This window comes from Agrobacterium sp. MCAB5 (assembly GCF_052114365.1).
GTDB classification, from domain to species: Bacteria; Pseudomonadota; Alphaproteobacteria; order Rhizobiales; family Rhizobiaceae; genus Agrobacterium; species Agrobacterium tumefaciens.
On sequence record NZ_JBFREP010000002.1, the window covers coordinates 399,780 to 457,155 of the forward strand.

The 57,376-nt window shown below is 58.5% G+C and carries 52 protein-coding genes, 2 tRNA genes and 1 other RNA gene (2 of these 55 only partly in view); 13 read left to right on the top strand and 42 right to left on the bottom strand.

Annotation, left to right across the window (positions count from 1 at the left end; translation table 11 throughout):
- The 5 genes from AB4Z23_RS06600 to AB4Z23_RS06620 form a co-directional block, all read right to left on the bottom strand.
- A protein-coding gene (locus tag AB4Z23_RS06600; RefSeq protein WP_441360034.1) for an MG2 domain-containing protein crosses the window boundary here: on the bottom strand, positions 1-3,582 show its 5' portion. 1,863 nt of this gene lie to the left of the window's left edge; 3,582 of the gene's 5,445 nt are visible here — the first part of the coding sequence; the start codon lies at positions 3,580-3,582; its stop codon lies beyond the left edge, outside the window.
- Between the two features lie 122 nt (positions 3,583-3,704).
- The gene (locus AB4Z23_RS06605; RefSeq protein ID WP_003511371.1) at positions 3,705-3,893 is read right to left on the bottom strand and encodes a Trm112 family protein; all 189 of its coding nucleotides are present in this window, start codon (positions 3,891-3,893) and stop codon (positions 3,705-3,707) included.
- Between the two features lie 10 nt (positions 3,894-3,903).
- Positions 3,904-4,575: an LON peptidase substrate-binding domain-containing protein gene (locus tag AB4Z23_RS06610; protein ID WP_003511372.1), complete on the bottom strand. Its 672-nt coding sequence runs from the start codon at positions 4,573-4,575 to the stop codon at positions 3,904-3,906.
- 68 nt (positions 4,576-4,643) lie between these two features.
- Positions 4,644-5,612 carry a thioredoxin gene (trxA, locus tag AB4Z23_RS06615; protein WP_003511373.1) on the bottom strand — a complete coding sequence of 323 codons (969 nt, stop codon included), beginning with the start codon at positions 5,610-5,612 and terminating at the stop codon, positions 4,644-4,646.
- 54 nt (positions 5,613-5,666) lie between these two features.
- Complete coding sequence (locus tag AB4Z23_RS06620; RefSeq protein WP_013761810.1) at positions 5,667-6,176, bottom strand: prolyl-tRNA synthetase associated domain-containing protein; 510 nt, start codon at positions 6,174-6,176, stop codon at positions 5,667-5,669.
- Between the two features lie 256 nt (positions 6,177-6,432).
- On the opposite strand from AB4Z23_RS06620, the gene AB4Z23_RS06625 reads away from it, so the two are divergent.
- A tRNA-Gly gene (locus tag AB4Z23_RS06625) sits at positions 6,433-6,507 on the top strand.
- A 793-nt stretch (positions 6,508-7,300) separates the two neighbouring features.
- On the opposite strand, the gene AB4Z23_RS06630 is transcribed toward AB4Z23_RS06625, so the two are convergent.
- From AB4Z23_RS06630 to ruvC, 24 genes are all read right to left on the bottom strand, one after another.
- A tRNA-Met gene (locus AB4Z23_RS06630) sits at positions 7,301-7,377 on the bottom strand.
- A 135-nt stretch (positions 7,378-7,512) separates the two neighbouring features.
- Positions 7,513-8,709, bottom strand: coding sequence for a tRNA 2-thiouridine(34) synthase MnmA (gene mnmA, locus AB4Z23_RS06635; RefSeq protein WP_035199644.1), 1,197 nt, complete (start codon positions 8,707-8,709; stop codon positions 7,513-7,515).
- A gap of 205 nt (positions 8,710-8,914) precedes the next feature.
- Positions 8,915-10,105: an OpgC family protein gene (locus tag AB4Z23_RS06640; protein WP_003511376.1), complete on the bottom strand. Its 1,191-nt coding sequence runs from the start codon at positions 10,103-10,105 to the stop codon at positions 8,915-8,917.
- Between the two features lie 489 nt (positions 10,106-10,594).
- A complete protein-coding gene (locus tag AB4Z23_RS06645; RefSeq protein ID WP_111788882.1) occupies positions 10,595-11,677 on the bottom strand; it encodes a Tim44 domain-containing protein in 1,083 nt (360 codons plus the stop codon).
- Positions 11,678-11,902: 225 nt separating this feature from the next.
- Positions 11,903-13,498, bottom strand: a complete 1,596-nt coding sequence (gene serA / locus AB4Z23_RS06650) for a phosphoglycerate dehydrogenase (RefSeq protein WP_003511378.1) — start codon at positions 13,496-13,498, stop codon at positions 11,903-11,905.
- Between the two features lie 83 nt (positions 13,499-13,581).
- Complete coding sequence (locus AB4Z23_RS06655; RefSeq protein WP_003511379.1) at positions 13,582-14,760, bottom strand: phosphoserine transaminase; 1,179 nt, start codon at positions 14,758-14,760, stop codon at positions 13,582-13,584.
- A gap of 216 nt (positions 14,761-14,976) precedes the next feature.
- Positions 14,977-15,822, bottom strand: a complete 846-nt coding sequence (locus AB4Z23_RS06660; protein WP_003511380.1) for an outer membrane protein — start codon at positions 15,820-15,822, stop codon at positions 14,977-14,979.
- A 188-nt stretch (positions 15,823-16,010) separates the two neighbouring features.
- Positions 16,011-17,363, bottom strand: a complete 1,353-nt coding sequence (gene glmM / locus AB4Z23_RS06665; RefSeq protein ID WP_003511381.1) for a phosphoglucosamine mutase — start codon at positions 17,361-17,363, stop codon at positions 16,011-16,013.
- 188 nt (positions 17,364-17,551) lie between these two features.
- Complete coding sequence (gene ftsH / locus AB4Z23_RS06670) at positions 17,552-19,516, bottom strand: ATP-dependent zinc metalloprotease FtsH (protein WP_441360035.1); 1,965 nt, start codon at positions 19,514-19,516, stop codon at positions 17,552-17,554.
- Between the two features lie 154 nt (positions 19,517-19,670).
- Positions 19,671-21,008, bottom strand: coding sequence for a tRNA lysidine(34) synthetase TilS (gene tilS / locus AB4Z23_RS06675; RefSeq protein WP_421406773.1), 1,338 nt, complete (start codon positions 21,006-21,008; stop codon positions 19,671-19,673).
- Between the two features lie 42 nt (positions 21,009-21,050).
- Positions 21,051-22,043, bottom strand: a complete 993-nt coding sequence (ybgF, locus tag AB4Z23_RS06680; RefSeq protein WP_019564898.1) for a tol-pal system protein YbgF — start codon at positions 22,041-22,043, stop codon at positions 21,051-21,053.
- 158 nt (positions 22,044-22,201) lie between these two features.
- Positions 22,202-22,735, bottom strand: coding sequence for a peptidoglycan-associated lipoprotein Pal (gene pal, locus AB4Z23_RS06685; protein WP_003511386.1), 534 nt, complete (start codon positions 22,733-22,735; stop codon positions 22,202-22,204).
- A gap of 210 nt (positions 22,736-22,945) precedes the next feature.
- On the bottom strand, positions 22,946-24,253 hold the full coding sequence (gene tolB / locus AB4Z23_RS06690; RefSeq protein WP_003511387.1) for a Tol-Pal system beta propeller repeat protein TolB: 1,308 nt from the start codon (positions 24,251-24,253) through the stop codon (positions 22,946-22,948).
- Positions 24,254-24,273: 20 nt separating this feature from the next.
- Positions 24,274-25,443, bottom strand: a complete 1,170-nt coding sequence (locus tag AB4Z23_RS06695) for a hypothetical protein (protein ID WP_421406770.1) — start codon at positions 25,441-25,443, stop codon at positions 24,274-24,276.
- A gap of 8 nt (positions 25,444-25,451) precedes the next feature.
- A complete protein-coding gene (tolR, locus tag AB4Z23_RS06700; protein ID WP_003511389.1) occupies positions 25,452-25,910 on the bottom strand; it encodes a protein TolR in 459 nt (152 codons plus the stop codon).
- Positions 25,911-25,956: 46 nt separating this feature from the next.
- A complete protein-coding gene (tolQ, locus tag AB4Z23_RS06705; RefSeq protein WP_003511390.1) occupies positions 25,957-26,676 on the bottom strand; it encodes a protein TolQ in 720 nt (239 codons plus the stop codon).
- A gap of 261 nt (positions 26,677-26,937) precedes the next feature.
- Positions 26,938-27,378 (bottom strand): tol-pal system-associated acyl-CoA thioesterase, encoded by a 441-nt coding sequence (ybgC, locus tag AB4Z23_RS06710; protein WP_003511391.1) that lies wholly within the window; start codon positions 27,376-27,378, stop codon positions 26,938-26,940.
- Positions 27,375-27,911, bottom strand: coding sequence for an NUDIX hydrolase (locus tag AB4Z23_RS06715; protein WP_111801836.1), 537 nt, complete (start codon positions 27,909-27,911; stop codon positions 27,375-27,377). The genes ybgC and AB4Z23_RS06715 overlap by 4 nt, the downstream gene beginning before the upstream one ends.
- Complete coding sequence (locus AB4Z23_RS06720; RefSeq protein ID WP_003511393.1) at positions 27,908-28,435, bottom strand: NUDIX hydrolase; 528 nt, start codon at positions 28,433-28,435, stop codon at positions 27,908-27,910. The genes AB4Z23_RS06715 and AB4Z23_RS06720 overlap by 4 nt, the downstream gene beginning before the upstream one ends.
- Positions 28,435-29,013 carry a DinB family protein gene (locus tag AB4Z23_RS06725; protein WP_421406768.1) on the bottom strand — a complete coding sequence of 193 codons (579 nt, stop codon included), beginning with the start codon at positions 29,011-29,013 and terminating at the stop codon, positions 28,435-28,437. The genes AB4Z23_RS06720 and AB4Z23_RS06725 overlap by 1 nt, the downstream gene beginning before the upstream one ends.
- 37 nt (positions 29,014-29,050) lie before the next feature.
- Positions 29,051-29,269, bottom strand: a complete 219-nt coding sequence (locus AB4Z23_RS06730) for a DUF2945 domain-containing protein (protein WP_075807662.1) — start codon at positions 29,267-29,269, stop codon at positions 29,051-29,053.
- A gap of 52 nt (positions 29,270-29,321) precedes the next feature.
- Positions 29,322-30,362, bottom strand: a complete 1,041-nt coding sequence (ruvB, locus tag AB4Z23_RS06735; protein WP_003511396.1) for a Holliday junction branch migration DNA helicase RuvB — start codon at positions 30,360-30,362, stop codon at positions 29,322-29,324.
- Between the two features lie 126 nt (positions 30,363-30,488).
- Positions 30,489-31,106, bottom strand: coding sequence for a Holliday junction branch migration protein RuvA (gene ruvA, locus AB4Z23_RS06740; protein WP_065660471.1), 618 nt, complete (start codon positions 31,104-31,106; stop codon positions 30,489-30,491).
- 31 nt (positions 31,107-31,137) lie between these two features.
- Positions 31,138-31,650: a crossover junction endodeoxyribonuclease RuvC gene (gene ruvC, locus AB4Z23_RS06745; RefSeq protein ID WP_003511398.1), complete on the bottom strand. Its 513-nt coding sequence runs from the start codon at positions 31,648-31,650 to the stop codon at positions 31,138-31,140.
- A 248-nt stretch (positions 31,651-31,898) separates the two neighbouring features.
- On the opposite strand from ruvC, the gene AB4Z23_RS06750 reads away from it, so the two are divergent.
- Both AB4Z23_RS06750 and AB4Z23_RS06755 read left to right on the top strand, forming a co-directional pair.
- Positions 31,899-34,208, top strand: coding sequence for a methyl-accepting chemotaxis protein (locus AB4Z23_RS06750; protein ID WP_421406765.1), 2,310 nt, complete (start codon positions 31,899-31,901; stop codon positions 34,206-34,208).
- Between the two features lie 132 nt (positions 34,209-34,340).
- A complete protein-coding gene (locus AB4Z23_RS06755; protein WP_421406763.1) occupies positions 34,341-35,342 on the top strand; it encodes an LLM class flavin-dependent oxidoreductase in 1,002 nt (333 codons plus the stop codon).
- A gap of 55 nt (positions 35,343-35,397) precedes the next feature.
- Here the strand turns inward: AB4Z23_RS06755 and AB4Z23_RS06760 are convergent, their stop codons facing one another.
- Positions 35,398-36,144 carry a YebC/PmpR family DNA-binding transcriptional regulator gene (locus AB4Z23_RS06760; RefSeq protein WP_003497595.1) on the bottom strand — a complete coding sequence of 249 codons (747 nt, stop codon included), beginning with the start codon at positions 36,142-36,144 and terminating at the stop codon, positions 35,398-35,400.
- A 200-nt stretch (positions 36,145-36,344) separates the two neighbouring features.
- Between AB4Z23_RS06760 and AB4Z23_RS06765 the strand changes: the two genes are divergently transcribed.
- On the top strand, positions 36,345-36,848 hold the full coding sequence (locus tag AB4Z23_RS06765; protein WP_003511401.1) for a pyridoxamine 5'-phosphate oxidase family protein: 504 nt from the start codon (positions 36,345-36,347) through the stop codon (positions 36,846-36,848).
- A 37-nt stretch (positions 36,849-36,885) separates the two neighbouring features.
- Here the strand turns inward: AB4Z23_RS06765 and AB4Z23_RS06770 are convergent, their stop codons facing one another.
- The 7 genes from AB4Z23_RS06770 to AB4Z23_RS06800 form a co-directional block, all read right to left on the bottom strand.
- A complete protein-coding gene (locus AB4Z23_RS06770) occupies positions 36,886-37,728 on the bottom strand; it encodes an MBL fold metallo-hydrolase (RefSeq protein ID WP_421406761.1) in 843 nt (280 codons plus the stop codon).
- A 127-nt stretch (positions 37,729-37,855) separates the two neighbouring features.
- A complete protein-coding gene (locus tag AB4Z23_RS06775) occupies positions 37,856-38,680 on the bottom strand; it encodes a TIGR00282 family metallophosphoesterase (RefSeq protein ID WP_013761826.1) in 825 nt (274 codons plus the stop codon).
- Between the two features lie 105 nt (positions 38,681-38,785).
- A complete protein-coding gene (locus AB4Z23_RS06780; protein ID WP_003511404.1) occupies positions 38,786-39,367 on the bottom strand; it encodes a 5-formyltetrahydrofolate cyclo-ligase in 582 nt (193 codons plus the stop codon).
- The gene (locus AB4Z23_RS06785) at positions 39,367-40,629 is read right to left on the bottom strand and encodes a hemolysin family protein (RefSeq protein ID WP_003511405.1); all 1,263 of its coding nucleotides are present in this window, start codon (positions 40,627-40,629) and stop codon (positions 39,367-39,369) included. Before AB4Z23_RS06785 ends, AB4Z23_RS06780 begins: the two co-directional genes overlap by 1 nt.
- A 234-nt stretch (positions 40,630-40,863) precedes the next feature.
- A non-coding RNA gene (gene ssrS, locus AB4Z23_RS06790) (6S RNA) lies at positions 40,864-41,022 on the bottom strand.
- Positions 41,023-41,100: 78 nt separating this feature from the next.
- Positions 41,101-41,478, bottom strand: a complete 378-nt coding sequence (locus AB4Z23_RS06795; protein ID WP_003511406.1) for a cell division protein ZapA — start codon at positions 41,476-41,478, stop codon at positions 41,101-41,103.
- 11 nt (positions 41,479-41,489) lie between these two features.
- On the bottom strand, positions 41,490-41,762 hold the full coding sequence (locus AB4Z23_RS06800; protein ID WP_003511407.1) for a DUF4164 domain-containing protein: 273 nt from the start codon (positions 41,760-41,762) through the stop codon (positions 41,490-41,492).
- A 324-nt stretch (positions 41,763-42,086) separates the two neighbouring features.
- Here AB4Z23_RS06800 and tkt point away from each other — a divergent pair, with 324 nt between their 5' ends.
- Both tkt and gap read left to right on the top strand, forming a co-directional pair.
- Positions 42,087-44,069 (top strand): transketolase, encoded by a 1,983-nt coding sequence (gene tkt, locus AB4Z23_RS06805; protein ID WP_421406759.1) that lies wholly within the window; start codon positions 42,087-42,089, stop codon positions 44,067-44,069.
- A 62-nt stretch (positions 44,070-44,131) separates the two neighbouring features.
- Positions 44,132-45,142 carry a type I glyceraldehyde-3-phosphate dehydrogenase gene (gap, locus tag AB4Z23_RS06810; protein ID WP_003511409.1) on the top strand — a complete coding sequence of 337 codons (1,011 nt, stop codon included), beginning with the start codon at positions 44,132-44,134 and terminating at the stop codon, positions 45,140-45,142.
- A gap of 198 nt (positions 45,143-45,340) precedes the next feature.
- Here gap and AB4Z23_RS06815 read toward each other — a convergent pair whose 3' ends face one another.
- Entirely contained in the window at positions 45,341-45,607 is a 267-nt protein-coding gene (locus tag AB4Z23_RS06815) for a hypothetical protein (RefSeq protein ID WP_019564907.1), read from the bottom strand.
- Between the two features lie 386 nt (positions 45,608-45,993).
- Here AB4Z23_RS06815 and AB4Z23_RS06820 point away from each other — a divergent pair, with 386 nt between their 5' ends.
- The 3 genes from AB4Z23_RS06820 (at position 45,994) to AB4Z23_RS06830 (ending at position 50,346) form a co-directional block, all read left to right on the top strand.
- Positions 45,994-47,859 carry a potassium/proton antiporter gene (locus tag AB4Z23_RS06820; protein ID WP_026330715.1) on the top strand — a complete coding sequence of 622 codons (1,866 nt, stop codon included), beginning with the start codon at positions 45,994-45,996 and terminating at the stop codon, positions 47,857-47,859.
- Positions 47,860-47,927: 68 nt separating this feature from the next.
- Positions 47,928-49,130, top strand: coding sequence for a phosphoglycerate kinase (locus AB4Z23_RS06825; protein WP_003511413.1), 1,203 nt, complete (start codon positions 47,928-47,930; stop codon positions 49,128-49,130).
- A gap of 190 nt (positions 49,131-49,320) precedes the next feature.
- Positions 49,321-50,346, top strand: coding sequence for a class I fructose-bisphosphate aldolase (locus AB4Z23_RS06830; protein ID WP_003511414.1), 1,026 nt, complete (start codon positions 49,321-49,323; stop codon positions 50,344-50,346).
- A gap of 56 nt (positions 50,347-50,402) precedes the next feature.
- Here the strand turns inward: AB4Z23_RS06830 and AB4Z23_RS06835 are convergent, their stop codons facing one another.
- A complete protein-coding gene (locus AB4Z23_RS06835) occupies positions 50,403-50,558 on the bottom strand; it encodes a hypothetical protein (protein ID WP_013761835.1) in 156 nt (51 codons plus the stop codon).
- Positions 50,559-50,694: 136 nt separating this feature from the next.
- On the opposite strand from AB4Z23_RS06835, the gene AB4Z23_RS06840 reads away from it, so the two are divergent.
- From AB4Z23_RS06840 to rcdA, 3 genes are all read left to right on the top strand, one after another.
- Positions 50,695-51,984, top strand: a complete 1,290-nt coding sequence (locus AB4Z23_RS06840; RefSeq protein ID WP_003511417.1) for an MFS transporter — start codon at positions 50,695-50,697, stop codon at positions 51,982-51,984.
- Positions 51,981-52,172: a DUF1192 domain-containing protein gene (locus tag AB4Z23_RS06845; RefSeq protein WP_111788890.1), complete on the top strand. Its 192-nt coding sequence runs from the start codon at positions 51,981-51,983 to the stop codon at positions 52,170-52,172. The genes AB4Z23_RS06840 and AB4Z23_RS06845 overlap by 4 nt, the downstream gene beginning before the upstream one ends.
- Before the next feature lie 405 nt (positions 52,173-52,577).
- Entirely contained in the window at positions 52,578-53,093 is a 516-nt protein-coding gene (rcdA, locus tag AB4Z23_RS06850; protein ID WP_003511419.1) for a protease adaptor protein RcdA, read from the top strand.
- 152 nt (positions 53,094-53,245) lie between these two features.
- Here rcdA and rpmE read toward each other — a convergent pair whose 3' ends face one another.
- Complete coding sequence (rpmE, locus tag AB4Z23_RS06855) at positions 53,246-53,467, bottom strand: 50S ribosomal protein L31 (protein ID WP_003506183.1); 222 nt, start codon at positions 53,465-53,467, stop codon at positions 53,246-53,248.
- A 261-nt stretch (positions 53,468-53,728) separates the two neighbouring features.
- Here rpmE and AB4Z23_RS06860 point away from each other — a divergent pair, with 261 nt between their 5' ends.
- Positions 53,729-55,528, top strand: a complete 1,800-nt coding sequence (locus AB4Z23_RS06860) for an ABC transporter transmembrane domain-containing protein (RefSeq protein WP_111788891.1) — start codon at positions 53,729-53,731, stop codon at positions 55,526-55,528.
- Between the two features lie 11 nt (positions 55,529-55,539).
- On the opposite strand, the gene AB4Z23_RS06865 is transcribed toward AB4Z23_RS06860, so the two are convergent.
- Together AB4Z23_RS06865 and AB4Z23_RS06870 are read right to left on the bottom strand one after the other, a co-directional pair.
- A complete protein-coding gene (locus AB4Z23_RS06865) occupies positions 55,540-57,186 on the bottom strand; it encodes an FAD-binding dehydrogenase (RefSeq protein WP_173994098.1) in 1,647 nt (548 codons plus the stop codon).
- An 89-nt stretch (positions 57,187-57,275) separates the two neighbouring features.
- Positions 57,276-57,376, bottom strand: the 3' portion of a protein-coding gene (locus tag AB4Z23_RS06870; RefSeq protein WP_003511422.1) for a peptidoglycan -binding protein. The gene runs 931 nt beyond the window's last position; 101 of the gene's 1,032 nt are visible here — the last part of the coding sequence; its start codon lies beyond the right edge, outside the window; its stop codon occupies positions 57,276-57,278.

Sequence of the window (57,376 nt, forward strand, 5' to 3'; positions counted from 1 at the left end):
CGCATGTCCCACGCCCGTCTTCGTCCAGGCGACAGCCATGATGCGGGCCGTGCCGTTGAACTGAGGAATATCGAAGCTCACCGTCGCCTTGCCGTCTGCGTCAAGTTCGACAGGTCCCGAGAAGAAGGCCACGAGCTTTTCGGTGGGCGGGCTGCCCTGCAGTGCTGCGCCCCCGCCATCACCGCCCGTTCTCAGGCGACCGGTGGCGCCAAGCGAACCGTCGATCAGGCGGCCATAGAGGTCGCGGATTTCCAGCCCCAGCCGTCGCTGACCGAAATACCATTCATCCGGCTTCGGCGGTTCATAGCGGGTGAGGTTCAATATGCCGACATCCACAGCCGCGACGATGACATAGGCCTTTTCGCCCACGCCCGCGCCGGCGACACTGATCGGAATTTCAAGCGGCTGACGCGGCAGCGTCTCCTGCGGCGCGCCTAGCGTTACCGCAAGCTTGCGCTCGGCGGGATCGACGGCAAGCCACTTGATGCCTATGGCGCGCATCGGCATGCGGCTTTCCTGCGCATCGCCCGGACGGAACAGCGTGGCCGTCACATACGCCCCCGCGCCCCATTCCTCGGTAACGGGAATGTCGATCTCGCCGCCATCCTCACCGATCTCAGCATTCTGCACGGAAATCAGCTTTTCCGAACCTGACGTGACCATCAGCTGACCGGCAAAACGCGACGATACCTTGAGTTTTGCGGTATCGCCGATCTTGTAGTTTTGTTTGTCCAGCGCGATTTCCAGCGCATCCGGCGTCTCTGTCGAGCTTGCCTCGACGTAGAAACCAGCATCGAATTCGACGCTCGAAACCGGTGCGCCATTGCCGGCACCTTCCACTTCCAGCCTGTAGCGGCCCCAGGTGACAGGCACGGAAATCTCACCGCCATTGGCATCGACGGAAACCGTGCCGGTTTCGGTCTGTTTGGTATATTCCACCGGTTCGTACCGCCAGGAGTTACCCTGACGATACCATTGATAGTTTCGCTCTACCTTGATGAGCTTCCAGCTGAGGCCACTCATCGCCTGTTTCGCGCCATCAGCTGTCACGCCGATAATGTGGAAACGGCCAACGGAATTCTGGGCGAGATCACCCGAAAACTGCGGTTTGATGCCGATGACAGGTGCTTGCGCCTTCACCGGCAGCGTCAGAGATCGTTCGACGGCGCGGCCACCGGCCTCGCGCATCCGAACGGTGATGTTGGCGGAAAGCAGCTGCGTGGTGGAAGGCAAATCCGTCAGATCGACATTGAAGCTTGCCTTGCCTTCTTCGTCCAGCGCCGGAAGATCGGCAAGCGCGGTGCGATTTTCCTCTTCGCTTTCCTCATCCGCTAGACCGAAGAAATAACCCTCGAAGTCGGCACTCGTGCGGGTCGGCTTGACGGCGACCTCACCTTCCAGCGTCAGGCCAGCTGCGGGCGCGCCGTAGAGATAACGGCCATCGACGTCGATTGCCGTTTCCGCGCCCGGCTCGATCTGTTTCACCTTGCTGGAGAGATCAAATTCGGTGCGATCAGGCACGAAATCATCGACCAGAAAGCTCTTTTCGCTGATCGCAGCCGTTTTCGGATCGGTATGAATGCGCAGCGTCCAGGTGCCGCGCATGGCATTCGCCTGCAAGGGCAGATCGACCGCATGGCCGCCGAGCGCCTTGCCGTCGCTCACGAAACGCCGGTCCTCGACGCCATCAGGGCGCGAGAAGATGAAGGTTAGCGGCAGATCCTCGATCGCCTTGCCGTCAACATCACGGGCCAGCGCTGCCGCGTGCACGGTCTCGCCGGCGCGGTAGATGCCGCGCTCTGTCCAGCTGAACACGTCGATGGCGCCGGGGGCCGCGCGCCCAGTCACGCCACGGTCGGAAAGATCGAAACCGGCGCGCGTCATGTCCAGAAAGACGTAGTCCTTGTCGCCGTTGCGCGCTGTGAGGATGGCTGGCGCCTGCGCCGCTGTGCCACGCATCAGGCCTGCCGAAAATACTGCCCTGCCGTCTGCATCCGTCTTTGCCGTGCCGAGCACTTCGTTGTTCTTGGCGAGCAATTGCAAGTCCACCCCGCCAAGCGGTGCGGCGCTGCCGAGCGAGCGCACGAATACGTTCAGGCCATCGGTGCCGGCATAGGTGGTGATGCCCGTATCGGAAACGAGGAACCACTGCGTGGCGCGCGAATCCCATGTCTCCGGTGCGGTGCCGGGCGGTACGGCGGTCAGCACATAGATGCCGGGCTTCCGCTCCGGCAAGGCTTCGTCCACCGGAAAGCTCGTCACTACGTCCTTGTTGAGGTCCGGCTGAATGTCTATCGAACCTTGCCAGACCAGCTCGCCGAGCTCGTTTTCAATACGGTCGGCGTTGTAACCGTCCATCTGCGTCAAAAACTGCGAGTTTGCCAAGACCGACGTGATGTTACGGTCGCCAATACGGTAAAGCTTCAGATCGGCCTTTTCGGCATTGACCGAAACGATGGGAATGCCGCGCCGCGCCGTGCCCGGCAGCACGAAGTTCTCGCCGGTGAAGCGGACACTCGCTGCACGGTCACGCACGTAGATATCGAGATCGACCTGCTTCTCCAGCGGTTCTTCCACCGAGGACGGCAGGCCGGCGCGGAACGCAATCTTGTAACGCTGACCATGGGTCAGCCCCTCGACGCAAATCTCACTGCCCTTCGCCTCGATCGCCTTGGGTGCAGCACCATCCAATGTGACGAAAGAGGAATAATCGACACCGTTCTTCACCAGCGGTTCGGAAAACTGCACGCATGCGCGCGGGCTGACACTATCCGTATCAATCGTATTGTTGATGACGCGGAATCCCTGGCGCGTGCGCAGATCGGCATAGGCCGCCTTCGTCTGCGCATTATCGGAAAGTGTGAGGCTCTCCTTATAGGCATTAAGCGCCGCACGATAATTCTGGGTCTTTTCGAAAGCCTGGGCCAGCCGGTTCAACGCCTCGGTGCGGGCACTGACCGTGCGGCTCAACTGATAGGCATTGATGGCAGCGGAAGCGGCCTGGCCCGCAATCGCGTAATTGTCGGTAACCTGCGCCGCCCTTTGCGAAAATTCGGCCCAGAGAGCACCGTCATCGGGCGAAATCGCAAGAGCCGCCTTGTAGGTTTCGATCGCGTCGGCTGCCGCCTGCTGCCTTGCCGTTTGCAGCAGGTTCTCCAGTCCCTGGCTCTCCTGCTCCGCGCTTGCCGCAAGGCCCGATTTCAGCCGGCGCGCTTCCTGCTGCAGGCTATCAGTCACGAAAGAAAGACGCTGCGGTGCACCGATATCGGCTTCAGCGACAACCTGCACGATCTTGCCGGCGACGGCACCGGGGAAGGCATTGAGCTGATTGAAATCCGATTTAAGGAAACACCATTGCACCTTGGGATTGTAGGTGAACGCCTTGCAGGCGGTATCGCCGACGCAAATCTCGCCGCACTGCTCAAGCGAGACATTCTGCTCGGTTCTGAGATCGAACCCGAAATAATCGCCATTTTTGGTGGTAACCACCTTGCGGGAAGGTTCCGCCGCCACAGCTGGAATAAAAGTAATGGCGGTTGAGACCGCAATCAACGAGATCCGGACGAGCGCGCGCAACGACATCAGTTTTCTCCCCGCAACAGACATGTCGGGCGGGACTCTGGTCAAATCCACGCACGGTTGTCAACGCATCATCGTCAATTTGCGACGTGACACTGTGGAGAGAGCGGCAGGCAGGGCTAACGCTAGTCTTCTAATTTGCGCGCTTCGGAAATCAGCATGATCGGCACCCCGTCGCGGATCGGGTAGGCGAGCCCTGCGCTTTCGGACACCAGCTCGTTGCGGGCGCGATCGTAGGAAAGACGTCCCTTCGTCAAGGGGCAGACCAGCAGCTCAAGCAGCTTGGGATCGGCATTGCTCATCCTGTCGTCCATGGCGGCGATCCTACTGCAGCACAGTACCGGCCTCGCCCGAGCCCTGGGCAAGAACGATCTCGGTGATGGCGATCAATGTTTCGGCCCGCGTCCTCAGGTCAGGCGCTTCCAGCAGCGCCTGCTTTTCGGCGGGACCAAAGGGAGACATCATGGAAAGCGAATTGACGAGGACACGATTGCCTGCGCGCTCCACGCTTTCCCAATCGGCTTCCAGCTGGTTCGCATCTAGAAACGCACGGAATACCCGCAGCAGATTTTCGCGGTCCACAGCGTCCTCATCATACTCGCCGGAAAGATCGGCGATGAAGGGCGCGTGCCGGAAACTGCGATAGGGTTTGCCCACATCCACCTCTTCCAGCAGGCGGAAGCGGCAGATGCCGGTGAGCGAAATGACATAACGCCCATCCCCGGTCTCCGAAAAGGAAGTGATGCGACCAAGACATCCGACAGCGCTCAAAGGACCACCATCATGCCCCCCCTCAATGACGTGAAGGGCCGGCTGCACCATGCCGATGACCCGGTGGCCGGCCAGTGCCATATCGATCATGGCGAGGTATCTAGGCTCGAAGACATTGAGCGGCAGGTGGCCTTCCGGCAAAAGCAACGCGCCCGACAATGGAAATACCGGCACAGTTTCCGGCAAATCGTTGTTCTTCACATATCTCGCATTTCCGACATGCATGGGATCAAGCCCCCTGTTCACCGCTGCCCGGCCGGCGGATCAACCGCCATGGCCGGGATATGCCCGCATTACGAAAACAAGATCGCGGAAAGCTTCCGGCGCCCGGCCACACTTGCCGGATCCTTGAAGCCCCAGGCCTCGAAAAACTCCAGAAGCTGGCGGCGCGCGCCGTCATCATCAAAGGTTCTGTCCTTGCGCATGACATAGAGCAGATGGTCCGCTGCCTCATCCCGCCGCCCTTGAGCGTTGAGGACCTTGGCAAGCTTCACACGAGCCTCGTAATTATCGGGATCGAGCGCGAGATCACGTTCCAGCGCCACCGGGTCGCCAATCTTGCGGGCTTCTTCATATTGCGCGATCTTTTTCGAGACGAGCTGAATGCCAGCATCTGCGGCCACTTCCGCCGGCAGGGACGAGAGGAGTTCGCTTGCCCGTTCATATTGTCCAACGGCAATCATGCATTCGGCAATACCAGCTATTGCGGCGGCGTTTTCGGGATCGGCCTGCATAACCGCGCCGAACAATTGTGCCGCGCCATTATGATCGCCATCCGCCAGAAGCTGCTTTGCCTCTGCCAGAACCGCTTCGATCTCAGCCTTCGGATCACCCGCATCAGGTCCGGCGATCTTGTCAATGAACTGCTTGATCTGGCTTTCCGGTACCGCGCCCATGAAGCCGTCCACCGGCCTGCCATCCAGGAAAGCAACGATGGCGGGAATGGACTGGATGCCGAGTTGGCCTGGAATAGACGGGTGATCGTCGATATTCAGTTTCACAAGCTTCACGCGGCCATTCGCCTCGTTTACTGCTTTTTCGAGAACCGGCGTCAGCTGCTTGCACGGGCCGCACCACGGTGCCCAGAAATCCACCAGAACCGGCTGGTGGCGCGATTCCTCGAGAACATCCTTGGAGAAGGCCGCCGTTGTGGTGTCCTTGATGTGACCGGAAGACGCGCCGTTCAGCTCCCCGCTATATTGCGCGTTGCCGGACATCTGCCCGCCATAGGAACTGCCGTAAGGATTGTTCGTGCCGCTCATGCCGGTCTCCCGTAATCTCTGTCGTATTGTCTTGGTTGAAGCAAAGATCGTATCTCACTCGCTGACTTTCAAGACAAGCGGCGTGTGGCCGGTCGCCTCCAGGAAGCGAATGAGGTCTTTGTTTCCTATCGTCGTCGTCTGGTCGTTGGAAAGCGGGTGACCGTTGATCAGCTCGTTTTCCAGAAGATCGCTGTCGAGTACGAAGGTGACCTGCCCACCGGTGTCGTTGATGGCGCCGAAAACCGTGACAGATCCCGGCACGACACCCAGATATTCAAGCATTTTTTCCGGCCTGCCGAAGGATACGCGGCTTGCCGCGCCAATCGTCTTGTGAACGCTTTTCAGATCGACGACCGCGTTCTCCTCAACGGTCAGAACGAAATATTGATCCTTCTTGTCCTTCACAAAAAGGTTCTTCGTGTGACCGCCCGGGATTAGATCACGCAACGACTGGGATTCGGCAACGGTGTAGACCGGCTCATGCTGTTTTGTCTTATGCTCGATGCCAAGCCCGTCCAGAAACGCGAACAAGTCCGCTGCCGTCTTCGGAGAATTTTCCGCCATATCCTGCCGCCTGCCTTTGCCGATTCCGATATCCTCTCCGTCATGATTAAGGGGGCAACCGCGGCTTGGCAACGCGTGAAAAAGCGACGGCGCGAAAATTCCCAATCATTTCCGCCGCTTGTCGCATTTCTCAAAGAAATTTTCGCGTTTTTGTCATTTCCCTGTTGCATTCCAAAATCGATTGAGCGATATAGCGCCCGTCGCCGCATTGCGGTGGCCCACGGTTCAGCGTACTACCCCGGACCGATGGATTTGAGCGGGTGTAGCTCAGGGGTAGAGCACAACCTTGCCAAGGTTGGGGTCGAGGGTTCAAATCCCTTCGCCCGCTCCAAAATTTCCCAGGACACAGTTATTTGCGTTATTTCGACTTCTTATGAAGACGCCACTACTGGTCTGTCGGCTTGTCGTGCATGATTTTTATCGGGCGACATGTAATCAGGCGGAACTTTTGGCAAGGATATCCATTCTTGACGCGAGGCTCCTAACCTCAGTTCCCCTCTGAATTGCCCGCCGTGAGCGGGCATTTTTTTGTCACCCCGTGAAAATACCATTTGGCACAGGGAACAGCTTCCGGGCGCATCGCGTTTTCCTGCGTTGTTCAACGCGAGGGGATAGCTCATGTCCATAAATCTCAGACGAACTTGTGTGGTTGCCGTATTTGCCGTCCTGTCCATCCCGGCTGCTTCTTTCGCTGCCGACATGATCACTTACGGAAGGGAAACGGCCCCGAAATACAAAGTGCACCATCATCCACGTGCCGTTGCAAATGTCTATGCTGCCGGCGCGCCCTTACGCTGCAACGAGAATATCGTGTCTTACCGCTCCCCCTACGAGCGGCATACGGAAGTGGTTACTCTCTGCCATCCGCCGCTAAACTGGCAAACAGAGTCTTCTACCGCAACAATATGGTCGCCTTGATCTTGTCATAATTCATTTGATGTGCTTTTGTTCGCTCGCCCTTGTGGGAGGGGGTAAAGGTTGAGACCCGCTGGCTGTTTCGATACGGCAAGCGGGTTTCCCTTTTTTTGGCGTCCGGCCAGCCACAGGCAGTGCGAGGAATGCCGCAAATTCTCAACGTACGTCCAGAAGACGACGCAAACTTTGCTTTTCTCATTGAAGATGAATGGTAGCGGGAGAGGGACTTGAACCCCCGACACGCGGATTATGATTCCGCTGCTCTAACCACCTGAGCTACCCCGCCACAGGGAAAACGTGACAGCCATGTGACCGTCCGCTCCATCAGGATGAGCGGCTTATAAGGTGCCGCTCCCCAAAGTGTCAAGCGCATGACGCGCAAAAAATTCGCTTTCCACACGGCGGTGAAAACCGAATTGTTTCAGGCAGCAACCGGCTTTTCCAAAAGCGCCTTCAGCGAAGCCTCGGCGTCCACCGAGCGTTCCGAACGTTCGATGAATCCGCCACCGTAAACGCGGGCATCAGCGCCCGGTGCAGAATAGAGAACGCAGGCCTGACCGGGAGCGACACCCGCCTCGCCGGTCATCAGATCCACGTAGATGCCGTTTTCATCGGCATGCAACATCGCTTCGGTTGGCGGGCGGGTGGAGCGCACCTTGGCGAAGCAGGCAAAGCCCTGCCCGGCCTCGTCCGCGAGCGCGCCATCGCCAAGCCAGTTCATATCTCGCAGATAGACACGGCGGGTCTCCAGCGCCTCCCGCGGACCGACGATGACCCTGCGGCCACGCGCATCGAGATGCACGACATACAGCGGCTCTCCAGTCGCGACACCAATACCCCGGCGCTGACCGATGGTATAATGCACGATACCGTCATGGCGGCCGAGTACGCGCCCGTCCAGATGGACGATATCGCCCGCCAACGCCGCATTCGGCTTCAGCTTGTTGATGATATCGGTATATTTGCCCTGAGGTACGAAACAGATGTCCTGACTGTCGGCCTTCTTGGCGACGACGAGACCCATATCTTCCGCCAGCGCGCGTGTTTCGGCCTTTGAGAGGCCGCCGAGCGGAAACCGCAGATAGTCGATCTGCTCCTGCGTCGTTGCAAACAGGAACCAGCTCTGGTCACGATCGCTATCGATCGGGCGATAGAGCGCGCGGCGTCCCGGTTGGCCGGCAACGGGATTGGGACGCGAGCGGATGTAGTGGCCGGTCGCCAGCGCATCTGCGCCGAGTTCCTGAGCAGTGGCGAGCAGATCGGCGAATTTTACCGTCTGGTTGCAGGCAACGCAGGGGATCGGCGTTTCACCCATCGCATAGGCTTCGGCAAAGGGATTGATGACGGTTTCGCGGAACCGCGCTTCATAATCCAGCACATAGTGGGGAATGCCGAGCGTTTCGCAGACCCTGCGCGCATCGTCAATGTCCTGTCCTGCACAGCAGGAGCCGGCGCGGTGCACAGCCGCACCGTGGTCGTAAAGCTGGAGAGTTATGCCGAGGACGTCATAGCCCTCGCGCTTGAGGATACCGGCCACAACCGAAGAATCGACGCCACCGGACATGGCGACAACGATCCGGGTGTCTTCCGGCCTCTTGTCAAAATCGAGCGTATTCACGTTTTTTCCCATCGTCAGTCATAACGGGGGTAAAGGCCCCGCCGCCTGTCGGTCATCCGCTGCGGGAAGCCTTAGTCGAAAAAGACTGTCCTGCCTCGCCATCATGCAGATTTAAGGGCTGCATATAGAAAGGAATGGCCGCGCACGCAAGTACGGGGCGGAAAACCGCCCCGTAAAGCCATCAGAGTGGGGTGGTGACCGGTTGTTAAGCGCCCGCCGTCTTCTGGCCGCTGCTGCCAATCCACTTGTCGCGCTCCCTCCACAGGGCCGGCAAAGCCAGCAAGCCTATTGCGGTAAGGGCGATCAGCGTCTTGCTGACCTGCGAAAGCTCGGCCGTACGGCCATCCAGATAATAGACGCCATAGACGATAGCCACGTGCCAGACATAGACCTGAAGCGAATGGCGGCCGAGCAGCTGCAGGAATTTCAGCGAGAGCACCCAGATCACGCCCTCCGCAATCGAGCGGACGATCGGGCGGTGATGCTTCGGACCGGCGATCACCAGCCAAGTGAGACCCACACCAACAGCAAGGAAATTGATGAGGTAGACCGGGCCGAAATCGGCACGGATCTCCATCGTGGAGAACTTGCCCATCACGAATTCCGGCATCAGGCCCCAGGCGGTTGCAATACGAAGCGGCATGAAAAACAGGCAGATGAGAAGTGCCGCCTTCGGAAGCCATGTTTGTTGCGGTGAGAAGATCGCCTTCCACGGAATGCGGTTCTGCGCCGTCATCGCGCCCAGCACCAGCGCCGAGTAGAACACCAGCTGCCAGCCGAGAAGATTGAAGCTGACGCGGATACCCTGCTCGTCGGCACCCTTGACGAGTTCATTGAGCGGCGTCGTCACGATCTGCTGAAGACCGAGCTGGCCGGCCATCCAGACCAGCAGCGAGCCTGCCATGACATAAGCCCATTTGCCGTCGAGGCAGAGTTTAACGAGGACGGGTGCGAACAGCATGTAAACAATGTACTGCGGCAGAATATCCATGAATGTCGGCTGGAAAAGGAATGTCGCAATCGCTGCCAGACGCAGCGGATCGTCGAACGACGTCATGCCCAGCCAGTTGTACCAGATATAGGGCGCATGCGGGATGACCATGCGGAAGAACAGCACGGCGATGACGAGACCCATCGCATAGCGATAGAGCTCCATCGCCCGGTTCCAGATCATCTGTTTGCCGGCATCATAGCCATATTTCATCATCTTGCGGGCATAGACCATGCCGATCAGCAGACCGGACAGAAAGACGAAGCCCTGCGCGTCTTCCACGAAGGCAAACTGGCGGTGATTGATTTCCACCAGCCAGAAACCGCCTGCAAACACCAGATGGTTGATCAGCATGAAGACGAGGAAGTAACCACGCATCCCGTCGATCAGGTCAAAGCGTTTCATCTCGATAGCTCTCCGTTCTCGCGGGCCGTGCATTGCCCGGCCACCCAGCCCGGCTTGCGGGAGGCGGGCCGGGAATTGGATTGTCAACGCTGTTTTGCGCCTGTGGTTCCCTTCCCAAAGCGGTTTAGAACCGGCGCGAAAAGTAACATTGACGTGTACGCATGCTGGTTAGGATGCGCGGACTGAACACCGGATGAATGAAAAACGGCAATTCCGTGGAGCAAAAGAGCTATGCGTCAGCGCCACACCTCGACGAAGAGGGCGCAAACCCCTGCATGGCAAGGAAAATGCGGACAGCTACTCGCGGGACGATACAGATATCACCCGTTAGATTTATCAATCATTTTTTTGGAGAGTTGCGATCTGCCACCGCGATCACTGAATTATCGACGAAAGACAATGTCGCGGCATCACGCATCGCGGCACTCAAAAGCCCGGAGGTTGGTAAAACCTCCGGGCTGTTTCATTCAGACAAGACTACGCGTCGTCTCAGGCAGCGGCCTGAATGGCGGCGACCTGCCAGTTGTCGTTACCGCCACGGCGCACGAAGGTCCACATTTCCACCGCTTCGGACGGATGCTGCTCGTCCCCTTCGATCACCTTGCCGGAGGTGCGGTCGCGCATAATGTCGATGGCGGAGTAGCGCATGGCTACCGTTGCATAGTCCTGGCCCTCTTCGTGCCAGGCTTCGGCAACGTCGCCCTGCAGCAGCGTGACGTCGCGCACGTCGTTTTTCACGCCGCTCGTCGCGTTGTCGCTCAGTTCCTCAGCAAGATAGGACATGGCTTCCGGCGTCGTCAGCTTGCGCAACGTGCCGTAATCTTCAGCCCCATAGGCAGCCTGAACATCCTGCAGCATTTTCTGGAAGACTTCGAGATCGCTCTGGGTAATGCCAATTTCGTCACCTTCGGACATTGCATTGGCATGTGCCACCGGCTTTGCGGTTGCGGCAGTGGCCGCGGCTGCGCCGCCCGCAGCACCGGAAAGCGCGCCGATCTTCGGAATCTTGAACGAGGATGCGGAGGGACCTGCCTGCGGGCCGCCATTAAAGGAGGAGCCGGAATGATCCGTGCGCTGCGATCCGCCTGCGCCACCGAAAGCCGGCTGGCCCTGACGGCGCGATGCGAAGAAACGCATGGCGAACATGACCAGAAGGCCAATCAGCGCCACCTGCAGCAACATACCGAAGAAACCGGCCATGCCGCCGAAACCGCCGCCCATGAGCATGCCGAACAGGCCACCCATCAGCAGTCCGCCCATCAAGCCACCCATCATGCCGCCAAACAGGCCACGGCTCTGCTGCGGTGCCTGCGCACCGGGACGCGCCGGCTGTGCAGCACCGGGCGTCGCCTGGTTCTGCTGGGTGTTAGGAGTCATGCTGCGGTTGATCGGCGCGGTCTGGCCGGGGGCAGTGCTGGTCGACGGCGGCGCGGAAAACGTCCTTGTGCCGCGGCTACCGAAACCGCCGCTCGCACGGCGTGCTTCCGCCATATCGACGGCTACGAAAGATACCGCGATACCAAGCGCGGCGACTGCGAACAAACCTTTGAAGCGCCGAAAGGCAGCAAACATCACTATCTCCTGTTGGCCACCCTCCCATGAGCGGCATATCAGCACGCGATATAGCAACTCATGATCATCATTTTTAGTATGCCCGCCTTAAATTTTTCGTGATATGCAACCAGAGAGAGAAATACGCACACATTTCGGTGAAACCGGCGGTTCAGAAACAAAAAAACCGGCACAGGGTTTCCCCTGCACCGGCCCTTATTGTCCCCTTGGGAGGAACGATAGGTATCAGTCGATGTTGAATGTCAGCGGCCTGACCTGCCGGATTGCCGGGTTGGCGCGCAGCTTGTCCAGCACGTCTTCGGAAACCGGACCATCGACATAAAGAAGCGCGATGGCGTCGCCGCCTTCCTTTTCACGACCGAGCTGGAAGTTGGCAATGTTGACGCCAGCCTCACCAAGCGTGGTGCCCATGAAGCCGATCATGCCGGGAACGTCGGTGTTGGTGATGTAGATCATGTGCGATCCAACATCCGCATCCATGTTAATGTTCTTGATCTGGATGAAGCGCGGCTTGCCATCCGAGAACACCGTACCAGCAACCGAGCGAACCTGGTTTTCAGTCTTGACCGTCAACTTGATGTAACCGTCGTAAACGCCGGTCTTGTCACGCTTGACCTCGGACAGGATAACACCCTTTTCCTTGATCATAACAGGCGCGGAAACCATGTTCACATCCGCAACCTGGCTGCGGATAAGGCCCGCCAGCAACGCGCTGGTCAGCGCCTTGGTGTTCATGTTGGCGGTTGCGCCATCATAAAGGATTTCGATTTCCTTGGTGGCGCTTTCCTGCACCTGACCGACGAAGGAGCCGAGAACATCCGCCAGACGGATGAAGGGCTTCAGGCGCGGTGCTTCTTCCGCCGTGATCGATGGCATGTTGATGGCGTTGGAGACGGCACCCTTGACCAGATAATCCGACATCTGCTCGGCAACCTGAAGTGCAACGTTTTCCTGTGCTTCCGTGGTCGAAGCGCCGAGATGCGGCGTGCAGACGACATTGGGAAGACCAAAAAGCGGGCTTTCGGTGGCGGGCTCGACTTCGAAAACGTCAAAGCCTGCACCGGCGACATGGCCGGACTTGATGGCGTCGGCAAGAGCCGCCTCATCCACCAGACCGCCACGGGCGCAATTGACGATACGTACGCCCTTCTTGGTCTTGGCAAGGTTTTCGGCATTGAGGATGCCGCGTGTCTTGTCGGTCATCGGCACATGCAGGGTGATGAAATCGGCCTGCGCCAACAGCTCGTCCAGCTCAACCTTTGTTACGCCCATTTCCTGCGCGCGCTCCGGCGACAGGAAGGGATCGTAGGCCAGAACGTGCATCTTCAGGCCAAGTGCGCGCGAGCAGACGATGGAGCCGATGTTGCCGGCACCGATGACGCCGAGCGTCTTGCCGGTGATTTCGACACCCATGAATTTCGACTTTTCCCACTTACCCGCCTGCGTGGAGCTATCGGCAGCCGGAAGCTGACGCGCGACGGCGAACATCAGCGCAATCGCATGTTCGGCAGTGGTGATAGAGTTGCCGAACGGCGTGTTCATGACGATGATACCGCGGCGCGAAGCGGCCGGGATATCGACGTTATCGACGCCGATGCCGGCGCGGCCGATGACCTTGAGATTGGTCGCCGCTTCGATCAGCTTTTCGGTCGCCTTCGTGGCGGAACGAATGGCAAGACCATCGTAATTGCCGATGATTTCAGCCAGCTTGTCCTTGTCCTTGCCGAGTTTCGGCTGGAAATCGACTTCGACGCCACGATCACGGAAAATCTGGACGGCGGTTTCCGACAGTTCGTCGGATACGAGTACGCGAGGTGCCATGGTTCAGGGGCTCCTTGAAAAACGGTGCAGTTTTAAAAGCGGGAAATCGGCGGCCCTGCATCAACGCAGGGCCGGTATCAAAATCAGGCGGCAGCCTTGGAAAGTGTTGCCTTCTGCGTCTGGTAGGCCCAGGCGAGCCAGGGCATGACGGCTTCCATATCGGCCGTCTCGATGGTTGCGCCGGCCCAGATGCGCAGACCGGACGGTGCGTCACGGTAAGCGCCGATATCGAGGGCGACATTTTCCTTTTCAAGCAGGGCAACGATGCCCTTGGCGAAATCCGCCTGCGCAGCAGCATCCAGCGCCTGTACGTCGGGATCGACGATCTTCAGGCAGACGGAGGTGTTGGAGCGGGTTTCCGGCTTGACGGCCAGGTTGGCGATCCAGTCGTTCTTCTCGATAAAGTCGTAGATGACCTTGGCATTGGCATCAGCACGGCCAATCAGCGCCTTCAGGCCACCAAGGTTCTTCGCCCACAGCAGCGCGTCGATATAATCCTCAACGCAGAGCATGGACGGGGTGTTGATGGTTTCGCCAGTGAAGATGCCTTCGATGAGCTTGCCGCCGGAGACCATGCGGAAGATTTTCGGCAGCGGCCATGCCGGCGCGTAGCTCAGCAGACGCTCGACAGCGCGCGGCGAAAGGATGATGACGCCGTGGCCACCCTCGCCGCCCAGAACCTTCTGCCAGGAGAAGGTGACGACGTCGAGCTTTGCAAAGTCCATATCCTGCGCGAAGGCCGCCGAGGTGGCATCGCAGATCGTCAAACCCTTGCGGTCAGCAGGAATGAAATCGGCATTGGGAACGCGGACACCGGAGGTGGTGCCGTTCCAGGTGAAAACCACATCGCGGTCGAAATCGACTTCTGCAAGGTTCGGCAGCAGGCCGTAATCGGCCTCCAACTTGCGTACGTCCTTCAGCTTCAGCTGCTTGACGACATCGGTAACCCAGCCGGCACCGAAGCTTTCCCAGGCAAGCATATCGACGCCGCGTTCACCGAGCAGCGACCAAAGGGCCATTTCAACGGCGCCGGTGTCGGACGCGGGAACGATACCGATGCGATAGTCGGCGGGAACATTGAGAATTTCACGGGTGAGATCGATGGCCTGCTTCAGCTTGGCTTTGCCAACCTTGGCGCGATGCGAGCGACCGAGCGGTGCATCGGAGAGAGCATCTAGCGACCAACCGGGACGCTTCGAGCAGGGACCAGAAGAAAAATGCGTATTGCCCGGACGGAGGTCCGGCTTCACTATATCTGTCATTTGACTACCCTTTCAGATAGGCGCCTCTCGTTAGGGAGAGGTGTCCTGACGCCGTTGCTATTCCTCTCACCGGCCTCCGTCAAGCGGAATATGTCGCTACGCATGAGAATTTTAGTCCATATGCGTCATGCGACGAACTGGATACCGCTGAAAACAAAAACCGCCCGCACCGGAGGAGGATGCGAGCGGCTTGAAGCTAACAGTCGGGCGTGACGTTTATTTATAAACGGCAGGCTGCAGCGGAATATCGGCAGGCGGCATGTATTGCGCGGTATCGCATCCGTTAAAGACATAACGGCCACCAACGCGAACCTCATGCGAATACAGACCCTTGTCGCGGCCAGGACCGCCACCATTCGCAAAATCGAACATGTCGCCCTTGTTGATCTGGCGGAAGCGGTAACCGACATCTGCCTTCAGATTACAGGTAACATCGATCGATGCACCGGCCATCAGGGCATAGGCGAAGCGCCACTTGCCTCTGCCGCCATGTTCGGTGGTCGGGTCGCAGCCAAGGCCATTGGTGCTGCACGAGGTATTGCGCAGCTTATCCCATTTGACGTAGGAGCCGCCGATACCGCCGCCAACGTAAGGCGTGATGCGGCCATACGTACCAAGATCGACATAGGCGTTTGCCATCAGCGTGTATGCTCTAAGCGAGCTGAGATCCGCTGAAACGCAGGGACCGGGCACGGAACCACAGCCGCCGATGGTAGACCCGCGGAAATCCGATTTACCCATGTAATCGAAGGTTACGTCACTGCGGAAATAGTTGTTGAACTGATAACCGACACCGGCGCCGACGATGTAGCTATCCTTGACATTAGCCGTATCGAAATCGGCGAGATAACCACCCGGTCCACCCTGATAATAGTTGGCGCCGCGAAGCTTGTTGAAGGAATAACCGACGTCGCCGCGCAGATACCAACCACTTGCCTGCGTGATCTGCACTTCGGGTGCCTCGACATAGGCAGGCGCAGGTTCAGCTTGATAAAGATCGGCAGCGAAGGCGCTCGTGCCGGTCATCAGAACGGCCAGAATGCCGGCCAAAGCGTTTTTCATGACTTCCACTCCAGAAGAGGCACCTGCCGTTGCGGCAGCAAATGCCAGTGAACTGTTCAGTCACGGAGATTGGCGTAAAATGGTTAAGTCCCGATTAACCACGATCATTCACTATATTTATTAGGCAATACTCAAAGAAAAAGCCGACTCGAAAGCCGGCTTTTTCTTTTCACATTTGGTGGCGCAATTTATGCAGCCGAGCGGGCATTGGTGATGACGCCGACGAGATCGTTGACGATCTGCTCCACCTTCGCACTATCGTCGCCCTCCGCCATGACGCGGATCAAAGGCTCCGTACCGGAGGGGCGGATAACGAGGCGGCCATTATTGGCCAATGCGCTTTCCGCATCGGCGATCGCCTGCTGCACGATCGGATTTTCCAATGGCTTGCCGCCGGAAATACGGACGTTCTTCAAAAGCTGCGGCACCGGCTCGAACTTGCGGCAAACCTCGCTGACGGTAAGGCCCGAACGTTTGACCTTGGCGAGAACCTGCAAAGCTGCCACCAGCCCATCGCCGGTCGTGCCATAATCCGACAAGACGATGTGGCCGGACTGCTCACCGCCGACATTGAAATTGTGGTTGCGCATATGTTCGACAACATAACGGTCGCCCACCTTGGTGCGGGCAAGGGTGAGACCCTTGTCGCCAAGGAAACGCTCGAGACCGAGATTGGACATCACGGTTGCGACGATGCCGCCACCACGCAGGGTATTGTCGGAAGCCCAGCTGTCGGCAATCACCGCCATTAGCTGGTCGCCATCGACGATCTCGCCGCGTTCGTCGACGATGATGACACGGTCCGCATCGCCATCGAGCGCGATGCCGATATCGGCCCGCACCTCATGCACCTTTTTCTGCAGGGCTTCCGGGTGGGTGGAGCCGCATTCGAGATTGATATTGATGCCGTTCGGCTCGTTGCCGATGGTAACGACTTCGGCGCCCAGTTCCCAGAGTGCTGCGGGAGCCACCTTGTAGGCAGCGCCATTGGCACAGTCGATGGCAATCCTGAGCCCGCTCAGCGTCACATCACGCGGCAGGGTACGTTTGACGAATTCGATATAGCGGTAGATATCGCCATCCACGCGCTTGGCGCGTCCGATCTCGCTCGGCTTGGCGAGCTGGGCATAGAGATCCTTGTCGAGAAGATCTTCGATTTCCAGCTCAAGCTCGTCGGAAAGCTTGTATCCGTCGGGTCCGAAAAGCTTGATTCCGTTATCGGAAAATGGGTTGTGCGACGCCGAGATCATTACGCCGATATCGGCCCGCAGCGAGCGGGTCAGCATGGCAACAGCGGGGGTTGGAATGGGCCCGAGCAGGAAGACATCAAGGCCGGCCGCGGTGAAACCTGCGACCAGCGCGTTTTCCAGCATGTAGCCCGAAAGCCGGGTATCCTTGCCGATCACGACACGATGGCGATGATGGCCCCGGCGGAAGATCGTTCCGACCGCAATGCCCACACGCATCGCCAGATCCGGCGTCATGGGGAAGACGTTCGATTGTCCGCGGATACCATCGGTTCCGAAATAACGGCGTGCCATTTGAACTCCAAATCTTTCGGGCATTCCGGCATAGCATAAAACTACCGGAAGCGTTTTTGGCTAAATGCCACAAACCACGATAAACAGCACGTAAATTACCGCAAAAATGGCTTATATCTTGTTACCAAACTGAAAAGGCCACCCGGAAAACCGGATGGCCTTTTTCAATAGTCGTCTTGGCCAGGCAATCAGTGCGGCTGCGGCTCCATGCCGCCTTCAGCCTCGCCGTCGCCCTTGGCTTCGCCGTCACCCTTGACTTCGCTTAGGCCGTCCTTCTTGGTGCCTGCTTTCGGAACAGCCGAGCCACGGCTGCCAGGAGAATCGTCACCCAGATCGCGTGCCGGCTTCTCGCCCCTCAGCAAAGCCTTGATCTCGTCGCCCGTGAGGGTTTCGTATTCCAGAAGACCCTCGGCAATAGCAACGAACCCGTCGTGATTGTCCGTCAGGATACGACGTGCCTCTGTATAGGCCTCGTCGATCAGACGGCGGACTTCGGTGTCGATCGTCTGAGCCGTTGCCTCGGAGACATTCTTGGACTGCGAGACGGAATGGCCAAGGAAGACCTCCTGCTGGTTTTCACCATAGGCGACCTGGCCGAGAGCGTCGGAGAAGCCCCATTGCGTTACCATGGCGCGGGCAAGCTTGGTGGCCTGCTCGATATCCGAAGATGCGCCGGAGGTGATGTTTTCCTTGCCGAAGGTCAACTCCTCGGCAACGCGGCCACCCATCATGATCACCAGACGCGACACCATCCATTTGTAACTCATGGAGTAGCGGTCACCTTCAGGCAACTGCATGACCATGCCGAGTGCACGGCCACGCGGAATAATTGTCGCCTTGTGCAGCGGATCAGCCAAGGCAACCTTCAGCGCGGTAATCGCATGCCCCGCCTCATGGTAAGCGGTCAGTTTCTTTTCCGCTTCGGTCATGGCGGAGGAGCGGCGTTCCGCACCCATCATGATCTTGTCCTTGGCGTCCTCGAACTCCTGCATGGTAACCACGCGCTTGTTACGGCGAGCAGCCATCAGGGCGGCTTCGTTGACGAGGTTCATCAAGTCAGCGCCCGAGAAACCGGGGGTGCCACGTGCCAGAACCTTGAGATCGACATTCGGAGCCAGCGGCACGTTGCGAACGTGAACCTTGAGGATGCGCTCACGGCCGACGATATCCGGGTTCGGCACGACGACCTGACGGTCGAAACGGCCAGGACGCAGAAGTGCGGGATCGAGAACGTCCGGACGGTTGGTGGCGGCGATGAGGATGATGCCTTCATTTGCCTCGAAGCCGTCCATCTCGACCAGCAGCTGGTTCAGCGTCTGTTCGCGTTCGTCATTGCCACCGCCGAGACCCGCACCGCGGTGACGACCGACAGCGTCGATTTCGTCGATGAAGATGATGCACGGCGCATTCTTCTTGGCCTGCTCGAACATGTCACGCACGCGGCTTGCGCCGACGCCGACGAACATTTCCACGAAGTCAGAACCGGAAATGGTGAAGAACGGCACATTAGCTTCACCCGCGACGGAGCGCGCCAGTAGCGTCTTACCAGTACCTGGAGGGCCGACCAGCAGCACGCCGCGCGGGATCTTGCCGCCGAGCCGCTGGAACTTCTGCGGATCGCGCAGGAATTCCACGATTTCCTCAAGGTCCTGCTTGGCTTCGTCCACACCTGCGACGTCGTCAAACGTCACGCGGCCGTGCGCTTCCGTCAAAAGCTTGGCCTTTGACTTGCCAAAGCCCATCGCGCCGCGCGAACCGCCCTGCATCTGCCGCATGAAGAACAGCCAGACGCCGAGGATGAGGAACATCGGCAAAAGCGTGCCGAGATAGCTCAAAAAACCGGAAGAACCGTCGCTCTCGGGACGCGCGACGATGGTGACGTTCTTGCTCTGCAAGCGCTCCATCAAGCTGTCGTCGATTACTGGGGAATAGGTCTGAAAGGCCGTGCCGTTTTCGGTATAGGTTCCGAGAACCCGGTTACCGGTGACGGTCACGTCGCGAACTCGCCCGGAATCCACATCGCGGAGAAACTGGGAATACGGAATTTCCCGCGAACCCGTTTGCGTCGGCGAAGTCTGGAACATGCTGAACAAAGCGATCAGCAAGAGGGCAATCACGGCCCACAAGGCGAAATTTCTGAAATTTGGGTTCATCGAACTCCCCGAACTCACACGGACATGTTTGCTGCCCGCTATTACTCGACCCTAACATAAGGACGACATCTGCCGTTGCCAAGGCAAAGGGCGTTATCTGATGCGTTTTGGTGTAAAAACTATTCCAAGGCAATTCACGAAAAAGAGGCCGGATTTAAACCGGCGGCTGTGGATAGGCCGCACGGCCGAATAAAACCGCGATGGCATTCGCCAACTCAAGGTCGAAGCGCGGCAGAAAAAGATCGAAGGGGGCAAGCCTCGGCACGATACTGATGGCACCTTCCGGAGAGGCTCGAGGGGGAACCAACGTGGCAATTTGCGGCAGGATCGCCATCGCCTGTTTTGCAATCCCTGGCGGCACCGCTGGAAAAAGCGCTGCCGCATCCACAATGCCACCCGTCCTGCCCGCCGCAATATTGACCGGAAAAGCCGATGTGTTTTTCACAAGGAAACGATCGTCCCAGAGGCCCTGCCCACCAGCCTCGACTTGCAGCTCCGGCATATTCCGATGCTCGCGGAAAAGATAAAGCCCGTCCTTTCGGCGATCGAGAAGAACGCGGCCAACCGTTATCCGCCCGTTCTCGCTGGTTTTTAGAAACTGCAACACCCGATCCATGCTGCTGGCCGCCGGGAAATAGGCCCTTCCACCGAGATTAGCGATGAGCACCGCTAGCCCGTGCCGAAATTCGGGAAGATCGGGCATCAGGCCTTCAACCGACAATCTGGCGAGCGTGGCGTCAAAGACTTCTACGTTTTGTTGGAGGAAAAAGGCGGTTTTCTCGGAATATGCCTGTCGTTTGACGGCGGCCTGCGCATCAAACGGCGGCGGAGAGTCGGAAAGCGACTGCCGCACACGAACCCGCTCGTAGCGCGCGTTGTCATTACTCGGGTCGTCAAACCAGCCACGCGAGCGAGATGATACGAAATCGCGGATCTCCTGTCTTTCACAGGTCAGGAACGGCCGCATGATCCAGTGGCGTCCACCGTATAATACAGCATCCGCCATGCCGGCGAGGCCGAGATTTTCGCTGCTGCCGCTTCTGGCGGCACGCATCGCCACGGTTTCCCGCTGGTCGCCAAGAGTATGCCCCGTCACGACGAGATCAGCGCCAATGTCGCTCGCAACGTCGGCGATCAGAGTATATCGGGCAAGACGAGAGGCTTCGGAAATGCCGGAAGCGGGTTTGGGGCCATCCCATCGGCGCACGGTATGCGGGATACCGAGTTCCGCGCAGAGCAGGGAGACCTTGTGAGCCTCATCAGCGGATTCCGCCCTTAGGGCATGGTCAACCGTGACGGCGGAAAGCCGCACCCGGTCGGGTTCCGCCTCCGCCCTCGCCTCATGCAGTGCCAGCAACAGACCGGTGGAATCGCTACCGCCGGAGATTGCGATGAGAATATGGACGGGTTTGCGAAGATTTTCGACGAAGGACCTTGCCGCAGCGAGCGGCGCAACCGTCTTTTCGTTCCAAATGCGGACATCAACCGGCATGGAAAGACCGCCGCCATGGCAGGGGCAGGGGCAGGAGCAAGATCAGCAGCTCAGCCGCTTCTGTTCGCTGGCAACCTTGTTCAGCACAGTCTTTGAAGCACTGGGATAACGCTTCGGCACTTCGCGCAGCGTGGCGCAGGCGGTCTCGGTGTTGTCCAGAGCTGCAAGCGACATGCCGAGCTTCATCAGCATTTCCGGTGCCTTCGGAGACTTGCCATAGGTCTGATGGCCGTTCAGGAAAGTTTTTGCGGCCTCGTTGAACTTGCCCTGCGAATATTGTGCCTCGCCCAGCCAGAAGCTGGCATCGGCGGCCTTGGTGCCCTTCGGGTAACCCTGGAGATATTGCTGGAACCCCTGCTCCGCCAGCTTGTAATCGCCGGAAAGAACATGGCCGTAAGCAGCCTGATAGATATCGCCCTCGCTGGTGAGTGCTGCAGTGTTGACCGGATCGGTCTTGCGCGAACCGTTGCCGGTGGTAACGCCCGGAAGACTACCGGAAGAATTGTTGGCACCCTGGTTCAATGAGCCACCGATCGGCATGCCCTTGGAATCAAGCTCGATGGAGCCAAGCGTCGTCTCTCCCGGTGCACTCGTCGGCGCGTTCGCGGAAGCGGACGGCGAAACGGAAGCGCCACCCTGAGGTGGCGTTTCGATGATCGTTGCAACGTCGTCGCTCGGCGGAGCGGCCGGAGTGGCCTCCGCCTTCTTTTTCGGCGCGGTGGTACTCGCGCCTTTGCCGCCTTCCAGTTCCTGGAAGCGGAATTCATTGTCTTCCTGCGCCTTGCGGATCGTTTCCTGCATCTGCAAAAGCTGGAAGCTCATTTCTTCGATACGGCCGTTGAGCTGCCGGATCTGTTCTTCAAGCTGCTGAACCTTATAGGCTTCATTGGCCTGAACCCGCACAATTGGGACCTGCTGAGAGTTGATCGTGCCGAAGCTACCCCCCGCACCGAACAGCGGACCCGAAACGGCTGTGCCGCTCAAGCCGGTGCAGGCTGCAAGCCCCAGCATTCCCGCCACGACAAGTTTCTTCATCTCATTTGCCCTGCCTTAACTGATTTGCACCGGAATGGCGCAAGCCGGATTTTTTCCATATCAACCGAAAAAGCAACTTAACTTCGGCCAAACTATGAAAAAAACGAAAGGCGGCCCATAGACCGCCTTCCATTCGAGATCACAAAAGCGTCAGGCGATTACATGCCTGCGCCACCGAGAACCGTCACAGCGCGGCGGTTCTGCGACCAGCAGGAAATGTCATCGCAGACGGCGACCGGCTTTTCCTTGCCGTAGGAGATCGTCTTCATGCGGCTTGCCGGAACGCCCTGGGACGCCAGGAAGTCACGGGTTGCAGCGGCACGACGGGCGCCGAGCGCCAGGTTGTATTCACGCGTACCGCGCTCGTCGGCATGGCCTTCGACGGTGATGGCGTATTTCGGGTAACGGGCAAGCCACTGCGCCTGGCGCTGCAGCGTCTGCTGCGCGTCTGCACGGATGGACGTCGAGTCCGTATCAAAGAAGATGCGGTCGCCAACATTAACCGTGAAGTCCTGCTGGGAGCCGGGCGTCGCAGAGCCCGCACCGCCGAGACCAAGCTCACCGGCGCTGTTCGGCATGTTCTTCTTGTTCGCGCAGCCTGCGAGAGCAAGAGCGAGCGTCATGGCGATAACAGCCGGATTACGGGCCAGTTTCTGCATCGGGCTGAGTGCCGAAGTGTGTGTACGGCTCATCGCCGGTCTCTCCTTGGGATTGCAATAACGTTGCCAGACACTAACGGATCGAGGTTAATAGCCGACAAACGCTTATGGTTAACAGAAAGGAAACGTCCCACTTTTTTGCTCCCTCACAACACTTTGCGGCAAGAAAGAGGCAGTTTCCCGTACGGCATATGTAAAAACATGACGGCGCCGGTTGGGCCGGCGCCGTCATGGCAGTCAATATCAGTCCAGAAGCGGCGACCAGGCCGGGTCCGAAGCGAAGGTGGGAGTCTTGATCAGCTGTTCGTTGTAGCCGGTCAAGTCGATCGAATAGAGCTGCGGACCGCCAGCACCAGCGTTCTGGCGGAAGAACATCAGCACACGGCCGTTCGGCGCCCATGTTGGGCCTTCATTATGAAAGCCGCTGGTCAGAATGCGCTCACCCGAACCGTCGGTTTTCATCACGCCAATCGAGAACTTGCCGCCCGATTGTTTTGTGAAGGCGATCAGATCGCCGCGTGGCGACCAGACCGGCGTGGAATACGACCCGTCGCCGAACGAAATACGCTGCTGTCCTGAACCATCGGCATTCATTACGTAAATTTGCTGACGGCCGCCACGGTCGCTTTCAAAGGCAACACGTTGCCCATCCGGGGAGAATGACGGTGCAGTATCGATCGCCGACGTGTTCGTCAGGCGCGTCGTGGTTCGTGAGCGCAGGTCCATGGTGTAGATATTGGCGTTACCATCCTGCTGAAGGCTCATGATGACCTTCTGGCCATCCGGCGAGAAGCGCGGCGAGAATGTCATGCCGGGGAAATTACCGACCACTTCGCGCTGTCCGGTTTCCAGCTGCAGCAGGTAAACGCGCGGCTGCTGGCCTTCAAACGACATGTAGGTGACTTCCTGACGGTTCGGCGAAAAACGCGGCGTCAGAACGATGTCGTTCGAATTGGTGAGGTTACGGACGTTGAAGCCGTCCTGGTCCATGATCGACAGCTGACGCTTGCGGGCTGTCTTCGGGCCGCTTTCGGAGACGAAAACGACGCGGGTATCGAAGTAACCCTTTTCACCGGTGACGCGCTCATAAATGGCGTCCGCAATGATGTGGGCGACACGGCGCCAGTTTTCCGGCTGCGTGAAGAACTGCTGCCCGGTCATCTGCTGGCCTGCGAAAGTATCCCAAAGGCGGAACTCCGCACGCAGACGGCCATCGCTTTCACGCGTCACGCGGCCCGTTACGAGTGCCTGCGCGTTGATAACCTTCCAGTCCTCAAAACGCGGCTGCTGATCCGGGTTGGCGATTTTTTCGATGAAGGCACTCTTGTTGACTGGCGCAAACAGGCCGGAACGCTGCAGATCGGCAGCAATTACGGCCGATACCTGCGCGCCGATGCCGTCACCCGAGATGAAGTCGGTGATGGCGATGGGCAAGGGTTCGACGTTACCCTTGTTGATGTTGATTTCCACCCGCGCAAAAGCCGGTGCGGAGAAAACCGACATAAGGGCCGCGACAGCGAGCACCAGCCGGATCGGCGAAAATATCTTCATGTTGCCAGGCCTTTCAGCATTCATAGCAATTCACTGGGATCGAAATTCACTACGACTTCGTTCCATGCATCATATTTGTCGGCAGGAAGGTTCGTGAACGGAGCAGAACGCATGATGGCACGATAGGCACCACCGGAAAGGGCGCGACGCGTTCCCTCGGAACCACCCGTTGCTTCGATCTCGGGTCGGCCGATGATGGATCCATCACGGTCAAGCTTCATGGTGACCCGAACGCGAACGTCCGAGGCATCCGCCATGCCGGGAATGATCTGCCAGTTTTTCTGGATTGCGCCACGCAGCGCATCCATTTCCGTCTGGCTGAGCGTCGAACCGCCCGTGGTCTTTTTGCCGCCAAGCGATGCCTGCTGGGTGGAGCGCTTTGCACCACCACCGGAGGGCGCCTGCTTGTTCAAAAGCGCGGCAACATCGTCAGCGTTAAAATCGCTTTCCTTCGACGAAGCGGATTTCGCCGTTTCCTGCTTTTTCTCACCCGGCTTCTTGTCGGAAGGCTTGTCCGTGGACTTTGCCTGATCGGGCTTGGTCTCTGCAGGCTTATCAGCGGGCTTCTGCTCGGCAGGTTTGGTCTCAGCCTGTTTCGGCACTTCCGGCTTCGGCGGCTCCGGGCGGGAATTCGGGCGCGGCACATTCGGCGGCACGGGAATTTCGGCCGGTTCCTGTTGCACCGGGGGTGGCTCTTCCGCTTTCGTTTCCTGCGGCGGCGGCTCCGTCTTGGGTTGCGGCGCGATCTCGGGCTTGGTCTGCGGCAAGGCGGCCATTTCCTGCGGCTTCGGAGCCGAGGTCTCTTCCTTGACGATTTCCTTCACCTCGTTCGCCTTGGTGTCGACAACCGGCTGCGGCTTTTCCTGCTTTGGCGGAGCGGCCGCACTGATATTGTCGTTCGGCTTTGTAGTAGGCGTCGGCGGCGCTTCTATATCGGCCACGTTGTTGCCGACATTCTGAGCGTTCGGAACGATATCCGGACGTGTAGTCGGAACCGGGGCCGACTTTTCCGCCTTCGGCGCGTTCTTGTCGCCTTGCTGGATCTGGCTCAATTCCTCGATTGGCACCAGCTCCACAGGCAGTGCCTCAGCCTGCGACACGTCAAGAGGCTCCGGCGAGCCCAGGGAAACGAGGGCGAAAGCCAGAAGCGATGCGTGCACGATCGCGGATGTGGTAAGGCTGCCCTTCATCGCTGACGTCAATTATCCTGTTTCTGCTGGGTAACAAGGCCGATATTCTTGAAGCCCGCTGCCTGGATACGCGCCATCACGTCGGCGACGACGCCATAGGCGGCAACGGAATCCGCGCGCACGAAGATGCGTTCGTTATAACCTGTCGTGGCGATTGCCTGCAGCTTGTCGGCCACCTCGGCCGCCTGGATTTCCGTTTCCTGCAAATGGATCTGGCCATTGGCATTGACGGAAATCGTGATCGGCTGCGTATCCGAATTCAGCGCGTTGGCAGATGTCTGCGGCAGGTCGATCGGAACGCCGACCGTCATCATCGGTGCGGCCACCATGAAAATGATGAGCAGCACGAGCATGACGTCAACCAGTGGCGTCACGTTGATTTCGCTGATCGCGCCGCCCCTGCGACGTCCGCCGCGCCCACGGCGTCCACCGGAACCGCCGCTGCTGCCACCTGCTGACATACCCATAACATCTACTCCATTTTGCCTTGCGGCAAATTACTGCGCGGCGCGCTTATTGGGCTGCCTGCCGCGTCTGAAGTTTTTCATCGATCTGGCGCGACAGGATCGCGGAGAACTCGTCGGCGAAACCTTCCATACGAGCGGAAAGCTTGTGCGCGTCAGCCGTGAACTTGTTGTAGGCGATAACCGCCGGAATAGCCGCGACAAGACCGATGGCCGTTGCCAGAAGCGCTTCGGCGATACCCGGCGCCACGACCGCAAGGTTGGTGGACTTCGAACCGGCAATCGCCTGGAACGAGGTCATGATACCAACGACCGTACCGAAGAGGCCGATGAACGGACCGGCAGAACCGATCGTCGCCAACGAACCGAGGCGAGCCTCGTATTGTTCGCCTTCACGAGCAATCGTCACGTCCATTGCCCGGTCGATACGCATTTGCAGACCGATGGGTGAACGGGCGCCGCGTTCAAATGATTTCTTCCACTCCCGCATGGCGGAAACGAAAATTGCCGCGAGACCAACATTCTGGCGTTCTGCCAGAGTGCGGTAAAGCTCTTCGAGCGACTGGCCAGACCAGAAGACCTGTTCGAACTGGTCGAACTGGCGCTTTGCCTTGCCGAAGCTTACGTATTTGTCGAAGACGATCGCCCACGTCCAGACCGAGGCGGCGATAAGTCCAATCATCACGAACTTCACGATGAGGCCCGCCTGCATAAACAGCGCCCAGAGACTTACATCGTGCGTCGCCGCTGCCAAACCTGCCTGTTCCATAAATATCCAATCCCCGAATCCAAACGCCCGGTACGGGACCGGGCGATTCAAACGCGTGTTAACGCTCGAAGCTATGCAGCAACAGCCGCAAACCCCTTTGCCATACCCCGATACTTGCCAGTAAGCCTTACTTGCCAATAAATTTGGTGAAAGGAAGGCGTGCGCCGCACAAATGCCAGTTGCTAAAGTAAGACACCATTATGGTTAAAGGAGTGTTACAACCGCGCCACGTCTGATGGATTTACTGGACCAGCCCCGAACTTACTTCAGGAATTTTTCGGCCACCGTCTCCGGAAGGCGCCTTGGCCGGCCATTGGCATTGATGACGGCGATGATGACCTTGGCGGCAACAAGCAGCGTTTCGCCGCGCCGGATTTCCTGATTGAGCACCATTTTTGCGCCCCCGGCCTTTTCGGTAAGGGTGGTGATCGTCAACACATCATCCATCCGGGCCGGGCTCTTGAAATCGATCTCCATACGATGGACGACGAAAACGAGACCCTCCTCGTCGGCGGTCAGGAGTGCGCTTTGCTCGCAGCCGAGGCAACGCAGGTAGTCGGTTCGACCGCGCTCGAGAAAATGCAGATAGCGCGCGTGATAAACGAGGCCGGAAAAATCCGTGTCCTCATAATAGACCCGCTGGGTCAGGCGGTGCCCATGTTCGATGAGTTCGCCGGAAAGCGAAACCACAAGCTCGCTCATGATATCTCCTTGGAAAGTTCGGCCGCACCTGAACGACCCTCGCGGACGATAAGATGCTCGTGGCGCTGAGGCAGCATCTCGATGCGCTCAGCAATGAAACGGGGTCTGAGATCGTGTTCCAGCAGCGCGGAAGGCTGCGCGGGCAGCCAGCGGAACTCCACCTCGACGCCATCCAGCACGCGATGCACTATATCGCTTTCATGGAACGGCAAAGGCTGGCGCAGCGAAACCAGATAATAAAATGCCAGTTCATGCGCGGCATAATCATCATAGGCGAAAAAATTCTCCGCCGACCAGAGAAGACGCTCGACGGCGCAATCCCGGTCAAGCTCCTCGCCGATCTCGCGGATGATGGTCTGCTCGGAGCTTTCACCGATTTCCGCCCGCCCGCCCGGCAGGGCCCAATAGCTATCCTTGGCGCCACGCTGGACGAGAAGATAGTTGTCTTGGAAAATCAACGCCGCCACACGCATGCTGAACAGCTGCGGCTTGCGGTCCAGCCGGATCATATGGCGCTCAGGGGCAGAAGTCATTTGGCGTCCAGGTCGCCGTCATACCAGACAAGGTGTCTTGTGGTCTCAGGCAGGTGTTCTATTTCATCCGCGATGAAATAGGGCGGAATATCGAGTTCGGTCAATGCATCACGGGTCGCGGCGACCCAGCGAAACTCGAGCTCGTTATCGCCATCCTGAACGCGGTGAATGATATCCGTGGGGTGAAAGGCAAGGGTCTCCGGCAAATCCATCAGGTAATAGAAACCGAGTTCGTGCCACTCCTTACCCTCATAATGGAAAAAATTCTCGACCGCCCATAAAAGCCGCCCGACCTTCGCTTCGACGCCAAGTTCCTCGACCATTTCGCGCGCCAGCGTTTCTTCGGAACGCTCGCCCATTTCGGCGCGACCACCTGGAAAGGTCCAGAATTTCTCATGGGACGCGCGGTGCACCAACACGTGGCCATCCCGAAACGCCAGCCCCGCAACGCGCATCTGGAAAATGCGTTTCGGCTTGAATTTCATGCGGATACGGGTGTCCTGCACCGTGGTGTCTTGTGTCATTAACTGAACCTGCTGGCTGGAAACATCAAATCGGTTTCCGTCCACCCTAACGCATCCATCTCGGCTTTTCTCGCCTTTGCGTCGTCTCCCACAATGAATTCATCCAGTTGTGGCGGCTTGATCATGGTACCGGACAGCATGGCATGCACCTGCCCGCGATGATGCGTCTGGTGCTGGAAGAGATGGGACAACACATCATCGCAGCGATCCTGCTGGATGCGTGTTCCACGATGAATATTGACGATGGCAGCGAGGTCGTCTTCATCCAGCATGTCGACAAAATCGATCAGTTCTTCGTCCAGTTTCGCTTGGGCAACATGCAGCTCCGCCATGGTGGCGAAAGGCTCTTCCTCGTCAAAAGCGGCAAGGCCGAGCGTCCCGCCTTTAATCGCGTCGATATAAAACAGGTCAACGGTGTAGATGTGGTTCAGGGTTGCCCGAAGGGTTGGAAAGAAGCTGACGCGAGCGGCCACGAATTCCTCCTGCAACAGCTGAAGACAAGCCTGATGCAGCCTTAAATTAGCCAGCCGGTTGTTGCGCGCGAGTTTGCGGAAAACCCGCATCGGATCGTAGGCCATCGACGTCCCTTCTCATGGCGCCTGATAACGCCGCTTTTCAATCGACGTGTTCAAGCTCGGACTTGCTCTTCAGAACCTTCGCCCCATCTTCCTGCTCGATAAGATAAGCGGGTTCGTCCTTGCTGGCCTTGCGCTTTATCGTGGAACCGGAAATCGTTTTTTCGACATCATCAGTAAACGTCTCGACGATTTTTCCTTCGCCGGTTCCGTTGCCCCATTTCCAGCGAACCTTCGTACCCTTGCGATATCCAGACATCATCATTTCCTGACCAAAGAAAATCAAATGCGAAAGCGCCGGGCTTGTTCCCTCAATCCTCTTCCAGCGTCAGCCGGAATTGCGCCGCCTCGAGATCTTTAGGCGGCTGCATGCCCAGATGTTTCCAGGCAGTGCCGGTCAGAACGCGGCCGCGCGGCGTGCGCTGGATGAAACCCTGCTGGATCATGTAGGGTTCTATGATGTCTTCGATCGCATCACGCGGCTCCGACAAGCCAGCGGCGATGGTCTCGATACCAACAGGGCCGCCGCCGAAATTGACCGCGATCATGGTCAGATAGCGCATGTCCAGCTGATCGAGACCCATTTTGTCGACAAGCAACCGCGTCAGCGCTTCGTCGGCAATCTCACGGGTGACGGCTTCCGCCCGGGCCACCTCAGCGAAATCGCGAACCCGGCGCAAGAGCCGTCCGGCGATGCGCGGCGTGCCGCGTGCACGCCTTGCTATCTCGCGTGCGCCATCGTCGGTCATGTTCAAACCCATCAGCCGCGCGCCGCGCCGAACGATCAGTTCCAGCTCATCGACAGTGTAGAAGGCCAGACGGACAGGAATGCCGAAGCGGTCGCGCAGCGGCGTTGTCAGCAAACCAAGACGCGTGGTCGCGGCAACGAGGGTGAACTTGGAAAGATCGATCTTCACCGAGCGGGCCGCAGGCCCCTCACCGATGATGAGGTCGAGCTGGAAATCCTCCATCGCCGGATAGAGAATTTCCTCGACTGCCGGGTTGAGACGATGGATTTCATCGATGAAGAGCACATCGCGCTCCTCGAGATTGGTCAAAAGTGCGGCAAGGTCGCCAGCTTTGGCGATCACTGGTCCGGAGGTGGACTTGAAGTTGACGCCAAGCTCCTTGGCCATGATCTGCGCCAGCGTGGTTTTGCCGAGACCGGGAGGCCCGACGAACAACACATGGTCCAGCGCCTCGCCACGGTTCTTTGCCGCCTCGATAAACACCTTGAGATTGGCGCGAGCCTCGGCCTGGCCGGTAAAATCGTCCAGCGACTGCGGGCGCATTGTGGTGTCGATATCTTCACCGCGCTTGTCCGCCGAAATCAGTCTGTCCGCATCGCTCATAGAGGGCATTCCATTGTTCTAAACCAATTCAAGAGATGGTCTTCGCCGCTATATCACGACTGTCGCACGAAGGCGCTTCACGAAATTCAGCGTCGCACCCGGCTTCGTTCGCTTGCTGCGCGCAGCTTAGCGTGAAAGTTCGCGCAGGCCGAGCCGGATGAGTTTGGCACTGTCGCCGCCCTCCCCGCCGTTCTTCAGCGCGGCCGCAACGGCATTTGCGGCCTGATCGCGTGAATAGCCGAGATTGGTGAGCGCCGACACGGCATCCGCCACCGGCGCGGAGGCGACACCCTCGCCAAGTTCCTGCTTGAGCCCGATGGAAGCCGAAGCTTCTCCTGCAAATGCAGGCGCCTTGTTGCGAAGCTCGGTAACGAGGCGCACCGCCACCTTCGGCCCTACGCCCGGCGCACGCGAAATCATCACCTTGTCCTGCAGCGCTATCGCATTGGCGAGTTCAGAAGGCGACAGGGTAGACAAGACGGCCAGCGCCACTTTCGAACCGACCCCCTGCACGCTCTGCAGCAGATTGAACCATTCCCGCTCAAGTGCCGACAAAAAGCCGAACAGCCTCAACTGGTCTTCGCGCACATAGGTTTCGATGAAGAGGACGACCGCTTCACCAGCGGAACCTATTTTTGAGAGTGTGCGCGCCGAGCAATAGGCGACGTAACAAACGCCGTGCACATCCACCAGCACGTAATCCGCGCCGATTTCCTCGATGGTGCCTTTAAGTTTCCCAATCATGATGCCGCCCGCTGCAGTGAGACTTCAATATTCAACCGGCCGCCAATAGCCGCGCCATCCTGTCGCCGCCGCGATTATGGGCGTGGCAGATTGCGATCGCCAAGGCGTCCGCCGCATCGTTACCCTTGAATTCTGCTTTCGGCATCAGGATTTTCAGCATCATGTGGATTTGCTGCTTTTCGCCGTGCCCAACACCTATGACGGCTTTTTTGACCGCGTTCGGCGCATATTCGAAAACAGGCAACCCTGCCCGCGCCGGAACCAGCATGGCAATGCCGCGCGCCTGACCGAGCTTTAGCGTGGCGACAGCATCCTTGTTCACGAACGTCTGCTCCACCGCCGCCTCATCGGGCTGATAGCTGTGAACGGTATCCGCCAGCCCATCATGCAGCTGGCACAGGCGGGAGGCGAGATCCATATCACCATCCGATGTCACTGTGCCAGAAGCGACAAACCGAAGGCTGTTGCCGAAGGTTTCGATGACACCCCATCCGGTGCGCCGCAACCCGGGGTCGATACCGATGATTCGAATCGTCTTTTGCATAAGTCACCCTATCTTTTCGGCTGCGACCCTGCCAGCGATAAGTGAACAAAACGACAACATTGATCAAATTTGCAGTGCAGCATTTACCTCTGCTTAAACCGCGTACCGCATTGTTCCCGCACAAAATCAAAAAAGGGGAGCTGCGGACATGATGATCCGCAGCGCAATATTTTCGCCATATCAGCCATCCGGTGGCGCCATCAATGCATGGTGCGGGAAGTGATACGGCATTGAGGGCTGCATCGGCCATGCTGAACCGTTTTCATTCCATATCCACCAAAGTGCTCGTGATTTTCCTTGCGCTGATGACGATCTCGACCGGGGCTCTCACGCTTCTCGGCTATCAAAGCAGCAGCGGCGTTCTCGAGGAACAGGCGTCGAAATCCATGGAGAGCATTCTCGTCTTCAGGGGCGACATGCTGCAGGAACGCCTTGAGCAGCTTGAAACGCAGGCGGATTCCATCGCCAAGATCGAATCCCTGCAAATGGCGGTAGTCTCCATGCGCAGCGGCTGGGGCACCGTGCAGAAGAGTTCCGGCGACGCAAAGGCGGAACTGCAACGCGTCTTCGTCAAGGAAAACCCCTACGGAGAGAAAGAAAAGCTCATCAAGCCCGAAAATCCGAGCGGCTTTTATTATTCCACCCATGAAAAAACCCAGACGGATATCGGCGGCTACCTCAAGGGAACCCCATTCAGCGATGTTCTCTTCATCGATCCGGCCGGCACGGTTTATTACTCCTATCTGAAAGGACCGGCTTTCGGGGAAACCGTCACGGGTGGCGCCTGGGCGGATAGCGGCCTTGGGGCTGCTTTTGCGCGCGGAGCCACCAACGCAGGAAAAGCCGTGAACGACGTGGCGCAGACGAGTTTCTCCGGCCTGCGCATCGACGAAGCGACCAAAGAGGCCCGCATCTATTTCGGCATTCCGGTAGTCAAATTCGGTGCGTTCAAGGGCATCGTTCTCTTCCGCGTCAAACAAGAGGTCTTCAGCCAGATCCTCGCGAAAGGCATCTCCGCCGGCAGCTCCGAACAATCCGCGATCGTCTCCGCCGACGGCAAGGTTCTGGGCGTGGACGGCAACGGTCTCGTCAGCCTTAATCCGGCAATCTATGGCTTCCATGCACAGGCACTCAATACGTCCGGTATGACGATTGCCAAGATCAACCGTCCGGACGGCGAAGCCAATGCCTATGCCCGCGCCTTCTCGTTTGCCGGTGAAAAATACCTCGCGGTGGAAAGCATGTTGCGCAGCGAGTTGAACGCCGGTTCCATTTCGATTGCCGGCACGCTAGCTGTCATCGGCCTTTGCGTTCTGGCAGCCATGTGCGCGGCAACCGCCTTTTTTGCACGGCGCCTGTTCGCACCGCTGGAGAAGCTGGCCGGGCTGACCGGCGAAGTGGCGGCAGGCCGTCTCGATGCCGAGATCGGCAATCAGGACCGCAAGGACGAGATCGGCCGCATGGCGCGCGCGCTTGGCAGTTTCCGCGAAAAACTCATTTTGCAGCGGGAAATGGAAGCGACCACGTCCCGCACGCGCGAGGAAGCCGAAACGGCACGCCGCGCACATCTTGCGGAACGAGAGGCCGAGGCCGGCACGCTGCAAATGGTCGTGCGTTCTCTTGACGAAGGGCTGGATCGACTGGCAAACGGCAATCTCGCCTATCGCATTGAGACTGTCTTCCCAGACGATCTTGAAAGCCTGCGCCACAACTTCAATACGGCGCTTGCAAGGCTCAGCGAGACCATGCAGGCCATCGGCGGCAATTCCGCCGCCGTTCGCGGCGGCTCGGAGGAAATGCGGGTAGGTGCAGACCAGCTCGCTGAGCGCACCGAACGGCAGGCCGCCTCCATTACCGAGACGGCAAGCGCCATCAAGGCAATCACCGAAGCCGTCCGCGACCAGATCGAACGCGCCGAACAAGCAACACGGATCGCCCGCGACGCCAGTACGCAGGCCACTGCGTCCAGCCAAGTCATGGAGCAGACCATCGCCGCCATGGAAGCGATCCAGACCTCGTCGCGCCAGATCAACCAGATCATCGGCGTTATCGATGAAATCGCCTTCCAGACCAACCTTCTCGCCCTGAACGCAGGTGTGGAAGCCGCGCGTGCGGGCGAGGCCGGCAAGGGTTTTGCCGTTGTGGCGCAGGAGGTGCGCGAACTGGCACAACGCTCGGCCGCCGCCGCAAAAGAAATCACCAGCCTGCTGAAGCGCTCCACCGACGAGGTTTCCACCGGCGTGGCACTGGTCGAAAAGGCGGGCGCCTCGCTAACCGGCATCGGCAAGCACGTGCAGACCATCAGTTCCCGCATCGAAGAAATCATGGAATCCACCCGCGAGGAGGCGCATACGCTTGCGGAAATCAACAGCACCGTCACCAGTCTCGACACCATGACCCAGCAAAACGCCGCCATGGTGGAGGAGACGACGGCGGCCATTCACAATCTCGCTTCCGAGGCGGGCGAGATGGACGGCAGGCTCGGACAATTCGTACTCGCTTCCGACCGGCAACCTCCAGACCATCGCGAAACCCGGCAATTCCGTCGAGCGGGCTAAAAAAATGAAAAGGGGCCTCTTTCGAGGCCCCAATTTTTTTGAACCATCCTTCAATTCTGCGCGACTTCTATGGTAAATCGGGACACGCGCCTTACATCCGCATCAAAGACAGAATTTGTGTAGGAGCGTTGGATGATCCCCTTTTCCATTCTCGACCTTTCGCCAATCGGCGAAGGCGAGAGCGTCAGCCAGGCGCTTGAAAATTCTCGCCGCATGGCGATCAAGGCTGAAGACCACGGTTACAACCGCATCTGGCTTGCGGAACACCATGGCATGCCTGGTATTGCGAGCGCAGCCACATCGCTCGTGATCGCCCATGTTGGTGCCGCCACGAAACATATTCGCGTCGGCTCAGGCGGCATCATGCTGCCTAACCACTCCCCGCTCGTCATTGCCGAACAATTCGGCACGCTGGCGGCGCTGTTGCCTGGCCGGGTCGATCTCGGACTTGGCCGCGCGCCGGGAACGGATATGCGGACGGCAAGGGCGCTGCGCCGCAATCTTGATGCTGGTGCGGAGAACTTCCCGCACGACATCATCGAGCTCCAGCAGTACCTTGGCCAGCCCCAGCAGGATCAGGCGATCCTTGCCGTGCCCGGCATGAATTCGCACGTGCCGCTCTGGTTGCTTGGCTCAAGCACCTATAGCGCGCATCTGGCAGCGGCACTCGGCCTGCCCTATTCCTTTGCGTCGCATTTTGCGCCTGACATGCTGATGGAGGCGATCCATATCTATCGCGAGCGCTTCCAGCCCTCTGCGACGCTGGACAAGCCCTATGTGATGGTTGGAGTGATGGGTGTCGCCGCCGATACCGACGAGGAGGCGCAATATCTCTTCACCTCGTCACAGCAGCAATTCGTCAACCTGCGCCGCAATGTACGCGTCCCGTTCCCCAAGCCGGTTCACAGCATGGACGACCACTGGAACGAGATGGAGCGTTTTTCGGTGGAACATACCTTGCGTTTCGCCGCGGTCGGCTCGCCTGAAACAATCGGACGCCACCTCGACGGCTTCCTCGCCGAAACGCAGGCCGACGAACTGATCGTCTCGATGCCGATCCACAATATCGAAAAACGGCTGCGATCCGTGGAGATCTTCGCCGATGTGCGGACCTCCATCAGGAAGGCCGCCTAAACAAAAAGCCCCGGAGCGATGACGCTGCCGGGGCTTTTTTTTAAAATCTGAACCGTCAGGCGGAAAGCTTGGCGAGAATTTCTTCCGAAACTTCGAAGTTGGAATAGACGCTCTGCACGTCGTCATCGTCTTCGAGATTGTCGATGAGCTTCATCAGCGACTGCGCCTTTTCCTCATCCACCGGCACCGTGTTCTGCGGCTTCCAGATGGCCTTGACGCTTTCAGCTTCGCCGAGCACGCCTTCCAGCGCCTTGGAAACCTCGTTCATCGCCTCGAAACCGCAGATGATGGTGTGACCGTCCTCAGAAGATTCGACATCGTCGGCACCAGCTTCGATAGCCGCTTCCATGACCTTGTCGGCATCGCCGACTTCGGCCTTGTAAGTGATCTCACCAACGCGGTCGAAGGAGAAGGAAACCGATCCGGTTTCGCCGAGTGCGCCACCAGCCTTGGTGAAGATGGAGCGGACGTTGGAGGCGGTGCGGTTGCGGTTGTCGGTCAAGGCCTCGACGACGACGGCTACGCCACCCGGGCCGTAACCCTCATAACGGACCTCATCGTAGTTTTCGCTGTCTGCACCGGAAGCTTTCTTGATCGCGCGCTCGATATTGTCCTTCGGCATGGACTGGGCCTTGGCGTTCTGAATTGCCAGGCGCAGGCGCGCGTTCATGTTCGGGTCGGGCATGCCCGCCTTTGCCGCAACGGTGATTTCACGCGCAAGCTTGGAAAACATTTTGGACCGAACGGAGTCCTGCTTGCCCTTGCGGTGCATGATGTTCTTGAACTGTGAATGACCAGCCATGGAAAACCTGATTGTCTTAATTTGGAGATTGCGGGCCTTATAAGTGCGATATGCCCGCCGTTCAAGCCCGCAAGCGCTTTCTCTTGGCCGCAAGAATATAAGGAACTGATTTATCCGCTTTTCGTTTTGACAATGAAAGCGGAAGAGCGGGACATTTTTCACCCTCCCGGTCGCCGCAGCAAACCCAACGGAGGAAACACATGGTCAGCCTGACTGAAGCAAGAGAAAACCCTGCCCGCCAGCTCTGGGATGAGGTCAATTCGGTCCATGCCGGCATGCTTGGCCTCGAGGGCCTGCACAATCATATGCAGCCGATGGCACCGCACGCCGACCCCAAGACCAACACGATCTGGTTTTTCTCCAAGAAAGACACCGATCTCGTCAAAACGCTGAAGCCGGGTTCTCGCGCGCATTTTTGTGTCGTCGGCAAGGACCATGATTATCACGCCTGCCTCTCGGGTGTACTCGAGGCGCGCGACGACAGGACAAAGATCGAAGAATACTGGAACTCCGTCACCGCAGCCTGGTACGAGCACGGTAAGAGCGATCCGCAACTGACGATGCTGGCGCTGCATGTTGACGACGCGGAAATCTGGGCCTCGACTGACAGCACGCTAAAATTCGGCTGGGAAATCGCCAAGGCCAATATGTCCGACGATAAAATGCCTGATGTCGGCGTTCGCCAGCACCTCGCCTTCGCCTGAGATACGACTCCCCCGACTTTCCTCGCCGGTCGCTTTACTACATGCCTTTTGGCACCAGTATCTGCGGCTGGCGGGGAAGGTTTCTCATTGAGACCCGGATGATCGCATCTTTTGCGTAGGCGATCTGGAAGCTTTCCCCAAACATCGTCAGAAACTGCTCCAACGGCGGCCCGGTGCGGTGCATGGGCAAGATCAATGCTGAGCGCAGGTGCTTGACCACGCGGCTCATGCTGTCGGCCCCCATCGTCAAACCACCATCCACTGGAACCATCAGCACATCCAGACGACCAATTTCGGCATAATGCTTGTCCGTCAGTTCGTGATGCAGATGGCCGAGATGGCCGATACACAGCCCCGCGACCTCGAAGATGAAAATGGAATTGCCGTTTTCCTGAAAGGATTCGTAATCGCCCCAGCGGTTGCGAATGTCAGTCGCGACGTTGCGGATATAAACATCACCGACCAGAAGCTTGTGCTCGGCCTTTTCTCCGGGCGTATCGCTCCAACCGTGCAGCACATGCTGAATGGCCGGATCCGGACTGAGAGTGAAATGCGTCATATGCGCCCGGTTCATCGTCACCACTGTCGGCGTGACCGGTGGGCGATAGACGCCATTATAATCTGTGGCGATCGTCACGCCGCCAGGACTTTCGATGAGATAGGTGGAATGGCCGATGAAGCTGATCTTCACCTCTTCCTTAGCCGTGGCCTGCGCCAGCTGGGCACCTGCCGGTTTGAAGCTGGCGAACATGACGCCGGGAATGTTGCGGGCGATTGCCTGGCACTGGCTAACGGGAGGTCGGCTTCCAGCCTGGGAAAAGGCCGCTCCCGCGCACGCAACCAGTCCGGCCATTGCAAGCATTAGCACGCGCAGCATCATGCCACTCCCTCGAACTTGCGAAGAAAGGAAGATGAGGCAGGTTTTGCAGGGCGTCCAGCGCCAACAGCGGCGGAACGCTCACGATCTCGTCATTGTGAACGGGTGATCAGCGCTAGAAGCCGAAAGCTCACGCCCAGAAGGACGGGAGGGTTTCGGAGAGCCTCGGGCCAATTCGCAGCGGTGCGATCTTTTCCGCAAGGCCGGTCCGGTCGGAAATCTCGACGCCGACGCCACAGATCGTCGCAGGTCCACTGGCGGCTTCGAAACGGCCCTTCGGCATTTTGGAAATGAAGCGGTTGATCGGCTCTTCCTTTTCCATGCCAAGCGAGCTGTCGTAGTCACCGCACATGCCGGCATCCGACATATAGGCCGTGCCACCGTTCAAGATCTGGGCGTCAGCAGTCGGAACATGGGTGTGGGTTCCGACAACGAAGCTTGCGCGTCCATCAACGAAATGACCGAAACACTGTTTTTCGCTCGTCGCTTCCGCGTGGAAATCGAAGATGATGGCGTCGGCCTGCTCCTTCAGCGGGCAGGCAGCGAGAATGTTCTCCGCCGATTTGAAGGGATCGTCCAGTTCCGGATGCATGAAGACCCGGCCCATGATGTTGGCGACAAGCACACGCGCGCCGTTGCGGGCGTAAAAGATGCCCGAGCCCTTGCCAGGCGTACCATCGGGATAATTGGCTGGCCGCAGGAACTGGTCATGGCGCTCGCAGAAGGAAACGGCCTCCTTCTGGTCCCAGACATGGTTGCCGGTCGTCACCACATCCGCACCGGCATTGATGGTTTCGAGATAGATATCCTCGGTGATGCCGAAACCACCGGCGGCGTTTTCGCCATTAACGATGACGAAATCGAGCTTCAGATCGGAAACAAGCCCGGGCAACCTGTCCCAGACAGCCGTGCGTCCGGTCTTGCCAACCATATCTCCGAGAAAAAGAAGCCTCATTCACCCGCCCCGATCTTGCGCATGTTCCTAAATTCCGTCCCCTCTAACGGGTAATCCATCTTTTAAAAAGTGCTAAAGCGCCTTTTTCCCATCGGTCATCAACGGCTAAGCCGAAAACCAGCGCAGGCCACTCTCCGTCAGAACCGCCTGAAGCGGCACGTCATGCGGCTCCGCCGGCACGGATGGCACTTCCTGACAATCAAATGCGACGCCGATGAGAACGGGGGCTCGGCCTTTGCCGTGCAATCTCGCAATAGCGCGATCATAATGACCCGCGCCATAACCGATACGCTGACCCTGCCCGTCAAAGACGGAAAGCGGGACGAGCAGAATATCCGGATCGAGAACTTCTGCGTCCTCCGCCGGACCGGTCGTGCCGAAGCCCGTCTTCACCAGCGGTGCATCCGCATCAAAGGCGCGGAAAACGATGGTCTCCCGGTTCAGCACAACGGGAAGGGCGAGGCGCCCGCCTCTTGTCCGCAGTGCCTCCATCAGCGGCCGAATATCGGCCTCTGAACGGATGGGCATGAAACCGGAAATAACGGCACCTGGCGAGAACGGAATGGCAGATGCACCATATGCCGTCATCGCCTCGCTTTTTTGCTGACGCTCGGCTTGTGGCAACGCATCACGCGCGGCAAGCCTTTCGCCGCGCAGCCTTGCTTTTTCGGCGATGTCGCCAGACATCAGGCAGCCCGGCTCACGAGCACCTTGTCGATACGGTGTCCATCAAGGTCTATGACCTCAAAACGCCAGCCGTTGCGGGTGATGTGTTCGCCCAGTTCCGGCAGGCGACGGAACTCGTCAAGCACCAGACCGGCAACGGTCTCGAACTCGGCGTCTTCGTCGATCTGGAAGCCCATGCGGTAAGCGAACTCATCGGCGGGCATCCAGCCGGCAACGAGGAACGAACCGTCCTCGCGCTCGACGATCGCCGGCTCCTCGTCATTGTCTTCCTGGAAGGCACCTGTGATTGCTTCCAGAACGTCGCCAGAGCTGACGATACCTTCGAAATGGCCGTATTCGTCATAGACCAGCACCATATGCACGGTGGAACGGCGCAATGACTGGATGACATCGACAGCGCTCGTCAGATCCGAGACGACGGGAACTTCGCGCAGAAGCTCGCGCACATTCAGCTCCTTGCCGGATGCCAGCGCATCGAAAGCGTCCTTGGCGAAAAGCACGCCCAGAATTTCATCGGAAGCGCCGTTGCGCACGGGCAGGCGGGAACGCTGCGTTTCCCGAAGCTGAACGCGGATTTCTTCCGCACTGTCTTCAATATCGACGACTTCCACGTCGCGGCGCGGCGTCATCAGGCCACGGGCATTGCGGTCGGCAAGGCGCATGACGCTGGTGATCATCGCCGATTCCTCGGTTTCGATGACGCCGGCGCTATGAGCTTCCGCCAGAACCGTGCGGATTTCGTCATCCGTGACCGATGCATTGGACGTGCCGCTATGGCCGAGAAGCGCAAGGATGGCCTTGCCGGATTTGTCGAGAAACCAGACCAGCGGCGCGCCGACCTTGGAGAGCATCACCATGGTGGGTGCAACACGGGCAGCGATCTTTTCCGGATCGCGCAGCGCAATCTGCTTCGGCACCAATTCGCCGACGATCAGCGACAGGTAGGTGATGGCGACGACAACGGAGCCCACGCCCAACGCATCGGCAACCCGATCGGGGACGCCCTGCACCGACAGCCATGCCGTGAACCGGGCGCCGAGGGTGGCACCGGAAAACGCACCGGAGAGAACGCCGACCAGCGTGATGCCGATCTGCACCGTGGAAAGAAAGCGTCCGGGATTTTCGGAAAGACCGAGCGCCATCGTGGCGCCCTTGCTGCCGTGCGCGGCAAGCACCTTGAGCCTCGCCGGTCTGGAGGAGACAACGGCAAGCTCGGACATGGCAAGCACACCGTTCAATACGGTGAGCAGGACCACGATCATAATTTCAGTAAACAAGTTTAGCTCTTTGGGCTGTTGAACGGCACGTCGCGGTTTTGGCCGCAGCGCCCTCTTTCAAAAAAAAGGGCATGACAGACATACCAATTGAGATAATAGGGAATTGTTCCGCCATTGCAATGACAGCAGCATAAAAAAGCCGTCTCCGGCAGCAATGAAAAATAACTGTCGACACTATATGAGTCAGAAGAAGAATCGGGGAGTGACCCGAAACTTCAAGTGCGATCCACGGCGACCGATGGAGATTTACGATCCTGGGTGCCTACAAATGTAGGTGGGCGCCATGTGTCCAGCCCCACGGGACTGGCCAGGGACAGCTCCCTTTGGATCGAGTATGGCCCCAGGGATTGTGGTTCCTGTCGGGAAGCGCAGAACGCCTGTTAGATATAGGACGTATCCAACCAAACCACCAGAGGGCCACGAACGAATTTTGTTGCTGGAAAGCTTTGCCGGCGATCAATGCGCCGCAGGCTTTGGCCGCGCCAGGAGTTTTTCGGTAATACCGTTCAGACGGTCGGCCAGATCGCTGATGGCAACGGCAACCATCTCGTCCGATCTTGCCTTGTGTTCGGCCATACCGTCGCGGTTGCGAGAAAGGGACGCTATTTCCCCCTCCAGCTTTTCGATCTTGCGGTTGAGCTCGGAAAGTTCGTCCATCACCATGATGCCCGACATGACGGTCAAGCGCAGATCACCGATTTCGCCGAACTGGCTCTTTAGATGCCCCACATAACGGTCAAAACGGGTAGCGAGATCGGTCAGGTGCTCTTCCTGCCCTGCCTCGCAAGCCATGCGGTAGGCCTTGCCGTCGATCATAACAGTAACTTGCGCCATGAAACCGCTCCCTATCGATCCAGCACCGCGCGAATCGTCTCCATCGCCGTCACCAGACGGCGGGAAACCTCGCGGTTGACTTCTTCGAGACGATTGGCGCGAAACTCGGCCTGGTCCAGCTCGTGCGCGAGCCTTGCGCGATCGACATGGACCCGCTTGACCTCGTTATCGATTTCGCCCGTCTCCCTTTGCCGTTCGATACGCATATCGATGGCATTTTCGAGATTTGTGATGGCAGCGCTCAGCTCCGTCACCGCAGATTGTACGGTCTTCTCAGCCGACATCGTTTTTTCCAACTCGCAAGTAACCGGCCGAATCGTCCGGTTTCAGGCCTTTTCAACATCCAAGAGGTTATTACCCGATTTATCATCACGTCAATCAAACCAGTGCATTGAGGCGTTTTGCTCTGTGGATGAACGAGGAAACGGCGACACATATCGCACGATTTTTCTCGAGACACCCGTTTTGCTAAACGATTTTTATCCTTGAGAGAACCGCAATTGCCCGTGGATTTATTGACTTGCCTGCCTCACCTGCTATGGATCAACCCGCTTTTTGGATAGTTGCGTAAAACTATCTCCCTTCACCCGGAAACAGACGGAAAAGCCATGATTTCTCGCGACAAACACGACCGGATGGCCAATGCAATCCGCTTTCTTGCCATGGATGCAGTAGAGAAGGCCAACTCCGGCCATCCCGGCCTGCCGATGGGCGCAGCTGATGTCGCCACTGTTCTTTTCACCCGCTTTTTGAAGTTCGATCCCAAGAGCTCGCTGTGGCCGGATCGTGACCGCTTCGTGCTGTCTGCGGGCCATGGTTCGATGTTGCTTTACTCGCTGCTCTATTTGACGGGCTACGAGGACATGACGATCGACGAGATCAAGCGTTTCCGTCAGTTCGGCTCCAAGACTGCCGGCCATCCCGAATATGGCCACGCGACCGGCATCGAAACGACGACCGGCCCGCTCGGCCAGGGCATCGCCAACGCCGTTGGCATGGCAATCGCCGAACGCAAGCTGGAAGAAGAATTCGGCTCCGATCTGCAGAACCACTTCACATATGTGCTGTGTGGTGACGGCTGCCTCATGGAAGGCATCAGCCATGAAGCCATCGCGCTTGCCGGCCATCTGAAACTCAACAAGCTCGTTCTGTTCTGGGATGACAACAACATCACCATCGACGGTGAAGTTGGCCTTTCCGACAGCACCGACCAGATCGCCCGCTTCCAGGCTGTTCACTGGAACACCATACGCGTCGACGGCCATGATCCGGATGCGATTGCCGCCGCGATCGAAGCTGCACATAAATCCGACCGCCCGACCTTCATCGCCTGCAAGACCGTGATCGGTTTCGGCGCACCCAACAAGCAGGGCACCCACAAGGTTCACGGCAACCCGCTGGGCGCCGAAGAAATCGCCGCCGCCCGCAAGAGCCTCAACTGGGAAGCCGAAGCTTTCGTCATTCCGGAAGACGTGCTGGATGCATGGCGTCTCGCCGGCCTGCGCTCCACCAAGACCCGTCAGGACTGGGAAGCCCGTCTCGAAGCCACCGAAGCCGGCAAGAAGGCCGAATTCAAGCGCCGCTTCGCCGGCGATCTGCCCGGCAACTTCGACAGCGCGATCGATGGCTTCAAGAAGAAGATCATCGAGAACAACCCGACCGTTGCGACCCGCAAGGCCTCGGAAGACTCGCTTGAAGTCATCAACGGCATTCTGCCGGAAATGATCGGCGGCTCTGCCGACCTGACGCCGTCCAACAACACCAAGACCAGCCAGATGAAGTCCATCACCCCGACGGATTTCTCCGGCCGTTACCTGCACTACGGCATCCGCGAACACGGCATGGCAGCAGCCATGAACGGTATCGCACTGCATGGCGGTCTCATTCCCTATGCCGGCGGCTTCCTGATCTTCTCAGACTACTGCCGTCCGTCGATCCGTCTGGCTGCCCTGATGGGCATCCGCGTCGTCCACGTTCTGACGCATGATTCCATCGGCGTCGGCGAAGACGGTCCGACCCACCAGCCGGTGGAGCAGATCGCCGCGCTGCGCGCCATCCCGAACCTGCTCGTCTTCCGCCCGGCGGATGAAACCGAGACGGCGGAATGCTGGCAGCTGGCGCTTGAGCAGAAGCATCGTCCTTCGGCGCTGGCGCTCACCCGCCAGAACCTTGCGCCTTCGCGCAAGGAATACGAAGAAAAGAACCTTTCCGCTTACGGCGCCTACGAACTCGTATCCGCAAGCGATGCCAAGGTTTCGATCTTTGCATCCGGTTCGGAAGTGGAAGTAGCGCTCAAGGCCGCAGCGACGCTGAAGGACAAGGGCGTTTCCGCCCGCGTCGTTTCCGTTCCCTGCTTCGAGCTCTTCAAGGAACAGCCGGAAACCTACCGCAACGCCATCATCGGCAAGGCTCCGGTCAAAATTGCGGTGGAAGCCGCCATCCGCCAGGGCTGGGATTACTTCATCGGCTCCGACGGCGCTTTCGTCGGCATGCATTCCTTTGGTGCGTCCGCGCCGGCGAAGGATCTCTTCAAGCACTTCGGCATCACGGCGGAAGCTGTCGTCGCCGCAGTCGAGGCAAAACTTGCATGAGGGCTTCCCAAGCCCTCACATTCCGCAAAGACCAAGCACATATCTTGTTCGGGAGACTATAAATGACTGTAAAAGTTGCCATTAACGGCTTTGGCCGCATCGGCCGCAATGTTCTGCGTGCCATCGTCGAATCCGGCCGCACCGATATCGAAGTCGTTGCCATCAACGACCTCGGCCCGGTTGAAACCAACGCCCACCTGCTGCGCTACGATTCGATCCACGGCAAGTTCCCGGCAGATGTGAAGGTCGAAGGCGACACGATCATCGTTGGCGGCGGCAAGCCGATCAAGGTTACGGCCGTTCGCGATCCGGCAACGCTGCCGCACAAGGAACTGGGTGTCGACATCGCGCTCGAGTGCACCGGCATCTTCACCGCCCGCGACAAGGCCGCTGCCCACCTGACGGCAGGCGCCAAGCGCGTCATCGTTTCCGCTCCTGCTGACGGCGCTGACCTCACGGTTGTCTTCGGCGTCAACGACGATCAGCTGACGAAAGACCATCTGGTCATTTCCAACGCGTCCTGCACCACCAACTGCCTCGTGCCAGTTGTGAAGGTTCTCGATGACGTCGTTGGCATCGATCACGGCTTCATGACGACGATCCACTCCTACACCGGCGACCAGCCGACGCTGGACACCATGCACAAGGATCTGTACCGCGCCCGCGCCGCAGCCCTTTCCATGATCCCGACCTCGACGGGTGCAGCCAAGGCCGTTGGCCTCGTTCTGCCGCACCTCAAGGGCAAGCTGGACGGTACGTCGATCCGCGTTCCGACCCCGAACGTTTCGGTCGTCGATTTCAAGTTCATCGCCAAGCGCGACACGACGGTTGAGGAAGTCAACGAAGCAATCAAGTCCGCTTCCAACGGCAAGCTGAAGGGCATTCTCGGCTACACCGAAGAGCCTTTGGTCTCCCGCGACTTCAACCACGACAGCCACTCCTCGATCTTCGCGATCGATCAGACCAAGGTCATGGAAGGCAAGTTCGTGCGCGTTCTTTCCTGGTACGACAACGAGTGGGGCTTCTCCAACCGCATGTCGGATACGGCCGTCGCATTTGCGAAGACCATCTGAACAGGCACCACGGTTCGCGAATTAAGAAAAACCGGCAGGCGCAATCCTGCCGGTTTTTCTTTGCCAAAAAATTGCCGGCGGACGAGGGACCCGCCGGCATCGCTCCTGAAGCAAGGCGGGCGCTTCGGATCGAAAACCATCGCCCGGCAAGAGGCGCATGAGACCAAGCCGACTAAGCCTGATGAGCTGCACAACCCGTTATTTCCTGTTGTTGATGATAATCTGATCCGAACTGCTACCGCTCCAGATCGTATCGAAAGTCTGTTGCCTCAAATCGCTTTGCTGCATGGAAAGCTTCATCATGCAGTCAGCGAAATCACGCGAACCTTCAGGGTAACCAAACACCCGGCAACGCTCGCGTTGGGCGGCCATGTTTTCAGCCGTCTGTTCCGTGCTCGAACAGCCCGAAACAATTGGGCCGACCGCCAGCAAGGCAATAAATATAGTAATGGATTTCCGTTTCATCCGATCGCTCCGGTCATGGTGAAAGCAACTCGGACGCGACAACTAACGTAGCTGCATTGTCTCTATGTTACGTCGAAACGCCGGCACGCGAATTGTTTGCGCGGAACATCCACAGCGCTGCCCGCCATGAACGTTTCGCCCGGGCGCCGAAAAAAATCCCATTTCCTGCCTTCGTCTGGTCCACTTTGAAACGGACAAGAAGAACAGGGACAACGGTCGTGCGCAATGCACTTCGGCCCTGCCGTATCATTCGATACACCCCGCCTTGCGTCGCCTTTCATCGCCACCCACAACAGCGCTGACAGACCGCAACCCGTGGCGCATTGACTGCAAACGTGCAGGGCATTGATTGCGACGGCCAGCGCGGTTTGAAAGAGGCGGTGGACGTGGAATCATTTTATCTTCTGTTGCTGGTGGCAACTGTTCTGGTTCTCGTCGCAGCGTTCTCAAGCCTCATCGCCTTCCGGTTCGGCGCACCGCTCCTGCTGCTCTTCCTGATGATTGGCCTTGCGGCAGGCGTGGATGGCCTCGGTATCCAGTTCACCAACAATCCGCTCGCCTATATGCTCGGCTCGCTCGTTCTCGCCGTCATCCTTTTCGATTCCGGTTTCGGTACGTCGATACAATCCTTCCGGCTTTCGGCAGCGCCCGCCGTCGCCCTCGCCACCGTCGGCGTCATCCTCACATCCGTGTTTTTCGCAGGCGCTGCCGCCCTGCTGCTCGGACTGTCGTGGCTGGAAGGCCTGCTGCTCGGCGCCATCGTCGCTTCTACGGATGCGGCAGCCGTATTCTTTCTCTTGCGCATCGGCGGCATTCATATCCGCGATCAGGTCCGCTCAACGCTTGAGGTCGAATCCGGCACCAATGATCCCATGGCGATTTTTCTCACCGTCGCGCTGGTCGAGATCATCGCCAAGGGACAGGGACTGGCCGGCATCGACACCGGCTTCCTGCTGCTGTTCGTCGAGGAAATGGGTCTCGGTGTTATTTTCGGCCTGCTCGGCGGCGTCATGATCGCAACAGTCGTCAACCGGTTCGCTGCCGACCGCGGGCTGGCGCCGATCTTCGTGCTGGCTCTTGCCCTGCTGGTCTTCTCCTTCACCGGCGCTATTGGCGGCAGTGGATTTCTTGCGGTCTATGTGGCGGGCATCGTTGCCGGCAACCGCCGGATTTTTGCCAAGGAGACCATCCGCCGTTTCCATGAAGGGCTGACCTGGCTTGCCCAGATCATCATGTTCCTGATGCTCGGCCTTCTGGCAACGCCATCGCAATTTCCAGCGATTGCCATTCCGGCCGTGCTGCTTGCGCTTTTCCTGATCTTTGTCGCCCGCCCGCTTGCGGTGTGGCTCAGCCTCATGCCCTTCAACTATACCCAGCAGGAAACCTCCTTCGTGGCATGGGTGGGCCTTCGTGGAGCGGTTTCCATCCTGCTTGCCATCATGCCCATTCTTGGCGGCCTGGACGATGCGCAAATCTATTTCAATGCCGCCTTCATCATCGTGCTCGTGTCGCTTCTGCTGCAAGGCTGGACCATCAAGCCGGTGGCAACACGGCTCGGGCTGATCGTGCCGCCGCGCATGGGTGATGTCGACAAACTGGAAGTGGACCTTCCCGGCACTGCCAATCACGAACTGATTTCCTACCGCGTGGCCAAAGGCAGCGCCATCATGCAGGGCGAGCGAATTCCCCGCTGGGCGATGCCTTCGCTCGTCGTGCGTGATGGCAAATCCATTCGCTACCAATATGCCGGGCGCCTGCGCGAAAATGATCTCGTCTATCTTTTTATCGCGCCCGGTTATACGCGGCTGATAGACCGGCTGTTTGCAAGCGCCCTGCCCGTTGCGGATGACGACGCCGATTTCTTTGGAATCTTTGCAATCTCTCCCGCGCGTCCGGCCACGGAGCTTGACGCCGCCTACGGCCCTGGCCTTATTTCGGCCAACGAGCATGCCATGAGCATCGCGGAACTGATCGAGGCGCGCCTTTCCGGCAAGGCAGATTATGCCGACCGGGTGCGCCTTGGTTCTATTGTTCTCATCGTTCGGGCGCTGGACGAACATGAGGCGATTACCGGGATCGGAATTTCGCTTGAGCCGGTCGAACCGGCTATCGGCCTGCCGATCTTTATCAGCTTTTCGGAAATTCTCCGCCGCGTGCGCGCTTATCTGGCGCAGCGGCGCCAGTCGGGCTCCACCGCTGCCGGCAAGGGCATTTCCGCGCCTTCAGACGAGGCAAGAGAAAATGAGGCCTGACCGGCTTGCGTCGGCAATCAGGCATAGTATGGTCCGTCCCGAACTCGCAACGAAATCAGGATCGACCTATGCCCGCCTTCAAGACCATCGATGACCTTAACGATATTGCCGGAAAGCGCGTCCTTGTCCGTGTTGATCTCAACGTGCCGGTTGCGGATGGCAAAGTGACGGACAGCACCCGTATCGAGCGGGTTGCACCGACCATTCTGGAGCTTTCCGAAAAAGGCGCAAAAGTCATTCTGCTCGCCCATTTCGGTCGCCCCAAGGGTGAACCTGTCGCCGACATGTCGCTCTCCCAGATCGTGCCTGCGGTCGAGGAAGTGCTGGATCACGCCGTTTTCTTCGCATCCGATTGCATCGGTGCGCCGGCAGCCGACGCAGTCGCGAAAATGAATGATGGCGATATCCTGCTTCTGGAAAACACCCGCTTTCACAAAGGCGAAGAGAAGAATGACACCGCCTTCGTCGAGGCTCTGGCAGCCAATGGCGATATCTATGTGAACGACGCCTTCTCTGCCGCGCACCGTGCGCACGCCTCGACCGAGGGCTTGGCGCGTCATCTGCCCGCCTATGCCGGTCGCACCATGCAGGCCGAGCTTGAGGCACTGGAAAAAGGCCTTGGCCAGCCTGTTCGCCCGGTCGTCGCCATTGTCGGCGGCGCCAAGGTTTCAAGCAAGATCGATCTCCTGATGAACCTCGTCAAGAAGGTCGATGCCCTCGTCATCGGCGGTGGCATGGCCAATACCTTCCTTGCCGCGCGTGGCGCACAAGTCGGTAAGTCCCTGTGCGAGCACGACCTTGCCGAAACCGCAAAACAGATCATGATCGAGGCGGCGACATCCGGCTGTGCGATCGTACTGCCGGAAGACGGCGTAGTTGCCCGCGAATTCAAGGCCGGTGCGGCAAATGAAATCGTCGATATCAACGCCATTCCCGCTGACGCCATGGTTCTCGATGTCGGCCCAAAATCGGTTGAAAGCATCAAAGCCTGGATTTCGCGCGCGGAAACGCTGGTCTGGAACGGCCCGCTTGGCGCCTTCGAAATCGAGCCCTTCGATGCGGCAACCGTTGCTGCCGCAAAACATGCCGCCGAATGCACGAAGGCCGGCAAGCTCGTCTCCGTCGCCGGTGGCGGCGATACGGTCGCGGCACTCAACCATGCCGGAGTCTCGGACGATTTCACCTATATCTCGACGGCAGGCGGTGCCTTCCTCGAATGGATGGAAGGCAAGGAATTGCCGGGCGTTGCCATCCTGACCGCCGCCAAGTAGACTTCCCACACTTGCCTGACACAAGGCCGGACAAGCGATGCTTGGCCGGCCTTGTTTTTTGGTAAGTGCGCATGGGAGGAAAGTTTCAAACGATTGAAATGATTTCAATCGTTTCAATGAGTTAGCATGCCATTTCCCTGCCCTGGAACTTCTGTTATCGGGAATTTATTGTGCCTTGGGAGAATAGCAAATGACCGAACGTCTCGAAGACATCGCAATCAAAATGGTTGCAGACGGCAAGGGCCTGCTCGCCGCCGACGAATCCACAGGAACGATCAAGAAGCGTTTCGACAGCATCAACCTGGAATCAACCGAGACCGCCCGCCGCGATTATCGCGAAATGCTGTTCCGCTCCGACGACGCCATGAAGAAGTGCATCTCCGGCGTCATCCTTTACGAAGAAACCTTGTTCCAGAAGGCCGCCGACGGTACGCCATTCGTGGACATCATCAAGGCCGCCGGCAGCCTGCCGGGCATCAAGGTGGATATCGGCGCCAAGCCGATGGCTTTCCACCCGGGTGAATTCATCACTGAAGGCCTTGACGGCCTGTATGAGCGCCTGCGCAAGTACCATGAAGCCGGCGCGCGTTTCGCCAAGTGGCGCGGCGTCATCACCATCGGTGATCAGCGTCCGAGCTGGGGTTCGATCAAGGCAAACTCCCAGTCGCTCGCCCGTTACGCTGCCCTCTGCCAGCAGGCAGACATCGTGCCGATCGTGGAACCGGAAGTGCTAATGGACGGCGAACCCGGTACGCACGATATCGATCGCTGTGCGGAAGTCACGCAATGGGTTCTCCAGACCGTGTTCGCGGATCTGTTCGACGCCCGCGTCAACCTTGAAGGCATGATCCTCAAGCCGAACATGATCATCGACGGCAAGAATGCCCGCAAGGCTTCCGTTGATGAAGTGGCGGAAAAGACCGTGAAGGTTCTGAAGGCGACCGTGCCTTCTGCAGTTCCCGGCATCGCTTTCCTTTCCGGCGGCCAGTCCTCCGAAGAGGCGACGGCGCATCTCTCCGCCATGAATGCCGGTTACGACCTGCCCTGGTCGCTGACCTATTCGTACGGCCGCGCCCTTCAGGACACCGCACTCAAGGCGTGGGGCGGCAAGCAGGAAAATGTCGCCGCCGGCCAGCGTGCTTTCACTCATCGCGCGATGATGAACACCCTGGCTGCTAAGGGCAACTGGAAGCAGGAACTCGAAAAGGCTGCCTGAGGCAAGCTCCCAGGCATTTATAGAAAATTGAAGCCGCCCCTTGGGCGGCTTTTTCTTTATGGGCGCAAAAGCAGCGTCGCCGACCAGATGACGAAGGCGGCAACCGCTATCTTCCAGCAATCGCCTCTTTTCTTGAGGCCGGGCAGGCCCAAGGGGCGGATGATCTGCACAATCATCGCCAGCAGTAAAAAAAGGCCGATCGCCTTTGTCATTTATTGAGCCTTTTCTTTATTTCTGCATCGTCACAGGCTGGACATTTTTACCGTTCACCAGAAGAGTGCAACTCATTCGGGTAACCCCCGTCTTATGGCCTGCCGACCATACGTTCGAACGCATGAGAGTGTCTTCATGAGCAGAAATCTTCTACCCGTATTCGCTCTTTTATCCAGCACTCTGTTTCTTTTTCTCGGTAACGGCCTTCAGGGTCTCGTGCTACCCATGCGCGGTTCGGCGGAAGGCTATTCCAATGAAATTCTGGGCTTTCTCGGCACCTCCTGGGCGGCAGGCTTCGTCATTGGCTGTTTTGTGGCGCCCGCCATCGTGCGCCGTGCGGGGCATGTGCGGGCATTTGCCTCCTTCGTGGCGCTTGTCTGCCTGACCGTGCTGATGACCGGCCTCGTTATCGATGATGTCTGGTGGATTACGCTCCGCGCGCTTACAGGCTTCTGCACCGCCGGCACTTCCATGATCATCGAGAGCTGGCTGAACGAGCGCGCGACCAATGAGAGCCGCGGCATGATCTTTTCGCTCTATATCGCCATAACGCTGCTTGGCGTCGTGGCTGGGCAGATGATCGTGCCGATGGGCGATATCAGCAATAGCTCGCTGTTCATGATCTGCGGCATCATCTATTGCATCGCCATTCTGCCGGCCACGCTTTCTAAGGCTGCCAGTCCCCAGCCCTTGCAAAAGGTGAAGCTGGACTTACCCGCCCTCTATCGGAATTCGCCGGTCTCCTTCGTCGGTATCCTGATGATCGGCATCGCTAATGGTGCTTACGGTACACTTGGCGCCGTTTTCGGCGCGCGGGCGGGCCTTGATCCGACCATGATCGCCATCATGGTTTCCGTCACGATTTTCGTCGGCGCACTCGCCCAGTTTCCTGCAGGCCGCCTTTCGGACCGGATTGACCGCCGTTATGTGCTTGCAGGACTGGCGGGGCTTGGCGCGGTTGCGGGCCTGGCCGTGGCGGCCGTGCAGCCGCATGATGTCTATGTGCTCATTCCGATGATCGCCATTTACGGCGCCGCCGCCAACGCGCTTTATCCCATCGCCGTGGCGCATGCCAACGACTTTGCGGCATCGGAAGACTTCGTCAAGGTTTCCGGTGGATTGCTACTGCTTTATGGCATCGGCACCATCATCGGCCCGACGCTCGGCGGTGCGGTCATGACCTATTCCGGCCCCTATGCACTGTTCCTGGTGACAGCCGTCGCCCATGTGCTGATCACGGCCTATGCCATCATCAGAAGCCGTCAGCGCGCCACGCTTTCGAACGCCGAAAAGGACAATTTCTCGACGATGATGCCGACAACGCCCTCACCGCTCGTGACACCGGAAAGCATTGCGCTTGACCCGCGCGCGCCGCAATATCCCGAGGACGATGGCGACCATGTTGAAAAAGGAGCAGGCATATGAGCCTCTTGGACGATGACCATCCGCAAAAACCGGTAGCGCATGAGATCGGCAGCGATCTCAGCCTTCTTTCGGTGGACGAGCTGAGCAACCGCATCGACATTCTTCAAACCGAAATCACCCGACTTGAAGAGGAGAGGAAAAGGAAGTCTGCCGGCCGGCTTGCGGCGGAGAACCTCTTCCGGTCCTGACAGGCGGCCTTCAGCAAAACCTCCGGCCAAGTCTTAACTCGATAAGCTGCTGCCGGAAAGGCATACGAGATTAACGATTCTGATGCAGTCTTTCGTTTACCATTAACCAAAAATTAAGCTTTCTGAGAGATTACTATACATGTCCAGTTCTTCTGGGCCTCAGGCATCTTCTCCATACGGCGAATTGGTCTGATTTTTCTCCCTGTTTTACCTTGAGAGCCGCTTTCGCGGCTCTTTTTTTACCGATCACCAGATTTCGTAAAACTGTGGGTATTAACCCTTCTTTAATAATTGCCTTGCGCATTTCAGGTAAAGATACCATCCTGAAAACACTAAAGGCCGGAACAAAATATTACCGGTCGTCGTTGCCTGACAGTGTGGTGCGTGAGCAGGGATTTAAAGAAAATGTCGGAACAGGTTTTAAATACCATTAGCTTTGCGGGTCGCGCGGCTGCTTCCAACCAGTTCAAGACCCTCTATACCGAAGGCATGACCTTGGTTGAGGAAACGGCGAGCTATCTTGATGGAGCCGGTCGTACCGCTTCAAAGGTTCTGCCGCGCATGGCGTCTGTCCTTTACGCGGCAGAATCGATGCGCCTCACCACCCGCCTTATGCAGATGGCGTCCTGGCTGCTTCTGCAGCGCGCCGTCAACAATGGCGAGATGACACGCGATCAGGTTCTCAGCGAAAAAAGCAAGGTGCGGCTCGACAGCTTCAACGTCGATCGCAACGCTCCGGGCTGGAACGACCTGCCTGAGTCCTTCCGTGACCTCATCGAGCGGTCGCTCCGCCTCCAGAACCGCGTTGCCCTTCTCGACCGCGAAATCTACCGCCCGTCCGAAGCCACCAAGGTACCTGACAACGAAAACAGCGTGCAGGCGCAGCTTAACCTTCTGCGCACGGCTTTCTCGATCAACTGAGAAAAGACGACCTTATCCAGACAATTTGAAAAGCAGGCTCATAGGCCTGCTTTTTTGTTTTGGCCTACAATGGGCTCGTTTCACCGGATCGACAGACAATAAAAAAGCCCGGTAAAACCGGGCTTTTTTTAAATGATCCGTCCACAAGTGGATTAGAGGCCGAGGCCGCCGAAACGCTTGTTGAACTTGGAAACGCGACCGCCGCGGTCCATAAGCTGCTGGTTGCCGCCCGTCCATGCCGGATGGGACTTGGGGTCGATTTCAAGGTTCATGACTGCGCCTTCCGAACCCCAGGTCGAGCGGGTTTCGTATTCGGTGCCATCGGTCATGACGACCTTGATCGTGTGATAAGCGGGATGGATATCAGCCTTCATGACAATCTTCCTGGTTAAGTGACGTGCGGTCCATTTGCCGCAATTGCGTCAACTGAGCCATTTCAATAAATGAAGCCATAGTCCTGATGGGCTATGGCTTCCCAATTCGATGCGGAGCCTATACATGAAGGTCGCCCAGATAACAAGAGCCTGCTATCCCCTTGTGAAAGGAGATAGCCACAGGGACTAGAATTTTACCGCGCGCCGGAAATTCACCCGCAAAAGGCCGAAAAACGGCACGGAACGAGGAGTGTAGCGGACGTGGCAGACATTGAAGAGCAGAAAGCGGCTAAACAGAGAAACCTGAAGCCGCTGCTTGGCCTGTTTCCCTATCTCAGGCGGTATCGCGGCCTGATGGCGGCGGCCCTGTTTGCGCTTGTGCTTTCTTCCGCCACGACACTTGCCTTGCCGCTTGCCGTTCGCCGTATCATCGATCACGGTTTCCAGACGCCGGACGGTGGCATGATCAACAGCTACTTCGCCGTGCTTCTGGCCATTGCCGTCCTTCTCGCTCTCGCCAGCGCCATGCGCTATTATTATGTCATGACCATCGGCGAAAGGGTCGTTTCCGATCTGCGCCGGGATGTCTTTGCTCATCTCACCACGCTGTCGCAGCAGTTTTTCGATGCCAACCGCTCGGGAGAGCTGACCTCGCGGTTGACCACGGATACCGTACAGATTCGCTCGGCGTTCGGTTCGTCAGCTTCCGTTGCGCTGCGTAACATCATCATGTGCTGCGGCGCGGTGGCGATGATGATCTATACCAGCCCCGGCCTTTCCGGCCTCGCGCTCCTGGCCATCCCGTTCATCGTTTTTCCTTTGATTGCTTTCGGGCGCTCGGTTCGTGCCCGCTCCCGCAATACGCAGGACACATTGGCCAATTCCGCCGCCTATGCCTCGGAAACGATCGGGGCGAGCCGCACCGTGCAGTCCTTTAACGCCGAGGCGCTTGCGAATGCCCGCTACGGCGCCTCCGTAGAAGCAGCCTATCAGGGTGCGCGGGCGGCGATAGGCGCCCGCTCCATCCTCACCGCCGTCGCCATCGCGCTCGTTTTCGGCAGCGTCGTCGGCATTCTCTGGTATGGCGCGCAAAGCGTTTTGTCCGGCGGCATGACGGCGGGTACGCTTGGCCAGTTCGTGCTTTATTCGGTCATCGCGGCAAGCGGCCTAGGCCAGCTCTCCGAAGTCTGGGGTGAACTGGCGCAGGCGGGCGGCGCGGCTGAACGGCTTTCCGAACTGCTGAACGAGCGCTCGCCCGTTGCCGAACCGTCAGCACCCGTTTCGATGGTTCAGCCGCCGCGCGGCGAAGCGGCATTCGAGAATGTCGGTTTCATTTATCCACTCGCAACCGGTGGCCCGATCATCTCCGGCCTCTCCTTCAAGGTCAATGCCGGCGAAACCGTCGCCATCGTCGGCCCTTCCGGGGCGGGAAAAAGCACGGTCTTTTCGCTGCTGATGCGGTTCTACGATCCGCAGGAGGGCCGCATCACCATCGATGGCGTCGATATCCGCGATGTTAGCCTTGCCGATCTGCGCGCGCGACTGTCCATTGTTCCACAGGATGTGGCGATCTTTGCCTCCTCCATCCACGATAACATCGCATTCGGTCGGCCGGCTGCGACACGCGAAGAAGTGCGCACGGCCGCTATCGCCGCTCAGGCAGACAGCTTCATCGCCCGGCTGAACGATGGTTATGACACGCAGGTGGGCGAGCGCGGCGTAACGCTTTCCGGCGGTCAACGCCAGCGCATCGCCATTGCCCGCGCCATCCTGCGCAACGCCCCTGTCCTGCTTCTTGACGAAGCGACCTCCGCACTGGATGCCGAAAGCGAAACGCTGGTGCAAAAGGCGCTCGATGAGCTGATGAAAACCCGCACCACCATCGTCATTGCCCATCGCCTCGCCACTGTGCTGAAGGCCGACCGCATTCTGGTGATGGATGAGGGCCGTATCATCGAGGAAGGCACGCACCAGAGCCTTATCCGCCAGGATGGCCTTTATGCGAGACTTGCGCGGCTGCAATTCCAGACAGGGCCGGACGAGCTGCGCGCTCAAGCGTGAGCCGTGTGGGCTTAAGCCAGCACGCTACGCCCCGCGACACGGCCCGAAAACAGGCAACCGCCGAGGAATGTGCCCTCCAGCGCATTATATCCGTGCATGCCGCCGCCGCCGAAGCCTGCCACCTCTCCGGCAGCATAAAGGCCCGGAACAGGGTTGCCGGCCGCGTCCAGCACCCTCGCCTCTAGGTCCGTATGCAAACCGCCAAGCGTCTTGCGCGTCAACACATGCAGGCGCACCGCAATCAGCGGCCCTTTTGTTGGGTCTAGCAACCGATGTGGTTTTGCAGTGCGCATCAACCGATCACCAAGATAACGCCGCGCTCCGTGGATCGCCGTAACCTGCGCATCCTTGCTGAAACCGTTTTCGATCTCCCGGTCTCGTGCCTCTATTTGATAGCGGATGTGGTCAATATTCAGCCGATTGTCGCCGTTGATGGTATTCATCGCCGTCACGAGTTCTTCCAGCGTATCACGGACGGCGAAATCCTCGCCGCGTTCCATGAAAGCCCGCACCGGCCCCGGCGGCTCCTTGCCCAACCGTTTGAGCAGTAGCCGCACATCCTTGCCCGTCAGATCTGGATTTTGCTCCGAACCAGAAAGCGCAAATTCCTTCTTGATGATTGCCTTGGTCAGAATGAACCAGCTGTGACCGCTGCCGCGTTCGCCCAGCATCTTAAGCGTGCCGAGCGTATCGAAGCCCGGCATCGCGGGAGCTGCGAGCCGGTTTCCATCCGCATCGCACCAGAAAGACGAGGGGCCAGGCAAAATACGAATGCCATGGTCCGGCCAGATCGGATCGTGATTTTTCACGCCCTCGGTATAATGCCACATACGGTCGCGATTGATGACCGTTCCGCCCGCTGCTTCCGTAATGGCGATCATACGGCCATCCACATGCGCAGGCACGCCACAGACCATGGTCGCGGGGGGCTTGCCCAGCCTCTCCAGCGGCCAGTTGCGCCGCACCAGTTCCTGATTGCCGCCGATGCCACCGGAACTGACGATGACCGCCGAGGCCGAAAGGACAAAATCACCCTGCTCTTCCCGGCTGCTTGGTTGCCCGCGCAACACCGGATCCCTGGCAAGAACAACACCGGAAATGCCCGTCACCCTGCCGTCAGTGATATCCAGATGATCGACGCGGTGGCGGAACCGAAAGGTGAGCCGACCGCTTGCCGTCATGGTCTTTGCCTTTTCAACGAAAGGCGCCAGCACACCGGGGCCAGTGCCCCAGGTGACATGGAAACGCGGAACGGAATTGCCGTGGCCATGAGCAAGGGCACCGCCACGCTCGGCCCAGCCGACCACGGGAAACCAGCGCATGCCCAGCCGATGCAGCCATTGACGTTTCTCCCCCGCGGCGAAATTGAGATAAGCCTCCGCCCAGCGGCGCGGCCAATGATCCTCCAAGCGATCAAAACCGGCGGAGCCGAACCAGTCCTGCCTTGCAAGATCGAGATTGTCGCGCACCCGCATTCGGCGCTGTTCGGGACTATCAACAAAAAACAGACCACCCAGCGACCAGAAGGCCTGCCCGCCAAGGTTCTGCTCCCCCTCCTGATCCACAAGGCAAACACTGAAACCGCGCTCAACAGCCTCTGTCGCTGCGACCAGACCGGCAAGCCCCGCGCCGACAACGATCACATCATATCGCTCCATCAGCTCCTCCCAGATGCGACAGAATTACGTTTACGCGAACGTAAATTTACTTGCAGCTCAAGGCAACCGCTATGATACGGCTTAAGGTGTCAGCGCTCGGTGAGCTTCAGTTCGATACGGCGGTTCTGCTGGCGTGCTTCCGGCGTGTCGCCTTCGGCAATCGGCTGATATTCACCGAAACCGGCAGCGA

Coding starts and splice junctions, on each gene's coding strand:
- AB4Z23_RS06605 (WP_003511371.1), bottom strand. CDS start 3,893: ATGGACGACAGGATGAGCAATGCCGATCCCAAGCTGCTTGAGCTGCTG.
- AB4Z23_RS06610 (WP_003511372.1), bottom strand. CDS start 4,575: ATGCATGTCGGAAATGCGAGATATGTGAAGAACAACGATTTGCCGGAA.
- trxA (WP_003511373.1), bottom strand. CDS start 5,612: ATGAGCGGCACGAACAATCCTTACGGCAGTTCCTATGGCGGGCAGATG.
- AB4Z23_RS06620 (WP_013761810.1), bottom strand. CDS start 6,176: ATGGCGGAAAATTCTCCGAAGACGGCAGCGGACTTGTTCGCGTTTCTG.
- AB4Z23_RS06640 (WP_003511376.1), bottom strand. CDS start 10,105: ATGAAACGCTTTGACCTGATCGACGGGATGCGTGGTTACTTCCTCGTC.
- AB4Z23_RS06645 (WP_111788882.1), bottom strand. CDS start 11,677: ATGTTTGCTGCCTTTCGGCGCTTCAAAGGTTTGTTCGCAGTCGCCGCG.
- serA (WP_003511378.1), bottom strand. CDS start 13,498: ATGGCACCTCGCGTACTCGTATCCGACGAACTGTCGGAAACCGCCGTC.
- AB4Z23_RS06655 (WP_003511379.1), bottom strand. CDS start 14,760: ATGACAGATATAGTGAAGCCGGACCTCCGTCCGGGCAATACGCATTTT.
- AB4Z23_RS06660 (WP_003511380.1), bottom strand. CDS start 15,822: ATGAAAAACGCTTTGGCCGGCATTCTGGCCGTTCTGATGACCGGCACG.
- glmM (WP_003511381.1), bottom strand. CDS start 17,363: ATGGCACGCCGTTATTTCGGAACCGATGGTATCCGCGGACAATCGAAC.
- ftsH (WP_441360035.1), bottom strand. CDS start 19,516: ATGAACCCAAATTTCAGAAATTTCGCCTTGTGGGCCGTGATTGCCCTC.
- tilS (WP_421406773.1), bottom strand. CDS start 21,008: ATGCCGGTTGATGTCCGCATTTGGAACGAAAAGACGGTTGCGCCGCTC.
- ybgF (WP_019564898.1), bottom strand. CDS start 22,043: ATGAAGAAACTTGTCGTGGCGGGAATGCTGGGGCTTGCAGCCTGCACC.
- pal (WP_003511386.1), bottom strand. CDS start 22,735: ATGAGCCGTACACACACTTCGGCACTCAGCCCGATGCAGAAACTGGCC.
- tolB (WP_003511387.1), bottom strand. CDS start 24,253: ATGAAGATATTTTCGCCGATCCGGCTGGTGCTCGCTGTCGCGGCCCTT.
- AB4Z23_RS06695 (WP_421406770.1), bottom strand. CDS start 25,443: ATGAAGGGCAGCCTTACCACATCCGCGATCGTGCACGCATCGCTTCTG.
- tolR (WP_003511389.1), bottom strand. CDS start 25,910: ATGGGTATGTCAGCAGGTGGCAGCAGCGGCGGTTCCGGTGGACGCCGT.
- tolQ (WP_003511390.1), bottom strand. CDS start 26,676: ATGGAACAGGCAGGTTTGGCAGCGGCGACGCACGATGTAAGTCTCTGG.
- ybgC (WP_003511391.1), bottom strand. CDS start 27,378: ATGAGCGAGCTTGTGGTTTCGCTTTCCGGCGAACTCATCGAACATGGG.
- AB4Z23_RS06715 (WP_111801836.1), bottom strand. CDS start 27,911: ATGACTTCTGCCCCTGAGCGCCATATGATCCGGCTGGACCGCAAGCCG.
- AB4Z23_RS06720 (WP_003511393.1), bottom strand. CDS start 28,435: ATGACACAAGACACCACGGTGCAGGACACCCGTATCCGCATGAAATTC.
- AB4Z23_RS06725 (WP_421406768.1), bottom strand. CDS start 29,013: ATGGCCTACGATCCGATGCGGGTTTTCCGCAAACTCGCGCGCAACAAC.
- AB4Z23_RS06730 (WP_075807662.1), bottom strand. CDS start 29,269: ATGTCTGGATATCGCAAGGGTACGAAGGTTCGCTGGAAATGGGGCAAC.
- ruvB (WP_003511396.1), bottom strand. CDS start 30,362: ATGAGCGATGCGGACAGACTGATTTCGGCGGACAAGCGCGGTGAAGAT.
- ruvA (WP_065660471.1), bottom strand. CDS start 31,106: ATGATTGGGAAACTTAAAGGCACCATCGAGGAAATCGGCGCGGATTAC.
- ruvC (WP_003511398.1), bottom strand. CDS start 31,650: ATGCAAAAGACGATTCGAATCATCGGTATCGACCCCGGGTTGCGGCGC.
- AB4Z23_RS06750 (WP_421406765.1), top strand. CDS start 31,899: ATGCTGAACCGTTTTCATTCCATATCCACCAAAGTGCTCGTGATTTTC.
- AB4Z23_RS06755 (WP_421406763.1), top strand. CDS start 34,341: ATGATCCCCTTTTCCATTCTCGACCTTTCGCCAATCGGCGAAGGCGAG.
- AB4Z23_RS06760 (WP_003497595.1), bottom strand. CDS start 36,144: ATGGCTGGTCATTCACAGTTCAAGAACATCATGCACCGCAAGGGCAAG.
- AB4Z23_RS06765 (WP_003511401.1), top strand. CDS start 36,345: ATGGTCAGCCTGACTGAAGCAAGAGAAAACCCTGCCCGCCAGCTCTGG.
- AB4Z23_RS06770 (WP_421406761.1), bottom strand. CDS start 37,728: ATGATGCTGCGCGTGCTAATGCTTGCAATGGCCGGACTGGTTGCGTGC.
- AB4Z23_RS06775 (WP_013761826.1), bottom strand. CDS start 38,680: ATGAGGCTTCTTTTTCTCGGAGATATGGTTGGCAAGACCGGACGCACG.
- AB4Z23_RS06780 (WP_003511404.1), bottom strand. CDS start 39,367: ATGTCTGGCGACATCGCCGAAAAAGCAAGGCTGCGCGGCGAAAGGCTT.
- AB4Z23_RS06785 (WP_003511405.1), bottom strand. CDS start 40,629: ATGATCGTGGTCCTGCTCACCGTATTGAACGGTGTGCTTGCCATGTCC.
- AB4Z23_RS06795 (WP_003511406.1), bottom strand. CDS start 41,478: ATGGCGCAAGTTACTGTTATGATCGACGGCAAGGCCTACCGCATGGCT.
- AB4Z23_RS06800 (WP_003511407.1), bottom strand. CDS start 41,762: ATGTCGGCTGAGAAGACCGTACAATCTGCGGTGACGGAGCTGAGCGCT.
- tkt (WP_421406759.1), top strand. CDS start 42,087: ATGATTTCTCGCGACAAACACGACCGGATGGCCAATGCAATCCGCTTT.
- gap (WP_003511409.1), top strand. CDS start 44,132: ATGACTGTAAAAGTTGCCATTAACGGCTTTGGCCGCATCGGCCGCAAT.
- AB4Z23_RS06815 (WP_019564907.1), bottom strand. CDS start 45,607: ATGAAACGGAAATCCATTACTATATTTATTGCCTTGCTGGCGGTCGGC.
- AB4Z23_RS06825 (WP_003511413.1), top strand. CDS start 47,928: ATGCCCGCCTTCAAGACCATCGATGACCTTAACGATATTGCCGGAAAG.
- AB4Z23_RS06830 (WP_003511414.1), top strand. CDS start 49,321: ATGACCGAACGTCTCGAAGACATCGCAATCAAAATGGTTGCAGACGGC.
- AB4Z23_RS06835 (WP_013761835.1), bottom strand. CDS start 50,558: ATGACAAAGGCGATCGGCCTTTTTTTACTGCTGGCGATGATTGTGCAG.
- AB4Z23_RS06840 (WP_003511417.1), top strand. CDS start 50,695: ATGAGCAGAAATCTTCTACCCGTATTCGCTCTTTTATCCAGCACTCTG.
- AB4Z23_RS06845 (WP_111788890.1), top strand. CDS start 51,981: ATGAGCCTCTTGGACGATGACCATCCGCAAAAACCGGTAGCGCATGAG.
- rcdA (WP_003511419.1), top strand. CDS start 52,578: ATGTCGGAACAGGTTTTAAATACCATTAGCTTTGCGGGTCGCGCGGCT.
- rpmE (WP_003506183.1), bottom strand. CDS start 53,467: ATGAAGGCTGATATCCATCCCGCTTATCACACGATCAAGGTCGTCATG.
- AB4Z23_RS06865 (WP_173994098.1), bottom strand. CDS start 57,186: ATGGAGCGATATGATGTGATCGTTGTCGGCGCGGGGCTTGCCGGTCTG.